Here is a 57,671-nt window from a genome sequence, read left to right as displayed (position 1 = left end):
TCGATCCGGGGCGGGATTTTGGATATCTTTGCGCTGACAGAGGAGAACCCCTGGAGAATCGAGCTGTGGGGGGACGAGATTGATTCGATCCGGAGCTTTGACGCGGAGAGCCAGCGTTCGATTGAAAATCTGAGCGAAATAACCATCTATCCCGCGACAGAAGAAATCGGCAGGGATGAGAAGGGATTTTTCCAGCGGCTGACGGATACTTTTCCTGACTATTTTCCAGAGGACACGAGGATATTTCTGGATGAGCCGGGGAGGATTCTGGAGAGTGCTAAAGCACTGTTTGACGAATACCGGGAGTGCATGATCCACCGGATGGAAAAGGGGCAGATTCAAGCGGAGGAGGGAAACCGGCTTCTGACACCGGAACAGCTGGCCTATGAGCTGAACCGCCGGAACTGTACGGCACTCTGCCTGATGGAGCTTCGCAAAGGAAGCTGGGAGATCCAGGGACAGTATTCTGTGACGGTGAAATCTGTCAGCCCCTATAATAATCAGTTTCCCATGCTTGTGAAAGACCTGAGTCAGTGGAAGCGGGCCGGTTACCGGGTAGTTTTACTGTCGGCATCCCGTACGAGAGGAGGGCGGCTGGCCAGGGATCTGCAGGATGAGGGACTCAATGCGTTCTACAGTGAGGATGCGGACAGGATTTTGAACCCGGGTGAGATTCTGGTGGTCTATGGCAATGCCAGAAGAGGGTTCGAATACCCCATGCAGAAATTTGTTCTGATTACGGAGACAGATATATTCGGAAAAGAGCAGAAGAAAAAGAAGAAAAAACCCAGATACAGCGGCCAGAAGATCCAAAGCTTTGCGGAGCTGTCTGTGGGAGACTATGTGGTGCATGAGAATCATGGGCTGGGCGTCTACCGGGGAATCGAAAAGGTAGAGATGGACCATGTGGTTAAGGACTATATTAAGATTGAGTATTCCGGTGGAAGCAGCCTGTACATTCAGGCTACCCAGCTGGATGCATTGCAGAAATATGCGGGGGCCGACGCTAAGAAGCCCAAGCTGAACAGGCTTGGAGGCCAGGAGTGGAATAAGACGAAGACCCGCGTCCGCGGCGCCGTGGCGAATATAGCCAAAGAGCTGGTTGCCCTCTATGCCGCGCGCCAGGAAAACAACGGATACCAGTATGGACATGATACGGTGTGGCAGAGGGAATTCGAGGAAATGTTCCCCTTTGAAGAGACAGAGGACCAGCTGGCGGCCATTGAGGCGACGAAGCAGGACATGGAGAGTACGAAGATCATGGACCGGCTGATCTGCGGAGACGTGGGCTATGGCAAGACGGAGATCGCCATCCGGGCGGCGTTTAAGGCAGTGCAGGAGAATAAGCAGGTGGTGCTCCTGGTTCCAACTACGATCCTGGCACAGCAGCATTATAATACCTTCATGCAGCGGATGAAGGATTTTCCGGTACGAGTGGATCTGCTCTGCCGTTTCCGGACGCCTGCCCAGCAGAAAAAGACCCTGGAGGATTTGAAAAAGGGGATGGTGGATATTCTCATAGGCACTCACCGGGTGTTGTCCAAGGATGTCCAATTCAAAGATCTGGGGCTGCTGGTGATCGACGAAGAGCAGAGATTCGGCGTAACTCACAAAGAGAAGATTAAACAGATGAAGGAAAGCGTCGATGTCCTGACCCTGACGGCGACGCCAATCCCCCGGACGCTTCACATGAGCCTGATCGGAATCCGGGATATGAGCGTCCTGGAGGAACCTCCCCTGGACCGTGTACCGATCCAGACCTATGTGATGGAGTATGACGAAGAAATGGTGCGGGAGGCCATCAGCCGGGAACTGGCAAGGGGCGGGCAGGTATATTATGTCTATAACCGTGTCAATAATATTGTTGAACTTACGAACCGGATCGCGGCGCTGGTACCGGAAGCAAATGTGGCCTTTGCACATGGACAGATGAAAGAGCGCGAGCTGGAGCAGATCATGTACAGCTTCATAAACGGGGACATCGATGTGCTGGTTTCCACTACAATCATAGAAACAGGAATGGACATTTCCAATGTGAATACCATCATCATCCATGATGCGGACCAGATGGGGCTGTCACAGCTCTATCAGCTTCGCGGCCGGGTAGGCCGCGCCAACCGGACGGCATATGCGTTCCTCATGTACCGCAGGAACCGGATGCTGAAGGAAGTGGCGGAGAAGCGGCTTCATGCGATCCGGGAATTTACGGAGCTGGGCAGCGGCGTCAAGATCGCCATGCGGGACCTGGAAATCCGGGGAGCCGGGAACCTTCTGGGCGCAGAGCAGCATGGCCATATGGAAGCGGTGGGTTACGACCTGTATTGTAAGATGCTCAGCGAAGCAGTCAAAGAGGCGAAGGGAATCCATCAGCAGGAGGATTTTGAAACTTCGATTGACCTGGTAATGGATGCGTTTATACCGCCGGGGTATATACCTAATGAAGGGCAAAAGCTGGATGTATATAAAAGAATTGCCAGCATTGAGAACCGGGAAGAGGCGGAAGATATGCTGGAAGAGCTGCTGGACCGCTTTGGCGAGCCGCCCAGATCCGTGCAGAACCTTCTGGCTGTGGCAGAACTGAAGGCGCTGGCGCACCGGGCCTATGTCACTGAAATTAAGCAGACGGGCATGGAGATTAAAATCACGTTTTATGAAAAGGCAAGACTGGATGTACAGGGAATTCCCAGCCTGCTGGAGCAGTACGGCCGCAAACTGAAATTTAAAATAGAAGCGAATCCGTACTTTTTATACCAACCCGGCCCACCGAAAAAAAAGCGGGAAACGGTGTTGGATCAGGTGAGAGGCTTCATGGAAGATTTGAGCAGATATGTCATGACAGATGAGAGCTTCGGGCTGGATCAATGAAATGTGAAAAATGTTTGAATTGAGGAAAAAACATTGCCTGCAAGGGAAAAAGAGGATATACTAAAAAACAGTTATAAAACACTATATTGGAGGAAGCTATGAAAAAAGCAAAAGCATTTGCCGTATGCGGCATTTTATCCCTGACACTGGCTGCTGCCGGACTGGCAGGATGCGGTGGCAGCGTAGATGGAACAGCGACAGCTTTGGTTATTAACGGTGAAGAGGTCAATACGGGAACGGCGAACTTTATACTTCGTTATGAGCAGGCGGAGACAATGTATATGATGACCAGCTATGGCCTGGCTTCAGCCGGAAGCATGTGGGATTCGCCCACCAGCAGCGGCGTGACCTACGGTTCCCAGTTTAAGGACAGCACAAAGGAAAGCATTGCGGAGATGGTGCTTTTACGCCAGCATGCGTCAGAATATAACGTAACGATATCTGACGATGAGAAAGCGAAAATTGACAGCACAGCCCAGTCTGTAGTGGACGGTAACGGAGACGCGCTGAAACGGATCGGCGCCACGAAAGAAGACGTGGCAGATGCGCTGGAGCTGTATACTTACAAAATTAAGATGAAGGCGCCAATGGTTGAGGATACAGACAGGGAGGTTTCTGACGAAGAAGCGGCCCAGACCAGGATAACCTATGCGCGCATCGCCCTGACCCAGAGCGATGACAGTGGGAATGTATCAGACGTTTCAGATGAAGAAAAGGCCAGCAGGAAAGAAAAATGTGAAGAGGTGCTGAAACAGGTTCAGGAATCTGAAGATCCGGCGACAGCCGATATATCCACGATCGCTAAGGCTGTGGATGAAAAATTTGTGTCCACTGGTTATAACTATGGCAGCGATGATACCGCAATCGATGATGCGGTAAAAGAGGTTGTGAAGAATTTGTCCGACGGCGAAGTATATGACGGAGTGATAGAAGGGGAAAATACCTATTATATTGTCAGGCTGGATAAAATGTTTGATGAGGACGCTACTGAGACTAAGAAGAAATCCATAATTTCCGACCGTGAGAACGAAAATTACAATAATAAAGTGCAGGAATGGAAAGATGCGATTACTGTGGATGAGAAAACCCCATGGAAGGATCTGACGGTGACTGATAAAGATTCTTATACAGTCAAAGCTGAAGACACTTCCTCCGGGAGCAGCAGTACGTCTTCCGGCAGTTTAACAGGCAGCAGTTCAGCAAGCAGCAGTTCAACAGGCAGCAGTTCATCAGGCAGCAACTCAACAAGCGGCAGTACGTCAGCCGGCAGTTCAAGCAGCGCGGGAAGTTCGTCAAGTGCCTCCTGAGCAGAACCGGAGAAAATGAATGAATAAAAAAGAGTTTGCAGATTTAGCTGAGGGGAATATACTGTTTCTGGATGGGGCCCTGGGCACTAATATGGTCAAAAAAGGCATGCCCAGGAATATCTGTGTGGAAGCCTGGCTTCTGGAGCATGCCGGGCTGGTGACAGAGCTTCAGCAGCAGTATCTGGAGGCCGGGAGCCAGATCTTGTATGCGCCCACCTTCTCTGCTAACAGGATCAGCCTCAGGAAACATGGAAAAGAAAAGGATGTGGAAGCATTAAATAAAGGTTTGGTGGAGATAACCAGGAAAGCTGCGGGTGGCAGGGCGCTGGTAGCAGGAGATCTTACGACATCCGGAGAGCTGTTGGATCCCCTGGGAGATCTGACGGAAGAAGAGCTGTACGAGGTATACTGCGAGCAGATCCGCGTACTATCGGATGCCGGTGTGGATCTTCTCGTAGCTGAAACCATGCTGAGCGTTCAGGAGACAGCCGTCGCCCTGAAAGCGGCGCTGGATACCTGTAACCTTCCCATGATCTGTACGCTGACCGTACAGGAGGATGGACGGGCCCTCTTTGGAGGCACGGCGGCAGAAGCGGTAGAGACGCTGCAGGATCTGGGTGCAAGCGCCGTAGGCGTAAACTGTTCAATAGGACCCGATCAGTTGAAGACAATTGTAACTGAGATGAAAAACCGTGCCAAAGTGCCGCTGGCAGTTAAACCGAATGCCGGACTGCCTTTGACGAATGCAAATGGAGAAGCTGTGTACCAGATGGGGCCGGAGGCCTTTGCGGAACATATGGCAGTTCTGGTTGAACTGGGTGCAGGCCTGATTGGAGGATGCTGCGGAACAACTCCCGAATATATCAGAATGATGAGAGAACGTATCGGAAGATAGAAAGCAGGGTGCATAAATGTACAATGATTTATTTTCAATCGGGCCATTGACAATCCACGGATATGGACTGATGACGGCAATTGGAATTCTGTCGGCATATTTCACTGCAGAATATAGGGCAAAAAAGAAGGGTCTGAAGCCTGAGAAGATTTTTGGACTGGTATGCTGGTGTGTGATATTGGGTTATATAGGCTCCAAACTCTTATACATGATCACGATTCTTCCGGATCTGATTGCTGATCCCAGTATCTTCCTGCATTCCCTTGGGGATGGATGGGTCGTATTCGGCGGAATTCTTGGCGGAATTCTCGGAGGCTACATTTACTGCAGACGCAGTAAGCTGGAGGTGTGGAAATACTTTGACTTGGGGCTTGCCAGTGTGGCGCTGGCCCAGGGCTTCGGAAGAATCGGCTGCTTCCTGGCAGGCTGCTGTTTTGGTACGGAGACGTCCTGCGCCTTATCCATCACATTTACGAACTCAAATTTCGCGCCGAATGGGGTTCCATTGGTTCCGACACAACTGATTTCCAGCGCACTGGACTTCCTCTTGTTTTTCTTCCTGATTTTTTACGATAAGAAGCTGAAAAAACGGGACGGCGAGGTGACAGCCTGGTATCTGATCCTGTACAGTGCAGGCCGGTTTATTCTGGAGTTTTGGAGAGGCGATTTAATCAGAGGATCAGTGGGGACCCTCTCAACTTCTCAGTTCATTGGAATTTTCACCCTGATCGCCGGAATCGTGCTGCTTGTTTTAAGAAGAAAAAGCAAACCTGCGGATGACGGCAGGCAAACGGATGCCGGAACTCCTCAGGAGGAAGCTGAAGCCATAGACGAGATTGACAGCCCGGCAGAAGAGGCGCAGGCCGATGTGGCCGCGGAGGGCGAAAAGGATAAGAAAAAAACGGACGCAGAGTCCGAGGAATAATCAACGGAGTGCTGAAGCGATAATTTTCAGCACTCCGTTTTTCTCTAACTTAAAGCTACGGAGGAAAACAGACCTGTTAGTCTGTGCATGCTTTCGGAATTGGTGATTTCTGTTTGAAGAAGAGGTTCTTAATTGCATATTTAATTATTGTATGCTACACTATAATTGATCTTAATATGAACAGAGTGGCCCCCCCTATACCTTATAGATGGTAACCGGTTTGTAAGAATTGCATGAAGAGGTATAGATATAGGGGCCGTTTTTATATTATATCATATAGAAGGGCCTCAAACCGGGGTCTGGAAGTCAGAGGGAGATATTAGGATGCTCACAAAAAAGGAAATTCTGATTGTAGAGGATAACGCGATTAACCGCATGATATTGAGTGAGCTGTTATCTTCGGAGTACAAAGTCCTGGAAGCGGAGAACGGACAGGAGGCTCTTCAAGTCCTGGAAAAACACAGGGACGAGGTTTCATTGATTTTACTCGATATCACGATGCCGGTAATGGATGGGTACACATTTCTGTCCATTGCTAAGAAAGACCCTTCGCTTGCGTCGATTCCTGTCATTGTAGCCATATTATGACGTCACACTTAAGCGAGTGCGACGTGAGAAAAGCCTCCGATTTTTCGGGGGTTTTTCTTTATTTGTGCACCAGTTTTTACTCTAATGATAGATTTTCCTGCCTCATAGAGCCGCATATTTTTCGTCACAGATAGGTGTTTTTCTATTTTTGCACCAATTCTTCAAATTTGTCCTGTTCGAGCAAAATCAGAAATTGGTGCAAATAAGCATAAGCCACACGGCTTCAAAAACGCTCTAATATATCAGTTATACGAGTCGTTTTTACGATATGAAATAAATTCGCTCAAAGGTCGGTCTGATTCTGTTCTCCAATACGTTTTTCCGTTACACGCCCCACCACGAATAAAGTTTGCGGCTCCGGATGGCGTATTGAACGTAATGTCTCGAATAACGACCATTCCATCTTCGCTCAACGAATCAGCGTGCTCTTTTCTTGACTTTCGGATACTACTTTCGTTTGATGTGATTTTAGGATCTAATATAGACCCCTCAAGAACAACATACTCGCATCCATTTTGAACTCTCATTTTACCCTCCGAGACTCCATTTGAAAGATAAAATATTTCATCGTTCTCTACAGTATAATTCCCCAGATGAGTATAGCTTTTTGAGTGAGCAGAATCGCCTCCACTAGAGCTCGGCTCGTCTTCCGGGGCATTAATCTCAGCATTTTCATCCATCTCGGCAATTAGCTTCAGATAACGAAACCCTCGCATAAGCGGCAACCCGCCTTATTCCAATATTCGGTAATTTTGTAGCGCTAATCTCTTTAATCTGCATAACTTCCACCTCCTACAGACATTCATCACTCTCTTTGGCGAAAATGTCGAGTCCGAAATCTAACATCCGGTTACTTTTTTCGTCTGGCTTCTTTCCACCATTCAATACGGCACTTATCCGAGCAGAAGTTTTTCTTTTGCCCAGCCGTATTATCTAGCGGTCGACCGCAATGCTTACATTGATTTGGCAATGCTTTTTCAGCCTTTGTTTTTCGTTTTCCAAATGCTTCATAGCCATTTCTGCGACAAATTGATTTCACCGTATTAGGCGAAAGATGTAGCGTTTTTCCTATAAAAGCATAGGAGTAGTTTTCTTTTCTGAGCGAAGCAATTCTTTGCTTTACCTCTGAGCGCATGAGCGCCTCCTTCCTGTTAATGTGCGATAGTTTTAACTATAGAATTGCCAGCCCACAATGGGGCTGGCGTGTAAGTGGGTATAGCCCTAAATTTTGCGGATAATATCCTCGCCATAAGCGACACCTAGGCCGGAGCCGCAGTCCCAATTGACAAAGATCGTTCCGATATCGTCAACGAACTGTACAGTTCCTTGCTCTCCAGGCGTAAGCTTGGCGTATGGATCGTTCATAGAAATAAGTTCTATGCGCGTTCCTGTTGGATACATTATTCGTAGTCTTTCAATCGCCTGCTTATTCGGAAATCCCTGCATCTGCTTCGCCTCCTTCAATGACTGCTTGCCCAATGGTTACTTCCGGTGCTTCAATTTCTGTTCTGATTTTACGGGCATCATGTCTTGCTTTCGCCTCCTCGGTTCGCCAACCGCTGTTTCCAGACAGGTTGCGAAGCAGAAATTTACGGGCAAAGGCATATTCTGGCCCTTTGAAGTTCAGAGATACGAGAAAGAGTCGCATCGTAAATTTGTCATTGTCTGACGGGCTTTCCGTAGCTGTAACCCGGGTGAGCATTTTAGCTCTCTTCGCGATTCCGGATACAAGCTGCATGTAGGCTTTCGCCTCTCCATTAATCCCATGATCAGTAAACCACGGGAAGCAGATTTTATCCTCTTTACGCTCAATGGACAGAGCGTCTGTTTCGAGCGCTTTCTTGAGAACCGTTGCTTTACTGGCAACAATTGCTCTGACTCTGCCAAGTTCAGCCTCATCAAGGTAAGAGCCTGGCAACTCAATCACGATTTTCTTTGGCTCGGTCGCTTCCGGAATCGAACCTTCCTCTGATTGCTCGTCCGCAACCTTTTCCGTAGCTTCCGCTGATTCAAAACTACCTTCCGGCAAAACAGGAGCTTCTGGTTTTTCGATGGACTCTGCTGATGTTTCTTTAGAAGTATCATAATCCTCAGTTGCGCCGATTTTATTTTCATCGGCAACGGTTTCGTCTAAAACATCTTCAGATTCTTCGACGGTCGTGTCCACGGCATCGGATACATTTTCCTCAGTAGGATCTTTTGTTTCGAGGGCAGACTCTTCTGCATGATCGTCAAGAATTCTTTCGAAGCCATGCCAGGTTAGTTTCTTGACGATAGCTTCTATTTCTTCTTCCGTCATATCATCCGGAAAATCAATATCCCCGGCACGATTCACAATGCATGAACCGACCTCATATCCATAGCTCGGAGCTCTGAGATATTTGGACTCACATTCGAGAATCTCAGACAATGCGTTTACGAGTTGTTTTCTCTGTTCGCCAGATGCGGCGTATTTGATAGTCGTCATAATAGAGACCTCCTTTAATTGTGCTGGTTTAGCAGGATACAAAGAGCAATTTCGGCTTCTTTTGTGGTTGGGCGAATATCCCAGCCACGGTCGTAATTAGCAACGATCTCACCGTTTTGCTTTAACTGCAATTTTGAGATTTTGCCATGATTGATACCGAATTTGCTCGGCTCATCATATACCTTTATGGAATAATGAACCGCTATGTATTCTTTTTTAACCTCTTTTTCTCCTGGGATACCAATAGTTCCTTCTTTCCACATGATTTTTCTTCCTTCACACAATTCATCACTCTTTGTTGCTTTACTTGCAAGTGAAATCAGTGGGATTCTTAAGTGTGGCCTGCGAGATAACATGAGTGCCTCGGCGATAAATATATGCACTATCGCTGAGCTTCTCTTGCGGTAATACGACAGTCTGATTTACATCCAGTACAGCTTCAATGATTCGTGCGGGCTGTACAAGAGAAAGCGGAAAGATGAGAACCTCGTGAATGCTTGACGGTGCAATACAGAGGTCATCCTCTATCTGCGCCGCAAGATCCTCAAGATATAGGAAACATTTTGCTCTTGCTTTTCTTGTTGATTTCATTATAGAGATAAAAAACTGCCCCCGATATTGGGAGCATGTTGCGATATTGTTGCAAAAAAAGAGGCCTGTCCGCAGTGATTGCGAACAGGCTTACCATAAAGAATGGGGGATGCTTATGGATAAGATTCCTTTTTGTTTTCCGGTATTCTATCATGGCTTGATTGCCAACCGAACAATTTTTTCACAGCCGGACGTTCTTAATATATTGATTAGCGGACTGACTGAGAAAGAAACATCCGATTGGCTAAAAGTAGATCGCATAACCGCAAATAAATATATTAGCGGACTAGAATGTATTTCATCGGAACGCCGCAAAGAAATATTTGAGCTATCCGGCAAAGAACTTCTTGCTCGTGTTCAGAAATTGAATATACAGAATATAAAAACCACCATATCTGCTTTTCATGACTTTTTGCGAGAAAAGATTCTGATAAGTGAAGAAACCATTGCTTCTTTAGAGGATAGCGTACGAAAATGCAAAGATCCGTACTGGTATTATGTAGTTGCCTTGCGAGAGTCGCTGTTCTTTACGAAAGCTTCAAAAGAATATATTACAAAGGAACTTAAGAACGAATTGCATAATTTGCATAAGAATAATCATGTGCCCGATTTGTTCCAGTTACAGAGAGAAAGCCTTATGCAAAAGGAGGAAGCTAGCAATGTTCTCCCGACAATAGTTGATACTGCCGTTCCTATGGTCGTGCAGGGTGTAATGACGATACTATTTGCTGACAAGAATTCTTCTTCGGCAACGATAGAGCAGATTCAATCCGGTGATTTTTCTTCCGCCATCAAGTCGTTGACGAGTGAAGGTAAGCTGACAGCTTACGACTTCTATAAATGGAATAATATTCTGAAGATTGCTCAAAAAGCGGATAGTGAACTTGAAAAAGGAATCATTGCAGATCCTTCCGAATTTGATTTTGATTGGTTTTTACGCTTCTTTGATGCTGCCGGAAATATTCGTTCCGATGACATGCAGCAGCTATGGGCACGTGTGCTTGCCGGGGAGATTAAGCAACCTAGAAGTTTTTCCCTTCGAGCGGTCGAAGTTCTGCGTAACATGACCGCCCATGAAGCATTGGCTTTCAAAAATGCGGCAGCACTTGTTTTGCAGGAGTCCGACGGAACCTTCTTTCTGTTTTGCGACACTGGTCTCTCAGACGCCTCAGTTAATCAGAGATACGGTTTGAGTATGAGCGATATTCTCACCTTGGAAGAAATCGGTGTGATTAGTGCTCTTCGGGTAGATAATGAAATCGAGGTCTGTAACGATGGGGCTGACGGATTCTTTAATGATTCTGATTTGATGATTCTATTTGAATCGAGCAATGAACAGTTCAACACTTTTCGCTACCGAAGCTATCCCTTATCCGAGGTTGGCAAACAGCTTCTGCCTATCGTGCAGGAAGAATCTAATGATGATTATTTAATTGATCTGGGCAAGCTATTGAGAGAAGATTTACAGGAAAAAGTCGACGTTTGTGTATATCGGGTTATTTCAAGAAACGCAAATGATTTAGAGCTGGATTTTGACGTGAACTTATTGGACAAGTAAAACTATATTTGCGGACAAGAAAAATCCTCAGCACCGTTGCGGGTGTTGAGGATTTTTCCGTTGCAGAGTTTTTTGTCTTTATTACTATGTCGGCGAATCGAATCAAACCAAGATTGCAACAGAAAAGGCCGCATTGCTGCGGCCTTTTCTGTCCGAGTTTCGTATTCAGTTCTTTTTCAGTTCTGCTCCACATTTCACGCAGAAGGTGCTGCCGGGTTTTACCGCAGCGCCACATTTGGTGCAGAAAGAAGCCGTCTGTCCCTGAGCGGAAACTACCTGGATATCGGCAGGGTTACCGGGCTGAGGCGAAACAGGCTGCGGGGGCGGAGTCTGGTTGGACTGGACAGCCGGGGGATTCTGCCCGGGAACGCCCAGCCGCTCCGCCAGGCTTTGGTTGCCCGTAGCGCGGGTACCCGGCTCAATCTGCCGCAGCTTGTTTTCAATGGCATCTGTTCCCTTGTAGACCACCTTTGCGATGATATACCGGATCAGATATATAAGCGCTACAACACCAACGGCGCATATAATAAGCAACAGATTTTCATTCATGGTTCTTTCCTCCTGGTTCCATTAGAAAAAGCTGGGGTTGGTTTTTACTTTGATGGGGATGTTCTGGACCTGGGCACCTGGGTCAATGGAAAGGAACATTTTCTCGATTGCGGTAATCAAAATGTTCATAGGGATGTGCTCCTGCACCATACCCCGGTAGGTTTTCCAATTGGTGAAATGGAAATACCACACGTTCTGGTCGCCCACATCGTTCTTCCGATACATTTCAGCCTTCCAGTTGCTTCCGGTAAAGAAGAATGCCTGATTTGTATCATTCCTTTGAACGGATACGCCGCTTCCTCTTAAATCAGCATCCTGGATACCCTGCAGAACACGGGCAAAATCTGCACCCCGCAGGGTGAACTCCTCCGCCTGCTCCGTGATGACATACTTACGTTTTACGATTCTTCCTTCATCCAAAAGCTGGTTGTTGACCTTTCCTTGGCGAAGTCCAAAGAACAGGCCAATGGCAACCGCTCCAACGGAAAGTAAAATTGCAAACCACATAATCAATTCCTCCTAAATTTTATTTTTCAAATTCTGTGCCGCCGATGTTGATCACATTTCCCGACTGTGAAAAGGACTGCTCCCAGGTGTATTCCTGGCCGAACAGGGTATATGTAATAATGATCTGGCCGCCGTCGATCTGATATGTGCCGCTGGCATTGATGCCAAAAGCAGACATGGTCACTTGGTCTCCGTCAAAAGTAAACGATTGGGAAATAAGACCTTGAGAGTGATATGTGCCGCTCAACTTTGAACCTCCGCAGGCAGTCAGCATCGTGACACACAGGATGACGGCCAGCAGTATAGCCAGCAGTCGCTTGTTTCTTTTCATGTACATGAAGAATCCTCCTTTGATTGATTTTTTATGCTACGATTCAATTTAAACAACAGCTTTTTGCCCGGGTTCGGCATTCATCCTTATTCCAACCTTGAACCGCATTTCGCGCAGAACTTCGATTGACTATCCATAGCAGCTCCGCACCGTGCGCAGAATTTTACTGTCGGCTCGGGAGCCGGATCCTGCACCTCCTCCGATATGGTGGAAGGATGCTCCTGCGGCAGTACGGTTGTTTGAGGCTGTTCGGGCGAATAATACGGCATCTGTGGATTGATGGAATTTATACCGCTATTGACGCTCTGCACGAAGGTTTGACGTTGCAGGGCGTTTTTTCGATAAAGCATGAAAACCTGTATGGCAAAAACGGCAATAAAACCAATCCATGCCAAACCGTACAGGGCAAGCTTAAAGCTTGTCCGCAGAGCGAGCAGGACATATATGACCTCGTATGCGCCAAGCACACAAGAGATGACGAAGAAAACAAGCCGAAGAGTATTTTTATTTTCGTCTTTTTTCAATGCCAAAATCCATGCCATAGTAACCAATACATACAATACAAGCTGAACGATTACCCGTTCCGCCCCGCGCCAGCCGGAAAAATAATAGCCTCCGTAATTGATAATCTGCTGAATTGCAGTAATCAGGCTGCCAACGCTAAACAAGGAATATGTAAAAGCCATGGAGAAAGATTCTATCTTCACTTTCTTCACGCACATCCAAAGCTGCAGAAGGCCGGCAAGCGCACACATCCAGATGTACACCTGAACGTTGAGATTGATCAGTAAAAAAAGCGAGCTGACGGCAGAAATGATTGCCAAGGTGCGCTGAAGCGGATCCAGCTTCCAGCTTTTTACAAGCAAGGCTATATAACTCATCGCAGAGCGAAAGCTGCCGTCCATCAACTCTTCCGTTTTGGAAGTAGCAGGACTGTATTTTGTATCGTTCATAAGTAAATCCTCCTTGTTCTTAGTATCTCCGTATCATGATTCGACAGGAATCTCTTCGTATGTATTCTCCACCTTCAAATAAACACCGCTTGAATCGTAAAGTTCCATTTCCATTAGCTGACCAAATTCATTCATTTCGAAATGGTTCCCGGGCTGACCATCGCTAAAAACGGTAATTTCCCGGATTATATCGTTTTCTACGTCATAAACCACATAATAGTCTTCATAATAGACTGTATTTCCTTCTACCTTTACAACGCCGTCTTCTCCCGGTACGAAGTCAAAATAATTGTCCAATAAAAGCACCGTATCTTTCTGGCCGGACGGTTGCTCCTCGCGGCTGCCTACCGGTTTTCCGTCCGATGTATAGAGCCATTGCACGCTGTATGTTTCATCCCCGCTTTGCATCGTTCCACAAACCTCAATATAACCATCCTCATGAACGATGACTCTGTCATGTGAATAGTTCGTAATGGTTTCTGTCCCTTGAACAGTTACACATGCAGTTTTTGGAAAGCTGACTGATAGCGTTCTTTTCCCGGAAGATTTTCCGCAGGCAGTCAACATTGTGGCGCATAGGATTACGGTCAGCAGTACGGATAATAGCCGTACTTTTACGTTTGTTCTCATAGATTTTCCTCCTACTAATTTTTTGTAAAAATTCTTTTGTGTGTGGAAATAAAAAGCAAGCGATGCGCCCGGTTATCCTACCGGATCATTTTTTAGTCTTGCACCACATCTCGTACAGAACATGGAATGGCTGTCCATAGCAGCACCGCACTGTGTACAGAAAACGGTTCCAGTATCAATCCCATTATTTTATAGGTCGATATGACCGCCGTACACTGTATGCCCGCTTGTTTTATCTACAGGGCGCTTTGTACCGCAGGCACCGCAGAAATCCTCATCCGGCGGAAGTTCCCTGCCGCAACCAGTACAGAATACCTTTTGTTCTGCTTGATCTGGGTTAGCCCGAGGCGGTTCCGGACGTCTGGTGCCACAGTTGACGCAAAATGTCTCATCCGGCAGCAATTCCCGACCGCAGTTGGTGCAAAACACCTTTTGTGCGGCGTCTGAAGCGCCAGCGCTCTGATAGACCGGCTGTCCGTAAGGCTGTCCATATGGTTGCGCAACAGGCATTTGGTAGACAGCCCTTTCCTTTTTATAGGGATGCGTCAGCCACCAGCCCAGCAAGAAGGTCATGGGGAGCCCCACTGCCAGAATGGTAAACATACTCAGCATGTACTTGTCATGGTCTGGTGCATGATTAATGATTGCCAGATATCCCTGATACAGGTCAGATAGATTGTTCACCAGGTACAAAATACCGGGAACAAACCAAATCGCCCGGTTGAACTTTGCAATACCGGATTTCCCCTTCCAGTCCTGAAAGGCAGCAAACAGCAATAACAGAAGCGCAATCACTGCGGCAATTGCTTGGCCTAAGAGAAGATCTTTCCAAGCTGGCCCCCAGAGGCTGCGGCTAAACACAATATCGCAGATGCATAAAAGCGGTATGACCAGTTCCAGCCCCAAGGCGAGGAAAAGGGTTAGTCTCCGCTTCCGCTGGTACAGCACCGCTGCCAGCACGATCCCCGAAATCAGGGAAAGAATTGGAAGAAGTAGGGTGTTCAGAAGCCGGTTCCAGGGCATATGTGGAAGTGAGGCATAGGTCATAAAAATGCTTAGTAGCCCCAGTAGCACATTGGCTGTGCAGAAAATCGCTGCTACCGGAAATTTTATTTTCTTTGTTTCGTTCATGTTTCTACCTCCAAGAAATACAATTAGACCGCCAATGGCCGCAATCGCTATCAGCAGAGCAATCTGCAGTCCGTTTCCAGCCTCCCGAATCGGCGGGATACTTCCGTCCGGGTTGACCTTTCCGCTGCGCAGCTAAGCATTCCGCTCAGGATGGCGAGATCGTTGTCGGATTCATAGGCGAATTTCTCGAACAGACTTTCTTTGAATTTCGCAGATGCTCGGCACAACGAATTGGAATTCCCTATGTTTCCTCTTCTTCAAATTAGCTCCCAACGTCCGAAACCCGCACATATTCTCTGTCTGGCCACCAACCGTCCGGGTAATCCACAACAATCCGGTTGTTCTCCAAACGATAAAAGATAGAGTCGATGCCGTTCTGGAAGGGTTCCGAAGCAGTAACGCTGCCGTCTTTGCTCCAAACAAAATCACGCTGGTCATATGCACCGCTTGCTGTGGCGAACACATAGACGCCGCGCACCTCACTGCCATTCGACTCATTGATGATAAACTGCTCTTCCTGATTTCCGTCATCGTATTGGTAAATACCGCACCAGTCTATCACGCTGTCTGGCCCATCCAAATCCTCCGATGAATTCTCTGGAACCGCGATCCCCAGCACGTTCAACATATATTCCATATCCGTCCGGAGGGATTCCATCATTTCTTCTTTTACGTTTTCAAAACCTTTATCGTAGGCCAACTGGGTGTTTGTGTAAAACAGAGTTTCCTTGCTTTCCGTAAAATTCATCCCATCCGGAAGCTGGTTCATATAAAAGGCGTTGTTTTCATATTGATAGACCTCTCCAAATTCCCCATTCTCGTCAAAGCCATATAAATGAACATACATGGGGGCATTGTCCAGGGAATCATATACCGGAACATACAGGTTTCCGCCATTTTGATAAATGCGGCTGCTAATGGCAGCTTCGTGGTTTTCCTCCTGCTGCCTTTCGCAGAAAAGCTGAACCGCTTCGCCGTTTTTTACTGTCCATACATCAACAAACGGAAAAATACTCTCGCGATTGTTATAGAGCATCACCAATTCCTCAGTGCCATCCTGATTAAAGTCCATCAGATCAATTTTGAATACACCACGTGCACTGCATTCATACTCAGCTTCATCAAACCAGAGAGAGCCTTGATCTGCAAAGGTCTGTTTAACCACATTCGCATACAGCTCGGTGGTATTGACAGTCTCCTGATTCTCTATTGAAGTGTCCTGGACATAGCCGTCCCCTTGAACCGTGCCGTTCCAAAAAACAAAGGATCCGTTGTTCCCATTCGGGTGGAACTGGCGGAAACGGCAATAATCAAAACTGTCAGCCCCCAGGATGAACCAGCATTCGCCATTCCAGCCTGCATAGATCAAATCAGGAATCCCGCTTACGCTTTCCGGCAGGTCGAAGGCAGTTTCCTTCAGCGTTTCAAGATCAAGAAGGCAAAGGGACATATCCCTGAAATAGTAGAGTCCTGCGTCGCTAAGGGCAAATCGGTTATATGTTCCCTCATAAGATGCAAGCTTTTCAATTTCGCCGTCATGAATGCTTAATTGGTAAATGTTGTCTGAATCTGCATAATACAGATAATCGCCCTTGGGAATAAAGGAGAAATACTTCTCCCAGTCATCATCGTCCTGGGATGGCACTCTACCGATTACCTCTTCCTCAGAATTCTCCGTTTTTCGATATAGGGTTTCTCCCATCAGATTATTCACCACGTCAGGAACAAAATAATAATAGTATCCGTCGTTATACGCTACAAAGCAGGCAGGCCCCTCAAGGTCAAGAAAATCCTCCTGTCTGCACAGCTCACCGGTATTCAGATCCAGCCGGTAGAAGAAAAATCTGTTGCCGAAGATGAGATAGTCTTCAAAGAAGTAAATGCCTTCCATTTGAGACGGAAAATCGCCATATGTATTGAGCTGCTCATAGCTTACAAGGGTGCCGTCTTCCTTGCCGTCTTTGCTGATCCAGTGAATTTCATATTTCTCGTCGCCCTGCTCTGTGGCATTTGTGCATTCCAGAAAGCAGATCTTATCGTTCCACAGGAACAGCGCTCCCAGCGGATACTTGGACCATCCATCGCCCTTTATTTGATCTGCTTCATAGAGAATTTCCGGCCTTGAATTCGACTGATCGCCGATGCGCATGATATAAGCCTGCTCCGCTGCCTGTTCACCAAGATAGTAAATGTATTCGTCATCGTAAATAACTTCACTGGCACCAAGGGAAACAGAGCCTTGACCGTATTCAGGAACGCTGTCTTTGGGGCGGAGCACAAAAATCAGCATCACCGCAAGAATGACTGTAAGCACTACACCGCCAATGGACAGGCCGATTGCAAGCCCCTTTTTTGATTTCTTCACGGACGCTACAGCGCCGCTCATTTGCACATTGAAATTTTGCGCCTCCATCAGCGGCTCCGGCTTCGGTACATTCACCGGTTTTGGCATTTGGATGCCGCCCACTTCATCCGATACACTTGCCGGTTGCTGCGGCACCGGCGAAGCTTCTTGTGATATCTTTACAGGTGCGCCGCACGCACCGCAAAATTTTGCGTTATCCGGCAAAGGATTCCCGCACTTTGAACAGAACATAATCTCTACTCCTCTCGCTTGCCGGAGACAAAAGCAGTCCCAGCTCATTTTCCATCCCATTTTACCTGAAGCGACAAAAAAGCGCCCCACACAATCAGGTAGTTTTCAGAAAATAATTTGAAAAAATTCTGTACACTACCCTTTTGTGTGGGGCGAATTTGGCTTATTGTGCTATAATAATCTTATTATGTTCTAGCTGCATCAACCAGTTAGAATCATCTTTTCTAAGGAGGGAATCCGATGGACGAGCGTAAAAAATCCGTTGTCCGGCTTTTTGCGGCGGCAGTGCTACTGTTTGCTGTCTCCGCATACCGGCAGCTTAGTATGCGGTACTTGCCGGAAGATTCTCTGCGGCCATATCTTGTCTGGGCGGTCTATATGCTGCTCCTTTTTAGCTGGCAGCATACCATTACAACGAAAATCATGCAGAAATCCATGCGCAGTCATCTGACCGCGCAGAATATCGTCAACATTTTATATTTAACGATTCGCTTTGTTCAGGATGCATTCCTTTATGTAAACATTTCATGGATGCGTTTTACCGGATATTTTATTGATATCGCAGTTATCTTTGTTCCGCTGTTCGGACTTTACGGTGCGTTCTATCTCGGCAAGGCAGACGATTACCGAATTAGCAAAAAGTGGTATCTGCTCCTGATACCGGCTTGTTTTCTGAGCGTAATGGCGCTGACCAACGATCTGCATCATTTTTTCTATTATATCGTGCCAAATGAGCCACAGTCGAATTTGTATTTTCACCCATACATTGGCACATATATGATTCACATATGGGCGCTTAGTATCATTGCATATCAGGTGTATGTGATTTATCAACGTAACGGCACGGCAAAGTCAGATCCGTTTTACCGAAAGCTGGTTCCCTTCTACGAGCCGATTTTACTCTTTCTGTTCAGTATTCCTTATGCTGCGACGGCCTACGTAGTGCGGTTTGAGCTTGTGGAATATTCGGCGGGACTGATTTTCATCATCGTGCTTTGCTGGCAGCTCTATATTTTGACCGGGCTGATTCCCGTAAACACGCAGTACGGCGAAGTGTTCCGGCGGTCTACGGTGGCAATGCAGACTCTTTCCCCAAGTGGGGAGACGATTGCAACATCGGAAAACGCGGCGGATATCACACCGGTTATACTGGAATCCCTAAAGCAGAATCAGCATTTTTCTGTTACGGAAGATGTTATCATGCACCTGCATCAAATCCCGGGTGGGTATATGGTCTGGCAGACCGATCTCTCGCAGATCAATCAGGCTTTACGGGAGCTTCAGAGACTGAATGCGGAACTGGAAGAAGAACAAGATCTGCTGGCGCAGGAAATCCGCGTTCAATCAGATGAGGCAAGCATTCAGGCGCGCAATGGTATTTATGACAGCTTATCATCGGAGGTGGCCGGACAGCTCGCTTTGATGGAAAAGATTCTGTCGAAAGAATCCCTTTCCTCAGATGACTGGAACCGCATCTGCCTCATCGGCACCTACGTCAAACGGTTTTGCAATTTACAGCTTACTTATCAGGAACAGCAGATGATTCCGATGGGGGATTTAGCCATCAGCTTACAGGATGTGGCGAAATGTATGAAGAATCTTGGAATAAGGACAAGCTTGGATTTCTGCCCCACATCAAATTTAGAGCCGGAGCTGATTCTCCTCATTATGAAAACTTTGGAAGAGATTTTAGAGGAGGCAGATTTTCGTCTGACCTCTATGGAAATCCAAATCAGTGACACAGCTTGCTTTGAGATTACCGGCACAGACCATGAACTTGCTCCTCGTTCTTTAGAATACGGATATCGGTTCCAGACAGAAAAGATTCCGTCAGGTTATCGTTTTTTACTCTCACAGGAAGGAGAGGTAATGCGGTCATGAAAAAGAATATGTCAGCTAAAATGATCAAAAAGTCAATTGACTCTTACCCCGGCGGCATCTGCTTCTCCGCATTGGACGGACGGGTCATTCTCGTTAATGAAAAGATGAATCAGCTGGTGCTGGAACTGACCGGGCATACAATCCTGAACGCAAAGGCGGCGTGGGAGGAACTCACAAACTTTGCTAATAACGGTAAAGCGGAAAAGCTAACTCAATCTTGGCTGCCGAAAGATACGGACAAAGTAAATGGAAGCACCCACCAACAGTTGTTCTTCCGCTTCTCAGACAGCTCGGTCTGGCGTTTTGAACTGAGGTTTCTTGATTCTAATACCGTTCAGGTTGAAGCGGCGGAAATTACCGAACTCTACCGGCTCAGCGAAGAACTGTACGAGAACACCATTCGGCTGCAAGAGATGCAAAAGCGGCAGAAAACCTTGCTGGACAGCATCGTAGAAGTCAATTTGAATAAAGAGATTCTCGCTGCGAAAATGCATATCCATGATGAGCTGGGTCACTGTTTGCTGGCCACCACTAAGGCAATTACGGAAGACAGTCTGGCCGAGAACACCGATGTACTGCGGGAAAGCTGGAACAGCACCATTCGTGATTTTTTCAATATTCCTACTGTGTGGACGGTTCCTGATTCTTCCCTGCAGTCTGAACTGATGCAGGTGGCGGAGCTGATTGGTTGTAAGGTTGTATTCCTTGGCGAACAGCCAAAAAGCCGTAAGGCATTACAGCTTTTGTATGCCGCCGTCCGCGAGGCGCTCACCAATGCGGTACGCCATGCGGATGCTACGGAACTGACGGTAAAAATCGAGCAGGACGAGAAAAGTTATCATATAGAGATATCCGACAACGGTAGTGTATCTGTTTCAAACATTACGGAAGGTAATGGTCTTAGCGCATTGCGGCAACGATTGGAACAAGAAGGAGCATCCCTAAAAGTGCTCTGCGACAACAGCGTTTCCCTCATTGTGAGTATTCCATTTGATTTAGACGAAATCCAGAAAGGAGGACGAAAATGATACAGGTTTTAGTAGTAGAAGATTCTAGGATTACCCGGGACGCCATTGAGAATCAGATCGCCAAATCAGAAAAATATATCCTGTACGCCTCCATAGAAAATGCGGCGAATGCTGAAATAGCCTGTCTGCGCGGGTGTGTCGATTTAATCCTGATGGATGTCTGTACGGCTGATGAAGAATCAGGCCTGAAAGCTGCGGCAAAGATTAAGCAGTATAATCCAAAAATCAAGATCATCATCATGACTTCTATGCCAGAGCATTCCTTTATTCAAAAAGCAAAAGCTTGTGGCTGTAACGGCTTTTGGTACAAGGAATATGGCAGCACTGCCCTGATGGAAGTCTGTGACCGGGTGATGAACGGCGAATATGTTTACCCCGAGGACACACCGATGATTCGTATCGGGTACAGCAACAGCGCTGAGTTTACCAGCCGGGAGTTTGATATTATCCGGGAGCTGGCACAAGGCAGGAAATATGAGGAGATTGCGGCAGATCTGGATATTACGCCAAACACCGTCAAGTACCACATCAAGAATATATTGCAGAAAACGGGCTACCAGAACACCTTGCAGTTGGTGGCTGAGGTGGTAGAAAAGCGGTTGATTCTGCCGAAGTATTAAGCATGAAGGAGAACGCAAAATGAGTAGATTAACAGAGCTTTATAAGCAACAGTCAGTAAAAGTTGGTGCAGAAGCCGATGCCGCAAAAAACGCTGCGCAAGAAAAAGAACGCCACGAAGGCGTTATCAAAAATACCAAGTATCTCCAGATGCAAAGTGCTTATCGTTTTTACTACAAGTTTTATCCAGAAATATAAAAACGCTCATACATAAATCGTATGAGCAGGTTACCTGGTCGGGGTTAGCAGGCTCGAACTGCTGACCTCGCGCTCCCAAAGCGCGCGCGCTACCAACTGCGCCAAACCCCGGATATAGAATATTATAACACCTTTCGATAATTTGAAAAATGCTTGACTTGTTAGTATCCACGCAATCTGCACTAAAGTTTTGGAATTTTATCAACTTTAACAGATTGATTTTTTGTTCTTGCTTATTTGTACTATTTGAAAACTTTGGATGCAAAAATTCAAAATACGAGATCTGGCTGGATAAGACGCTTAACATTAAACTATAACATTACCGCTCTCCGACCAATATAAAAATTGGTGCAAATTCTCATTTTCTCACGGCTTTCGCTCTAAGCGTAACCGCAAAGTAAAGCCGTGAGAAATGCGCATTCCGCTATCAGTGTGACGTCCTAACACACACAGAGTGACAGCGAGGCTGACGAGGTAGCCGCGCTGTCCCACGGTGCGACTGATTTTGTGGGAAAACCTTATAAACCACAGATTATTTTACACCGGGTCGCCAGCATTATTCATCTGCGGGAGACCGCGGCCATGATTAATCAGTTCCAGTATGACCAGTTGACGGGTATCTACAGTAAGGAGTATTTCTATCAGCGCGTGAGGGAATTCCTGCGGCAGAATCCGGGTAAGCGGTGTGATATCATCTGTTCTGATATCGAGAATTTTAAACTGATTAATGACGTATTTGGCGTAGCGGCCGGGGATCAGCTGCTGTGCGGAATTGCAGAACTTTACCGGAAGATGACGGGACATCATGGTATCTATGGACGGCTGAATGCCGATCAGTTTGTATGTCTTCTGATGCATGATGGAGACTATACCGATGAAATGTTTATCGGCGCCAGTGAGCAGGTTAACGCTCTTTCCAACGCCAGAAGCGTTGTGATGAAATGGGGCATTTATTCCGTCGAGGATCGGAACGTGAGCGTGGAGCAGATGTGCGACCGCGCTCTTTTAGCTGCCCGCAGCATTAAAGGGCAGTATGGGAAATATTTTGCCTATTATGATGACAAGCTGCGGGATGAACTGCTGCGGCAGCAGGGTATTATCGACAGTATGGAGAAGGCCCTGGGGGAAGAGCAATTTTTAATCTATCTCCAGCCTAAGTACCGGATCAGGGATGACGGCCTGGCCGGCGCTGAAGCTCTGATCCGCTGGAAGCATCCGGACTGGGGATTTCAGTCCCCGGCTGAATTCATACCGCTATTTGAGAAAAATGGGTTTATAACAAAGCTCGATCAATATGTATGGGATAAAACCTGTTCCTATATGTGGGAATGGGATGATAAAGGGTATCCGCCGGTGCCGATATCTGTCAACGTATCCAGGGCGGATATTTATAATGAAGATATAGCGGATATCCTCATGCAAACAGTACAGAAATATGGCCTGTCTCCTTCCCGGCTTCATTTGGAAATCACAGAAAGCGCCTATACGGAAAACCCCAACCAGATCATCGAGACTGTCGGGTATCTGAGAGATTTAGGCTTTATTATTGAAATGGATGATTTCGGAAGCGGTTATTCATCTCTGAATATGCTCAACCAGATGCCCATAGATATTTTGAAGCTGGATATGAAATTCATTCAGAGTGAAACGGCCAAGCCAATGAATCAGGGAGTGCTGCAATTTATCATGGAGCTGGCCCGCTGGATGCATCTGGGGGTTGTAGCGGAAGGGGTAGAGACCAGAGAACAGCTGGAACGTCTCATTGAGACGGGCTGCGATTATGTACAGGGCTATTTTTATGCGAAGCCCATGCCTGAGAGAGAGTTTGAAGAGCTGCTGAAGGTACAGCCCGCTGGAGAGGAGGCATGGAATCGGGAGAAGGAGGAGTTCGAGAACAGGTATCAGAGTCAGGTACTATTGGTAGCCGATGAGGACAGCGGGTACCGCGGGCGTGTGCAGAGAGCCTTTTCAAAGTATTATCAGGTTGTCGAGGCAGTGGATACAGGCTCAGCCCTGGGGTATATCTCAATATATAAGGATCGGATGGGGGCAGTTCTGCTCAGCAATGCTTTACCGGGAGGTGATAGCTATTGCGTGCTGAAAGCCGTCAAAGAGGAAAAAGGAGTCTGGGATCTTCCGGTTATCGTAACCGGCCCCCCGGATATTCAGTACGAGCAGCAGGCTCTGGAGCTGGGGGCCGCGGATTATGCGGATAAACCCCATTCGGAAGAAAGCTTGTGGAGGAGAGTGCTTCATGCGGTGAAACTGGCTTCATTTCAGAAGAGGGAAAGGGATCTGCAGGAGGAAGCATACAGGGACCATATGACCGGGGTCCTGAACCGGAGAGGGTGGGAGATGGCTGTCAGAGCGCTGGAGAGAGAGGACGCGCCGTTTGCATTTTACCTGTTTGATCTGGATAACCTGAAGCAGATCAACGATACTTTAGGGCACATAGAAGGTGACCGGCTGATTCAGGAGTTCAGCAGAGTGCTGCGCACCCGTACACGGAGGACGGACATCCTGGCCCGATACGGCGGAGATGAATTTATGGTTATCATGAAACTGATGAAATCTGAAAAGGATATCCTCAAAAAGGGAGAGGAAATCTGCCATGCATTTTCTAATATTTACTTTTCAGACCAGTTGACTGTGACTGCGTCTGTGGGGATTGCGGTCTGGAATGCGGAGGATTCGGCAGAAGAAGCGATAAAACGGACAGATATGGCATTGTACCGGGCAAAAACGAATGGTAAAGGCGGGTGCTACCTGTGGAGAGAATAGAGGGAAGGGAACAGAATATGACTGCAAGGGATGCAGCTCTGGCATTTTGCCGGTACTGGTTTGAACAGCGTGACGAAATTTCTGCGACAGAGATGCTGGATGAGGATGTGGATTTTGTCGGAACGGGCGAACATGAAGCCGCCCATGGGAAGGAAGAGATGTCTGAATATGTCAGACAGGATATCAGCGAGATCACGGAACCGTTCGTCTGCAGCCTGGAAGTGATCTGTGAGCAGATAATCTGTGAGGATGCGTGTAATCTGTCAACGAAAATGACGCTGAAAAACGGGCAGTATATCTGGCATCTGAGATCATTCTTTACGATGGTGAAGGAAGACGGCGGGGCATGGAAGGTGAAAAGCTTTCATGTATCTGAGCCGGGCGGCAGCCAGCGGGGAGAAGAGCATTATCCAAAGACTCTGGTAATGGAGCAGATAGCCAGGCAGAGGCAGGAACTGTTAAGCGATTCGGTGGCAGGTGGCATGATGGGCGGTTATATAGAGGAGCAGTTCCCTTTTTATTTCATAAACCGCCAGATGCTTGATTACCTGGGATATGGAAGTGAAGAGGAATTCGTCAGAGATATAGATGGCAAAATTACCAACTGTATGCATCCGGACGACCGGACGATGGTTGACCGGACGGTTGACGGGCAGCTGGAGAAAGGGGATGAGTACGTCGTCGAGTACCGGATGCGGAAAAAAGACGGTTCTTATATCTGGGTGCATGACCTGGGGCGGCGGATTATTGCGGAAAACGGCCGTCCGGCGATTGTCTCAGTCTGTATAGATATTACGGGGCAGAAGAAGATGCAGGACGAACTTCTGCATCTCTACAATAATATACCGGGAGCAGTTTTCAGGTGCAGATATGATGAGGATCTTTCAGTGATCGATGCCAATGACGGACTGTTTGAATTCCTGGGATATTCGCGGGAGGAATTCTCAGCCATGGGCAGCAGGATGTCGGCGGTGATCCATCCGGAAGATATGCCGGATGTGACAGAGAGGATCAGTGAACAACTGCGCCATGGCAGCACAGTTCACAGTGAGAACCGCCTGGTCTGTAAGGATGGGAGCATAAAATGGGTTTCTGTCAAAGGCCAGATGTTCCAGGAAAAGGATGGCGCGCAGTTTTTCTGCGTATTTATTGATATAACAGATGAGAAGCGCCTTCAGAAACGCAATAATGAGCTGTATGAGCAGGAACTGGCGTATTTTGTGGAGCTGTCCTCAGAAGAAGGGAGCAGTCAGGGAAGAATTAATATAACCCAGAACCGGACGGAGAATTATATCGCTACCCCCCAGATGGCGATTGCCGGTGTGGGAACCACTTATGATGAACTGGTAGAGCACCTGGCCGCTTCTGCGGTTGATCCGGCGTATGGGGAGAGAATCTACAATTCGCTGGCCAGAGATAAGGTCCTGACCGGATATGCTTCCGGAAAGACAGATTACCATTTTGAGTTCCTGAGGAAACGTGAAGATGAGGGGGCATTCTGGAGCAGCACAAGTTTCCAGCTATACAGAAAGCCTGGGACAGACGATATCATCGCGTTTTTTTATACCACGGATAACACAGCCTTTAAGCTGCAGGAAAAGCTGCTTAAGAAGATTGCGGAACTGGATTTTGATCTGCTCACGCAAGTGGATATCCGGAGGAACCGTCAGCGGCCGATATCTTCCTCTCCGGGGGATTTCCAGGCAGAATTGAGGAGGATGGCCCTTCAGTACATGGATGAAGAGGCCAGACAGGAATGTCTGCAGAAGCTGGATTTTGAGTATATGGAACAGAAGCTGGAGCAGACGCCGGTATATACATTTGTTTTGGAGATGAAAGATGAACAGGGCAATCAGAGGGTAAAAAGGTTCCAGGTGTTCTACATAGATAAGGAGCTGGGCAAAGTCTGCGTGGCGCGCAGCGATGTGACAGACATTGTCCAGAAGGAGCAGAGGCAGAAGGATGAGCTGGCGGCGGCTCTGGTTGCGGCCGAACAGGCGAATGCTGCAAAATCCGATTTCCTTTCCCGCATGAGCCATGAAATCAGGACGCCAATGAATGCGATTATCGGTATGAGCACCATCGCCGCCCAGTCGGTCGGAGATGACGAACTGGTGTCAGACTGCATTTCCAAAATTGGGATTTCTTCTCGGTTCCTTTTATCGCTCATCAATGATATTCTGGACATGAGCCGGATTGAAAGCGGGAAGATGCTGTTGAAGAATGAGAGGATTCCCACAGAAGAATTCCTGGTAGGAGTCAATTCCATCTGTTACAGCCAGGCGGCGGCCAAAGGAGTGGAATATGAGTGTATTGTGGACCCTGTGCTGGATGATTACTATATGGGAGATGCCATGAAGCTCCAGCAGGTGCTCCTGAATGTTTTAAGCAATGCGATAAAATTTACGGGAGAGGGCGGAAAGGTCACCTTTTCTGCAGCTCAGCGCCACCGGACGAAGAATGATGCGGTCCTTCGGTTTGTGGTAAATGATACGGGGGTCGGCATGAGTGAAGAGTTTCTTCCCCGCATCTTTGAACCCTTTTCTCAGGAATCCACGGGAACTACGGCTCTGTACGGCGGCACCGGACTGGGCCTGGCGATTTCTAAGAATATAGTGGATCTGATGGACGGAAGGATTACCGTGCGTTCGATCAAGGATATTGGGACGGAATTTACGATAGATGTGAAGCTGGATATTACAGAAGAGGAGAAACTGCACAGGCACCAGAAAAAACACGACTATAACTTTTCGCATCTGAAAACGCTGGTCGTGGATGATGATGTGGTAGTCTGTGAAAGCGCCGTCGTCACACTGCGTGAGATGGGCGTTACCGCCGAGTGGGTGGACAGCGGCCATAAAGCGGTCGAACGGGTGCGGGAGCTATGGGATACAGAACGATATTTTGATATGATTCTGATTGACTGGAAAATGCCGGGCATGGATGGTATAGAGACGGCCAGGCGCATACGCGCAATAGTGGGGCCGGAAGTTACAATAATCATCATGACGGCTTATGACTGGGTTTCCATTGAACACGAAGCCAAGCTTGCGGGGGTTAACCTGCTGATGAGCAAGCCAATGTTTAAATCTGCGCTGGTTTCCGCATTTTCAAGAGCTCTGGGAGAAAAGGAAGAGAAGGAGCAGCAGTCAGAGCCAGAGGCTTATGATTTTACCGGAAAAAGAATACTGCTTGCTGAAGACAATGCGATTAATACAGAGGTAGCGGTGATGCTTCTGGAAAGCAGAGGGTTTCAGGTGGATACGGTAGAAAACGGCCTGAAGGCGATGGAGCTGTTCAGTAAGACGGAAAAGGGATATTATAATGCGATTCTGATGGATATCCGTATGCCGCTGATGGATGGACTGACCGCGGCCAACAGTATCCGTCATCTCAGTAACGAGGACGCACAGACAATTCCGATTATTGCAATGACTGCCAATGCATTTGATGATGACATTGAGAAGAGCAAGGCGGCCGGGATGGATGCGCATCTGGCAAAGCCCATTGATTCAGAACGGCTGTACCAGACGCTTCATCACTTTATTTTTGGAAAGGAGGAATGAAGCTATGTGGGGATTTCAGAAAATTTTAGAAAATTACGGTGTTGATTATAAGGGCACAATGGAACGCTTTATGGGAAATGAATCTTTTTATTTACGGATGCTCGGGCTGCTGTCCAGTGACGAAAGCTTCCGGAATCTGGGCAGCGCGCTGGAGAACGGGAATCTGGACGGCGCGTTTGAAGCCGCCCATACTTTAAAGGGGGTCGCGGGAAATCTGGGACTGACTCCGCTCTACCGGTCGGTCTGTGCGGTCGTGGAGCCTCTTCGTATCCGGGAAGAACGGGATGATTATGCAGATTTCTATCAGGCGATACGGAAAGAATATGAGAAAGTGGAGCAGATGAGGCAGGAGTTAACGGGAGGGAATTGAGGATGGTGACGGAAGAACTGCAAGAGACGCTCAGCAATGTTCCCTGCGGTGTATGCGTTTATCGGGTGGACAGGATGGGAATTTCGCCGGTGTATCACAATCCGGCTTTTTATGAGATTGTCGGATATTCTGAGGAACACATACGCGAGGTGGAAAGGGAGACAAGATATCTGGGTGTTCATGCTGATGATATAGTTATCTTGCAGGAGAAGGTTGAGAAAGCCATCCATGAGAACGGCAGTCTGAGATACACCTACCGGCTGTGGAATGACCGGGAGATGGCATACCGCTGGATCCGCCTGGAAGGCAAAGTGAAACCCCAGGGGGACGGCTCTAAGCTCTTGTATGGCGTGTACAGCGATGTGAGCGAACAGCTCCGTCTGGACAGGGAGCTGAAGGAGGCCAATGACAGAATACAGAATATCATCAATACCATGCCCGGAGGAGTGGCCAGCTACCGGGTTGAAGGGGGCAAATTTATCCCCACGTATTATTCGGACGGAGTGATGAAACTTTCCGGGCATACGAGAGAAGAGTTTATGGAGCTGACCAGGGGTGACGCGCTGAACGTGATCTGTGAACCGGACCGTCAACGGGTGACGGTGGCGGCGGGAGCCGCGCTTGCCAGCGGGGAGGTTCTGGATGTCTCCTACCGGATGAAGCACAAGGATGGCAGTATCATATGGATTCATCTCAACGGGCGCCGTGTGGGCCCATTGACAGAGCCTGCGGAATTTTATGCTGTTTTTACAGGTATTTCTTCAGAAACACGCCTGTATCAGAGTATTGCTAACGAGTCTGCGGACGGGATCTATGTCATTGATAAGGAAAATTATGACCTGCTTTATATCAATGAATCCAGAGAGCTATTTTCCGGGGGAAAATCATGTCTGGGACAGAAATGTTACACGGCCCTGCACGGCAAGGATCATCCCTGCGAGTTCTGCACGCTGCACAGCCACAAATCTGATGGAGAAGAACATGAAATGGCGATTGCGGGAGCCGGCAGGTTCTATTCCACCCGTTTCCGGGAAACAGACTGGAACGGCGTCCCGGCATACATAAAATATATAAGAGATATTACTGAATCAGTAAAAACCAGGAAAGAAAAGGAGCGTCTGGAAGAATACTTTGAAACGGTTGTTAGGAACCTGCCTGACGGTATTGCTGTCATTCGCTATGAAGAGGACGGCAGCATGACGCCTGAATATATTTCAGATGGGTTTGCTGCGCTGACTGGCATGTCGCCGGAAGACGCATGGAAGCTGTACGGGTCGGACGCTGTCAGAGGTGCCCATCCGGATGATTTGGGTTACATTAAAGAACAGCTTTCTGCCCTTATGGCCGGGGGAATTGACCACCATGAGATGTCCTACCGGCTGAAAAAGGGCGTGGACGGCTATGTGTGGGTGAGAGTTTCGTTTTCTGTCATTCAGAACCAGATGGGGGAAAAACGCCTGTACGCTGTATACCGGGATATTACTGCAGAGAAAGAGGAACGTGAGCAGGTTCGGCGCAGGTACAACGAGCTGATTATCCAGCATTACCGCGCGCCCGGCCCGAATGCGCTGATTATCGGGCATTGCAATATCACCCGCAACAGGATCATTGAGATCATTGACTATACGAATTCTGATCCGCTGAACACCTTCGGTTCTGTCCGGGAAGAATTTTTCATGGGAATTGCCGGGATGATTGTTGAGCCAGGCGAGCGGAGGGAATTTCTGGATACCTATCTGGGAGCGCCTGCTCTTGCTGCATTCAGAAGAAATGAGACGGAAAAGGTGATGGAGTGCTTCATCCGCCTGCCCGGCGAGGAACTGGGGAGATATGTACGGTTCAAGATGAATATGGTGGTTTCTCCGGACAATGAGGATGTGACAGGAATCCTGACGGTGACTGATATCACCGAGCAGATAGTAGCCGGACGGATTCTGCATCAGCTTTCTGTAACAGGCTATGATTTTGTTGTGGATGTGGATCTGACCAGAGACCATTACTCGATTCTTTCCTGCAATGAAAATGCCTGCTGCATTCCGCCCCGGGAAGGGTGCCATACGAAATGGATGGACGGTATGCTGAAGAGCCGGATTGTCCCGCGGGACAGGGAACAGTATAAAAACTGCCTGGATCCGGAGCTCATGGTTAGCCGCCTGAGGAAGAGCGGTCCTTATACGTTCGCTTTTTCTATGTCTGATGATAACGGGGATATACGCACTAAAAACATGACGGTCTCTGCTGTCGATCTCCGGCTGGGAAGGGTGTGCCTTCTGCGGACAGATATCACTGAATCAGTGAGAGAGCAGCAGGGCCTGCTGAATATGATCGCTTACACCTTCGACCTGGCATGCTTTATTGATGTCGGAACCAAGAAAATGACCATGTATACCCGCCAGACGGTACTTGAGAACCTGCCGCCCTATCAGATTACGGATTATCAGGAAGCCATCGGCCGTTTTATCAGCCAGTACGGGACGGGAACGGCGGATAACCCGGCCGGCCGGCTCAGGCTCCCGGCAATTTTAGATCGTCTGGAGGAATTTCCCGGCGGCTATGAATTTATACTCCCGTACCGGGCAGAGCAGGAAGTGCGTTATAAGCAGGTCAACGTTCTATGGGGCGACCAGAACCACCGGACGGTCTGTCTGGTGAGGGCGGATGTGACAGACATGCTGGCAGCGGAGAGAAGGTCCCAGACGGAGCTTGAAAATGCCCTGGAGCTGGCGAAAAAGGCGGACCGGGCGAAAAGCAGCTTTCTTTCTACTATGAGCCATGATATCCGGACTCCCATGAATGCGATTATGGGAATGACGGCCCTGGCGTCAGCCCATCCGGACGATCAGGAACGGGTGAAGGATTGTTTGAAGAAAATAACAGTCTCCTCCCGTCATCTGCTGAGCCTGATTAATGATGTGCTGGATATGAGTAAGATCGATGGCTCAAAGATTAAGTTAAACCGTATGAACATTTCCCTTTTAGAACTTCAGGAGCAGATCTCAGCCATGCTGATCCCTCCGGCAAGTGCGTCAGGGCTGCAGTTTGTAACGAGGATGGGTAATATTACACATACCTGCTTCTACGGGGATTCGCTGCGAATCAATCAAATTCTTATCAACCTTCTGAGTAACGCGGTCAAGTTTACTCCGGAGGGAGGGAAGGTAGAATTTCTGGTGGAAGAAATACAGGCGGAGAAGGAAGGATATGTCCGTTATAGATTTACTGTGCGTGATACAGGGATAGGGATAGCGGAAGATTCGCTGCCGAGCATCTTCGAGCCGTTTGTCCGCAGCGATAATGCGGAACAGATTGAAGGAACCGGCCTGGGGCTCAGTATCGCCAAGGGACTGGTTGATCTGATGGATGGAAAAATCTCCGTACAAAGCAGTATTGGGCAGGGAACGGTCTTTTTAGTTGAGCTTGAATGTGAAGCGGCTGATGAGACAGAGAAGCCTGAGAGCAGTTCAGGAGATTCCGGTACGGATTCTGAAGAGCAGGATATACTCGCCGGCCGGCGGATTCTGGTAGCGGAAGATAACGCTATCAACGCGGAAATTATCTGCGGCCTGCTTGATATGTTTGGGGCGGAATCTGTGGTAGTGAAGGATGGGAAACAGGCGGTGGAGGAGTTTTCCGGAACAGCACCGGGAACATATGATGCAGTTCTGATGGATATACAAATGCCACAGATGAACGGATATGAAGCCACGAAGGCCATACGGTCATTGGGGCGGGCTGACGCAGGTGAGATACCGGTTATTGCAATGACTGCCAATGCGTTTGCTGAGGACGTGCAGTCGGCTATAGAAGCAGGAATGACCGCACATGTCGCAAAACCGATTGATGTGGGAATTCTGAAAACCACTTTGTATCAGACAATAAAGTGCGGGGTATACCATTCTGACAGCCGGGAATAGGAGAAACAGGTATGAGAAGAAAAATATGTTCAATAGTACTTATTTTTTATATGTATTCTGACTATCTCTGCTGGCTGCGGCAGTAGGAATCAAGTGATAATTTATGAAGATGCCAGGGATGGACGGATTAGAGGTTACGAGGCGTATCAGGAGAACTGTAGGCGATGACATTCCGGTCATCATTTTGACGGCCTATGACTGGTCGGAGATCGAGAGTGAGGCGAGGGAAGCCGGGATGAATGAACACTTCGCGAAACCTATTGATGTCAGGAAACTGGAAGTTCTGCTGCACCGTTATCTTCTGGGAGCGGAGGCAGCGGAAGAAATTTAATGGAGTATACAATGAAAAAGGATAATGGTCTGCGTCGGCTGGTATATGATTATTATGAGACCCGGATCCGGTTCGGATTCTATCAATACGGGGATTGTCTTCCATCCATTCCTCAGATCTGCGAGAATTTCCACCTGGGCCGGACTACGGTGAGGGCTGCGCTGGAACTTCTGGAAAAGGGAAACTATATCCGTACCGCGGAAAGGAAGGCGGCATCTGTAATCTTTGTGGCTGGTTCCTGCCAGTTCAGGGAAAACGCCGCCAGATACTATCTTCCCCGTAAGGAGGGTATATTGGATTTGAGCGAGGCCGGGAAGCTTCTGTTTGTACCACTGTGGGAATGTGCGCTGCGCCAGTGGAGCCGGGAAAGATGGGAATGCATTCTGCATGATCTGAGCAATATAGTGCCTGGAGCGGTGCCTTTAACGGTAAAATTCTATATGGGTGTTCTGAGCTCATGGAATAATCAGCTGATTTTAAACCTTTTTTGGGAAGTCATCCGGTATTTACGGTTTCCCTATCTCTCCAATCGGGATGAGCCCAGGATAACGGCCGGTGAACTTATGGAGGTACTGCGGGGAGATGGTATATCCTTCCTGAAGGTTCAATTCCAGGATATTTACGGCAGAATGATTGACGAGCTGTTGGATTTCATTGGCCAATCGGCGGAAGAATTTCATCTGGAGTCGCTGGAGAAGGTTCCTTTCCGGTGGAATATTTACCGGAGAAGGCCGCAGATGCGCTATACGCTGGTCTCTGTAATCATCAGGGAGATTTTAACTGGAATATATCCGGTGGGAAGCTATCTGCCGTCCCTGCCGCAGATGGAGAATAAGTATAAAGTTTCTCTGACGACCGTCCGCCGCACGTTGTCTATTCTGGAGGCTCTCGGCGTTACGCGTTCTTTTCAGGGAAAGGGGACGCAGGTCTTCATGGCTCCGGTGGAAATTGATTTTACACTGCCTGATATCCGTGAAGGACTGCGGCTGTACAGGGAAAGTGTGCAGTTGCTGGCGTTGACAGCAGGAGGTATCACACAGTATACTTTAGAATATGTGCAGGAAGGAAAAAGGAAGGAACTGGGAGACCGGCTGATGATGATCCAGGAGCAGAAAAAGAGCTACAACTGCTTTGAAGTTATTCTGACATTTATCAAAGAAGAATGCCCTCTGGCGGCTGTGCGCGAGTGCTATGGACAGATGGCAGAGCTGATAACCTGGGGGTATCCATTCATGCTGCTGAGGCTTCAGGATAAAAGCCTGGATCAACGATATCAGGAGTGCGTCAGACAGCAGATAAAGCTCATCCGGGAGGGGGACTATGCGGCTTTTTCGGCAGGCTGGGGAGTGCTTCTGGAGAACGAAGAACATCAGTGTACCGCCTTTATGAAGGCGGTGTCAGGAAATATTGATAAGGAATAAGAAGGTGACTTTATGAGAAATGAATCCAGCCGTATGGAGAAGATTTTAATGATAGCTCTGCTGGCAGCGGCGATGGTGTTCGCAGCGGCAAAGCCCTGTATGGCGGCAGAAGGACCGAAAGTGATCCGTGTGGGATTTCCTGAAGCGAAGGGCTATTCCATGACCTCCGAGGACGGGGAACATTATGGGCTTGTGGTTGACGCGCTGGAAGAGATTGCTAAGTATACAGGCTGGAAGTATGAATATGTCAGCGTGGGGAGTGAAGATATGCTATCCCGTTTTCAGGCGGGAGAATTTGAGCTGATGGGCGGACAGTATTATATGGAGGACCTGGAAGAATATTACGCTTACCCGGATTATAACTGTGGGTACAGCAAGCTGGTTCTCATGGCACGCAGAGATAACAGTGAGATTAAGAGCTATGATCTCAATTCGTTCAATGGAAAAACAATCGGGGTGTTTGAGCGGGCGAAGGAGAATATCAGAAGGCTGCAGATCTATCTGGATCTCAACAACCTGGACTGCACGCTGCAATATTACACCTACGACCAGCTCATGGAGACGGGAGATCTGAACCAGTTTCTTAAAGACGGGGAAGTAGACCTTCTTCTGGGGAACAGTTCAGATTCCGGTGATGAGCTGTATACTGCCGCGTCCTTTGATTCCCAGCCTCATTATATAGTGACCACACCAGGCAATCAGGCAATCCTGGACGGACTAAATATGGCCCTGGAAAAGATTTATGAGGCCGATCCTAATTTTGCCAAAAAACTATATGAGAAGAATTTTCCCTCTGCTTCAAACACAAATGTGCTGCTCAGTGATGAAGAACAGGAATACATCCGTCAGAAGGCAACGGCGACAGTGGCGATTCCGCGGGATTGGCATCCGCTATTCTGTCTTAACAATAGCGACGGGCATGATGGAGTGGTACCTGAGCTTCTGGGAAAAATCACTGGTTATTCCGGACTGGCATTTTCTTATGTATACTGCGATAACTATGCGGATGCGCTGACAAAGACCCAGCAGGGAGAGGCCGATATTCTGGGCTTCTATCTCGGTTCAGACGAAGATGCTGTTGAACAGAGCCTGGCACTGACAGCACCTTATGCGCAGTTGAGTTCAATCCTCGTGCGGAATAAGGAATCCAGCTACCCTTCGGAAGGCCTCAGCGGAGCTGTGTTAAAGGGCCAGGAAATGCCGGAGAGTATAATGGCGGATGAGGTGAAAAGCTATGATGATATGGAGCAGGCAGTGTCGGCTGTTAACAGCGGAAAGGTTGACTTTTTCTACGGGATCTCAGCGCGCCTGGAAAATGTGATACAGAAAAACAACTTCACGAATCTTGTGCAGGTAAATCTCGTAAATGACAGCCAGGATATCTGCTTTGCGGTAAACAGCCCTGCCCAGCCGGAGCTTTTCTCTATATTGAACAAGGCGATCAACAGTTTGACCAGTGATGAAAAAGCCGCAATCACCGGGCGCAATATGGTATCTATTGGGGAATCCAGAATGAGCATTATCAGCATCGTATACGCCAATCCGGGGTTGGCTGTCGCTGTGGTGGCTACGGGGCTGATCCTGGTTCTGATCGTTGTAATTATCGTGAGCAGATCACGGCTGCATGCTGCGGCAATGCGTGTGGAGCTGCAGAAGGCGGAGGCTGATAACCGGGCCAAGAGTGAGTTCCTGTCCCGTATGAGCCATGAGATCCGGACGCCTATGAATGCGATCGTCGGGCTCACCGATCTAACGGAAATGACGGACGGGCTGCCGGATAAGGCAAAGGAAAATCTGTTGAAGATCAAAGCTTCTTCCCAGTATCTTCTTGGCCTGATTAACGATATCCTGGACATGAGCCGTATAGAAAACGGAAGAATGACGGTTGCAAAGGAGCCATTTTCCATGCATAGCCTCCTGGATGGAATAGAAAGCATGGTGACACAGGATGCAGCCGACAGGGGACTTCAGTTTCTGCTGAAGAAGGAGTTTGAGGATGACGTGCTGGTGGGGGATGGTATCCGCCTGCGGCAGGTAATTCTGAATCTGCTGTCTAATTCACTGAAATTTACGCCATCCGGCGGGACCGTTCTGCTCAGCATCACAGAAGACAGGTCAACACCGGATGATGCCGTGTTTACCTTCCGCGTCAGCGACACAGGTATTGGAATTGCGGAGGAGGAACAGCAGCGCGTCTTCAAGAGCTTTGAACAGTTGGGTTCCAATTATTCTAAGAGTCAGGGGACGGGACTGGGGCTGGCAATCAGCAAGAGTATCGTGCACCTGATGGGCGGTGAATTAAAGCTGAGTAGCAGGTCCGGGGAGGGAAGTGAGTTTTATTTCACAGTCACGTTTCCCAAAGGACAGTTGGATGAAGGGGAAGGCAAGGAGCTAAAAGAGGAAGAAAATCTTCTTCACGGGGTGAATATTTTAGTGGTAGAGGATAATGAGTTAAATGCTGAAATTGCCATAGAGCTGCTGAATCTGCAGGGAGCCTCTGTTATGAGGGCGGAAAATGGCAGAGAGGCGGTGGAGCTGTTCCGGCAGAGCCGGCCGGGATCGATTCATGTGATTCTCATGGACATCCAGATGCCGGTGATGAACGGCCTGGATGCCGCCGCCGCTATCCGGGAGCTGCCAAGGGACGATGCGGCCACAGTGCCCATCATCGCTATGACTGCCAATGCTTTTAAGCAAGACAGGGAGGCGGCTGTAAAAGCAGGGATGACAGGGTTTATACCAAAGCCGATTGATGTGAATGTGCTTTATGAGGAGCTGCTCCATGGGCTGAAGGAAATGGACGGCGAAGGCGTAAGATGTTAACTCAAAGCCTGAGAGAATGGTAAGATATTGGCAGTGTAAGACGGGGCTGTGCCCTGCAGATGGGAATTCATCTGCAGGGCACAGCCCCGTCTTAAAGATATTTATAAGAAATAATCAGTGTTTATAGAGAATACGTATTGAATTCAGCACGCACAGCATGGCGACTCCGGTATCGGCAAACACAGCCATCCACATGTTGGCGAAGCCCAGCAGGCCCAGGATCATGACCAGCGCTTTGATGATCAATGCAAATATTACATTTTCCCTGGCCACCCGGCTGGCTGCGCGGGAGATGGAGAACGCCTGGGGGATTGCGCTCATGCTGGAAGTCATGAATACTACGTCTGCTGCCTCAATTGCCGCGTCCGCTCCGCTTCCCATGGCTGCGCCCACGTCTGCTCCTGCAAGAACAGGGGCGTCGTTGATGCCGTCTCCGACGAACATCACCTCTCCGTGTTTTTCACGGATTTTCTGAAGCTCAGAAAGCTTCTCCTGAGGCAGCAGTCTGGCATGGACTTCATCGATTCCTGTGGCCTTTGCTACTGCACTGGCGCTGTCTGCGGCATCCCCGGTCAGCATGGCGGTAGTGATGCCCTTAGATTTGATCTGGCGGATCGCTGAGGCGGCTTCTTCTTTAATTGTATCGGAAATCACCAGATGACCGGTGTATGTTCCGTTTAAGGCGGCAAATATCTCTGTCCCATACCCATTACCATGTGCCTGATCCATAGAAATATGAAACTGTTCCATCAGCTTTCTGTTACCGCACAGCATTTCACCCTCCGGCAAGCGTGCCAGAATTCCTTTGCCTGCGAACTCTTCTACAGAGTCCGGGGCGGTGAGGGGAAGCCCTTTGTTCTGAGCGGCTGTAACGATGCTGTGAGCGATGGGATGGGTGGAGGCGGATTCACAGCTGGCACACAGGCGGAGCAGCGTATTGATATCCATATCCCCGGATGGGCGTACCTCCTGAAGGACAAAGTTTCCTTTCGTGATGGTTCCCGTCTTATCCATTACGAGGACTTTTATATTACGCATAGCTTCCAGAGAAATACCGCCTTTGAACAGGATCCCGCGTTTAGAACCAGCTCCCAGCCCGGAAAAGAAGGCCAGAGGTACGGAAAGCACCAGCGCGCAGGGACAGCTGATAACCAGGAAGGTGAGTGCGGTTTTAATCCAGTAATTCCAGTCACCGGTGAAGAGTGAAGGCAGGATGGCCGTAGCTGCGGCAAGCGCTACCACGAAAGGAGTGTAGATCCTGGCAAATCTGGTGATGAAGCGCTCGATCCGTGGCTTGCTGGCGGCGGCATTTTCTACAGAGTCCAGGATCTTTGTGACCATGGATTCCTCTAATATCTTTTCCACACGCACTTTTAAAAGCCCGGAGGTGTTGACACAGCCTGAGATGACCTCACTTCCGGGGCCTACGCTTACCGGTACCGGTTCACCCGTGACCGGTGAGGTATCCAGACGGCTTTCGCCTTCCAGAATAGTTCCGTCCAGAGGAATACGGTCTCCGGGCCTGATCTGGATGACGTCACCCACCGCAGCTTCTTCAGCAGGGATAATATGGGTATGGCTGCCATGAACCTTTGTGACGACTTCAGGACGCATGTCAACGGCGTCCATGATCTGGGTACGGCTCCGTTCGACGGCAATATCTTCAAAAAGCTCTCCCACCCGGTAGAAAAGCATGACGCCAACGGCCTCCGGATATTCACGGATACAGAATGCGCCGACTGTGGCTATGCTCATCAGAAAATTTTCATCAAAGACCTGCCCTTTTAAAATATTTTTCCCTGCGGTGATCAGGACTTCCAGACCGAGGATCAGATAAGCCGCAATCAAGAGGGCTAAGGAAGGAACGTCCAACCCGAACTGTGATAAGATCAGGCCTGCGGCGAAGCAGGCTGCTCCGGAAAACAGTTCCAGGAATTTCCTCCTGTTTGCTGCAAAAATACCAATTTTTTTACTTGGAGAGGTGGATTTCACGGTTGCTGTGCCCGGCTGCTGCTCCGGAACAGGCGCCCTGCGTCCGACTCTTGCGGTAACAACTACCTCTGATTCAATAGAGGAACAGATCTCCTGCAGTTTGGGGATAAGAGAATCAGGGTCCCGGGCTTCCACTCGGAGCTGTTTTGTAGCGAAAGTGATCGTCGCGAGGTTTACCTCTGGGAGTGCGTTAATTCTGGTTTCCATTTTAGCGGCACAGTTGGCGCAGCCCAGGTTTTCCAGAAGAAAAACTCTCTTGATGCAGTTTTTCTGATTCTTCTCCTGAGGCATTGCAGCCGCGGTTTCAGTATGTGAATGTCCGTGACTTTGTTCCGGACCGTGCTCATGCCCGCAGCCGCACTCCTGGTGTGTATGCGCATGCTCTGGCTCAGAGCCATGAGAGTGCTCATGCCCGCAGCCGCAGCTGTCGTCATGCTCCTGGTAAGCATGCGTATGTGCCTGTTCCTGCCTTTTCTCAAGATCATTCGGATAAATGGGTTTTCTTACTGCGTTTTCCATGCTATTGCCTCCTGCCTGATTAAATAGGTAATAATCGAAATGGGCGTAAATCCGCTGCCGCACATAAATTAGCAAAGCAGATAGCCCGGATTGCTGTTCTTAAATATGAATATATGAACAACTATTCATATGATGATTATATAGCTATCCCCTGATTTCGTCAAGCATATTCAGGTATTTTTTTTATATTCTGGTGCATACTACTACAGAATTCAGCCGGGCGCAGAGACGATTTGTCCGGCGTGCTCGAATTTTAACGGAAGCGAGGTAGTAATATGAAGAAAAGAAATCGTTTGATTGCCCTGCTGCTGGCAGGAGTTACGGCAGTTTCCATGTTTGCCGGGTGCGGCGACGGAAAAAAGGACGAGAACAATTCAGCCGGAGACAATAAAAAGACTGGAAAAGTATACTATTTGAATTTTAAACCGGAACAGGCAGATCAGTGGAAGGAGCTGGCTGCTGAATACACGAAAGAGACCGGCGTTAAGGTCACGGTAGAAACGGCGGCTTCCGGCACCTATGAATCTACTCTGAAATCTGAAATGGCAAAGGATGAAGCTCCTACGATGTTTCAGGTCAACGGACCGGTGGGGCTGGCTTCCTGGAAGGACTATTGCTATGACCTGTCCGACAGCGCTATATACAAGAATGTGAACAGTGATGATTATGTCCTGAAAGAGGGGGATAAGGTGGTGGGTATTGCCTATGTCATTGAGACCTACGGCATTATCTATAACAAGAAAATCCTGGATCAGTATTTCCAGCTTCCTGACGCTGAGATCCATTCTATTGATGAGCTGAATAATTTTGCCGCCCTGAAAAAGGTAGCTGACGGAATTCAGCAGCATAAGGATGAGCTGGGTGTACAGGGCGCGTTCACATCTGCGGGTATGGATGCCTCCTCTGACTGGAGATATAAAACTCATCTGGCCAATCTGCCGGTATATTATGAATATAAAGATGAAGGAATTACTTCCACAGACGCTATCCAGGGAACTTATCTGAATAATTATAAACAGATATTTGACCTCTATATTCAGGATTCCACCACAGATCCTTCCATGCTTTCTTCTAAGACCGGAGAGGACGCGGCGTCTGAATTCGCGCTGGGAGAGGCGGCATTTTACCAGAATGGTACCTGGGCGTATAACGATATCAAGGGAAATGCCGTTGCTGATGAGGATCTGGGGATGCTTCCGATCTATATCGGCGTTGACGGTGAGGAAGACCAAGGACTGTGCACAGGATCTGAAAACTATTGGTGTGTGAACAGCAAAGCTTCCGAAGAAGATATCCAGGCCACGCTGGACTTCATGGAGTGGTGCATCACGAGTGATGAAGGAAGAAAAGTAATCTCTGAAGAGATGGGATTCATCACGCCGTTTAAGACATTTGAAGAATATCTGCCGGATAACCCACTGGTAAAGGCCAGCGAAGAATACAGAAAGGCTGGAAAAACTCCGGTTTCCTGGAACTTTACCACCATGCCCTCTGAGGAATGGAAAAATGGCGTCGGCAGCGCGCTGCTGGAATACGCCCAGGGAACAGGAAGCTGGGACGGCGTAGTACGCGCATTTGTTGACGGCTGGAAGACAGAATATGCAGCCGTTCACGGAGAGGCGGGCGAGACGTCATGAACCGGTCAATCCGAAAGTATTTTCCCATCTTTTTGCTGCCCACGCTGGCCGCATTTACAATTGGTTTTTTAGTGCCATTTATTCTCGGGGTATATCTTTCATTTTGCCAGTTTACGACGATTACTGACGCCATGTGGACGGGCTTCTCCAACTATCCAAAGCTGTTTGGAGACGCCGTCTTCCGGCACTCCCTCTGGTATACGGCGCTGTTCACGATTGTGACTATGGTGCTGATCAATGTGCTGGCGTTCCTTGTGGCGCTGGCACTGACCCGGAAGATCAGAGGGAGAAATCTCTTCCGGACGGTTTTTTTCATGCCGAACCTGATCGGAGGGATTATCCTCGGTTATATCTGGCAGCTGCTGCTGAATGGAATCCTGGCCCTGGTGGGCCGCACACTGACCTATTCCGGTACATACGGATTTTGGGGTCTGGTGGTACTTCTGTGCTGGCAGCAGATTGGGTATATGATGATTATTTATATCGCGGGAATCCAGAGCATTCCGGGTGAATTGACGGAGGCCGCCAAAATAGACGGCGCGACCTACTGGCAGAGAATACGGTATGTGGTGATTCCGATGGTGATGCCCGCAATCACCGTCTGCACCTTCCTGACGCTGACAAATGGATTTAAGCTGTTTGATCAGAACCTGGCGCTGACTAACGGCGCGCCGTCCAGGATGTCAGAGATGCTGGCATTGAATATTTACAACACTTTCTACGGCAGGCCGGGCTATGAAGGGGTCGGCCAGGCGAAGGCTGTGGTGTTCTTCATTCTTGTGGCGGCCATCGCGCTGATCCAGAACAGGATCACTTCATCTAAGGAGGTGGCTCAGTGAAAAATGGGGAAAAAACCAGGCGCAGCCTTTTTCTTACCCTGCTGTTTGCCATAATATCCATCGGATATGTATATCCTGTTGTGCTGGTTCTGCTGAATTCATTTAAAAAGAAGGCATATATCAGTAAAAGTCCATTTTCCGTACCGCTTTCAGAGATGTTTTCCGGAATAGAGAACTATGTCCGCGGAGTGGAGAGAACCGGATTTTTCCAGGCCTTTGGCTGGAGTCTTTTCATCACAATAGGCTCTGTTGCAGTCATTGTGCTCTGTTGTTCTATGGCTGCCTGGTATATCATCCGGGTGCGGAACTTGGGAACCAAAACCTTTTATGTACTCTGTCTGTTTTCTATGATCGTGCCTTTCCAGATGGTGATGTATCCGCTGTCAAAGCTGGCCAATATCCTCCGGCTGAACAATCCGTGGGGAATCATCATTGTATATCTGGGCTTCGGAGCCGGGCTGGCCGTATTCATGTTCACAGGATTCGTAAAATCAATCCCACTTGAAATAGAGGAAGCGGCCATGATTGACGGCTGCTCCCCGCTGCAGACCTTTTTCAGAATAGTGCTTCCGGTGATGAAACCAATGTGCATCACTGTGGCGATCCTGCAGGCCATGTGGATATGGAATGACTATCTGCTGCCGTATCTGGTGCTGGATTTGAAAAAGTATAAGACAATTCCCATTGCGATTCAGTATCTGAGAGGCGGATACGGGTCGGTAGATATGGGAGCGATGATGGGAGTGCTCGTGTTGGCGATTATACCGATCGTTATTTTCTATATACTCTGTCAGAAATATATAATAGAAGGAGTCGTATCAGGAGCAGTCAAAGGGTAATAAGTAATATCAGGCGAGGGAGACAGTCAGCCGCGAGGGTGCCGCTTAATCATCTATTATGATGATGAGCGGCACCCTCTGCCTGTCCCGGTAGAGCGGATTACATTGATTTTATGAATGAATCATATTATAATGTTAGAGATAAAAGAGCAGAATTGGGGATGACGGCGGTTTGGCGTGACCGTTTTTAGCGGGAGGGTAATATGTCTATTACTGTAAGAGAAGTTTGGGAACTGAAGGAATTCCAGCCGTTTCAGCTGGTGGCCGGTGAAGCGGGCCTGGATAACAGGATTGATTCAATCGGGATTCTGGATTATGAGTATGCCCTGCAGAGCGGGGAGGCTCCTAAGAAGTGGACCTTCCGAAAGTACGATTTTGTGATCAGCAGCCTTCTGTTTGCCAAGGACGATCCAGGCATGCTGATGTCTGCGATTGTGGATCTGTGCCACGACCAGGTGAGCGCGCTGGCAGTTAAAAATGTCTGTTATCCGGAGCTTCCGGAGGAGGTGTTGAAGTATGCCGACGAGCATGGCCTTCCGATTTTTATGTTCGGAAGGGACGACGCATATTTTGAAGATATTGTCGTATGCCTGAAGAGTAAGATCGCAGAGCGGAACAATCTGGAGCTTCAGGAGCACAGAATTTCCCTGCTGCTGAGAGGGGAACTGGATATCAAGGGGCAGAGGGAGCTGAATCGGGAGATTCTGCCTAACCGTGTGGAGCCTTACAGGATTTTGTATTGTTTCATACGGGAGGAAGGCGGGAGGAAAATCAGGGATTATAGGAAATATTACCAGATACGGGAACGGGAGAGGAGCAAGCAGCCGGTATTTTATTATAAAGGAGGCTGTTTCATAGTGATCTATACCAATTCTACCAGGGAAGAGAGGCCGGAGAAGGAATATGGCAGATACCGGGAGCTTTTGCTGGAGCAGCTTCGGATGCCGCCGGAGGATTACTGGATTGGAATCGGAGAGATCCATGAAGACCCGGACGAGCTGATAACGGCCATGAAGGAAAGCTTTTGCGCCCAGCAGTATGCGAGGCTGTTTGAAAAGACCAGGGTTTATTATCATGATACGGGAATCTATCAGATTCTTCTCCCCTGTTACCGGGAGGAATGGTTTCAGAAATACAGCAGGAAGATTATTGACCTGATTCTGGAGTTTGACCGCCGGCATGACGGAGATTTGTACAAGACGACAGAGCAGTATGTGAAAAATTATGGGAACACTCTGGAGGTTGCGGAGAAAATGCATCTGCATAAAAATACAGTCCGCTACCGGATCAATAAAGTGAGGGAGCTGTTGAATATGGAGGAAGAATCCAGCTTTGACATGCAGATCTTCATGGCTTTTATGATCGATGAGCTGAACCAGTGGTTTCATGAAGATTTTTAGAGAATTGTATACAAAAAGCGTTCCTGGTGTGCAATACCGATAATAGATATTGCGTACCAGGTATTTTTTTGTGTAAAATTTCAGGATTTCTTGTGCGATGTACAAAAATTATCATAATATTTTTAACGGGGGACAGTGCATTAAATTTATGGACTTATTATAATTAAACCATCAGATCATGAAATCTGAACCATTCATCAAAGTCGTTTATAAGAGCTAAATGGTGTAGAGTAGGGTAATGGAAAATGAAATAAAAGTTAAAAGCCTGCACAAGGCCCTGGAAATCCTGAACTGTTTTGTAGGAAAAGACAGCCTCGGCGTTACAGAAATCAGCGAACGGTTCGGGCTATGTAAGAGTAACGTACATAACATCCTATACACATTCAGGCAGATGGGATATCTGGAACAGAATGAAGCTACGGGAAAATACAGGCTGGGAATGCAGATATTTGTATTGTGCAAAGGCCTGTCCGACAGCTTTCCGATCGCCAGGATCGCATTGCCGTATATGCAGGAGCTGTCTGACCGGGCCGGAGAACGGGTGTATCTGGGAATTCCCTGCGGATGGGAGGTATTTTATCTGGATTCTACTTATCCGTATCAGTCTCCCAATCTGATCAGAAGGGTGCTGGGGATGAAAACCCCGATGCATTGTACAGGGCTTGGCAAAGCGATCCTTTCCAATATGCCTGAAGAACAGAGGAATCAGTTTCTGGAAACCCAGAAGCTCACAGCGTTCACAGACGCGACGATTACCGGCAAAGAGGAGCTGAGAAGAGAGCTGAAGAGCACCCGGCTCCGGGGATATGCCATAGATCATATGGAGCATGAGTTCGGAATCAAGTGTATCGCGCTTCCCATCTTTGATAAAGACAGAAATATTTATGCGAGCATGAGCGTCAGCGGGCTTGCTTCTCATTTTACAGAAGAGAAGATGAGGGAATGGGCGGCCTGGGGACGTGAGTACGTAGAAAAAATTGAAAACTATCTATGATTTTTTTTTAGAACTGCCATAAGAACAACGTTCCGCTATAGTGAACGAAAAATAAATGGAGGAGATAACAATGAAAGAGCTGTCAAGAATGATTCAAAGCCTTCCGGAATCAGGAATCAGGAAACTGCAGGATGCTGCAAGAGAGGTGCCGGACTGCATCCGGCTGGAGACAGGCGAGCCTAATTTTATCACACCGGAGTACATCTGTGAAGCGGCGAAAAAGGCCATGGATGACGGGTTTACAAAGTATACTCCCGTACCGGGAATTAAAACTCTGCGGGAAGCTCTCGCAAAAGATTTTACTGAGAGATTGGGAAAAGAAGTGAAAATATCTGAGATCGTTGTAACGGGCGGAGCCTGCATGGCGCTGGAAGCGGCGCTGGGCAGTATCGGCAATCCCGGCGACGAGGTCCTGGTTCCCGATCCCAGCTGGCCGGTCTATGAAATGCAGGTAATGTCTCTGGGAATGACGCCGGTTCCCTATGTGATGCCGGCGGCCAACGGATTTGAGCCAAAGAGAGAAAATATCGAACCCTTTATCACGGACAAAACCAAAGCAATCATGGTAAATACTCCGTCCAATCCGACCGGCGCCGTATTCAGCGAGGAAACGGTCCGGATGATCATGGAGCTGGCGGAAAAATATGATCTGTATGTGATTTCGGACGAGATTTATGATTTCCTGATCTATGAAGGAAAACATTGTTCCCTGAAGGCTCTGGACAAAGACGGAAGAGTCATTCTGATCTCCGGCGCATCTAAAAAATACGCCATGACAGGCTGGAGAATCGGATATCTGATCGCTTCTGAGAAGATCATAGCCCTGGTCAACCAGATGATGGTGGCGATGATGGGGAATGCGACGGCAGTTGCCCAGAAAGCGGTAGAAGCCGCCATCACAGGCCCGCAGGACTTTGTGGGATTTTCCATAAAGGATTACAAAGCCAGAAGAGATGCGGCAGCGGCGATCTTCCAGGAGGAACAAGTTGGCTTCTCCTATCCCCACGGCGCATTCTACATGATGGTGGATATTTCCTGCTGCGGCATGGATTCAGAGGAATTCGCACTGAAGCTGCTGGCTGAAGAGCATGTGGGCGTGGCGCCGGGAGGGACCTTCGGCAAATCCACAAGCCAGATGATCCGTATTTCCTGCGGCACAGAGATGGATAACCTGTGTGAGGGCGTACGCCGGCTCTGCCGCTTTATCAAGAAATATACAAAATAACCAGTAAGGGCAACCTTGGCAGTGTCAGCTGCAAAGGGAGAGCAGTGAGAAATGCCAGTTGTATATAAAAACTCATCAGAACGGAGGAGAGAAGATGAAAAGAGCAAAGAAATTAGTAGGGATCACAGTTGCAGCTGTTATGGCGGCGGCAGCACTGGCCGGATGCGGCGGCTCCGGCGGAAGCACATCAGGGGACGGCGGCTCTTCAGCCATGGCAAACAGCGGCGCCGACTATCTGGAGGGCATCAAGGAAAAAGGTACTCTGGTGGTTGGATGTGATCCGACCATCGAGGGTGTATGCTATCTGGACCCGTCCAGCGGTGAAATTACCGGATTTATCCCGGAGATCATCAATGGCTTTGCATCTGAGCTGGGTGTTACCGTAGACTGGGAAACCCTGGAATGGTCTGCGATGCTGACGGCTGTTAACAGCGGCAAGGTGGACATGATCGCAGCCAACATGAACATGACCCTTGAGCGGGCGAGCCAGATTGTATTCAGCGATCCGTATTTTGTGGATCACGGCAAGGGCTGTGTGAAGAAAGATTCTCCCTATCAAAGTCTGGATGACCTGAACGGTGAATCCGTTAAAATCGGTGTGACAGAGGGAAGCGCATATGAGGATCTGATTCCGACCCTGTTCCCGGAGTCTGAGACAGTAACTCTGTCAGCAGGTACCTGGCAGGACGCACTGTCATCCGGCATCATTGATGTGGCGTTCGATGACGGCGTGGTATTCGCAGGGCCGCTGAACGTAAATGACAATATCCGTCTGCTGGACGGCAACGGCCCGTCTTATCTGAATGGATGCGCCTTTGCAATGGGCAACTATGTGACCCGCGATGCATTCAATCTGTACATTCAGAGATTAAAAGTTAACGGTGATTACGCAGATATCTATGCACAGTACATGGGAACTGAGTGGGTACCGGAGACAAATGTATCCAGCTATTAATGAAGATATGGGGCGGCGGGCATATGGCCGCCGCCCCTGTTTATACGGATAGGAGGGTATACCGTGAGTTTTAACTGGCGAGTTTTTGAGGCGACTCTTCCGGACTTTCTGAACGCGGCGGCCGTAACGGTTAAATATGCCGTGATTGCGATCATACTTGCGATCATCTGGGGTATTATCATCGGTTCTATTAATTTCCGGAGGGTAAAGGGTATCTGGCGGATTACCAGCGCATATGTCTGCTTTTTCCGTGAGACACCACTTCTGGTACAGATTTATTTCCTGTTCTATGGTCTGGCCAGATTGATGACTGTTAACGCGGGTGTGATCGGTGTCATCGCCCTGGTTCTGAACGACGGGGCATTTATCGCAGAAATTGTCCGTGGGGGGCTTCAGAGTATTGATAAGGGGCAGGAGGAAGCGTCCTGTGCGATGGGATTTTCCAAGCTTCAGACGCTTGTCTATTTCCTGATCCCGCAGGCATTTTCCAAGGTAAAGGATTCCATCATGAACATGGTTTCCATTATTATAAAAGATACTTCACTGTTGATGTGGATTACAATTACTGAACTGACCTATATGGCACACAGAGTAAATTCGAAATATTATCAGCCAATGACTGCCTACCTGACAGCCGCGGCTATTTATATGATTCTGTTCTTGCTTGTACAGGGAATCAAGAAACTTTTAGATCGGAGGTCGAAGAAGCAGAATGAGCTTAGCAAGTCTTAAAACGTTATTTGTTGACACACTTGTAGTGCAGGCGCTTCCGGTCACATTACAGCTGATTCTCGGTGCTTTTATCGGCGCCTGTATCATAGGGCTGGCAGGAGGCATTATCCGGGGGCTGAAGATTCCGGTCCTGGATCAGATTCTTGGCGTATATGCCCAGCTTTGCAGGGGAATCCCGGATATGCTGGTGCTGCTGTTCCTGTACGCCACAATGACTTCCGGAAGTACATATTCCATCGCTGTACTGGGCATGTCACTGATTCAGGGAGCTTATATTATGGAAATCATCAAGGGAGGTATATTATCCGTTGATAAAGGGCAGTGGGAGGCGGCCAAAGCCATGTCCCTTCCCATGCCGATCACATTATTCCGGATCGTTATCCCGCAGGTTATGCTGGTAGCTCTGCCGGCCCTGATCGGCCAGCTGGTCATGCTGATCAAGGGAACTTCCGTAGCTTCCACCATCGGCTGCCTGGAGCTGACCAAGAGAGCGGTTATCGCCATGTCTGGTTACTCTAACGCACTGATCGTGTACGGATGCGTTCTGATTATTTTCTTTATTATGTGTCACGCGCTGACCGTAGCCGGAAAGCAACTGGAAAAATATGTAGTGAAAAGGATAATGGGTGAAAAGTATGAGCGATAACAACAATGTACTGCTTTCGATGAAGCATATTACAAAAAAGTTTGGAAAGCTGACCGTACTGGATGATATGAGCCTGGACGTACACGAGCATGAAATCGTCGTGCTCTGTGGCCCCAGCGGCGGCGGCAAGAGTACACTTCTAAGGACTGTCAACGGTCTGGAGAAGATCAACGGCGGTGAGATCCACTACCGGGGAGAACTGGTAACCAGCAAAAATATCAAAAAAGTCCGTTCTCACATCGGAATGGTGTTCCAGAGCTTTAACCTGTTCGACAACCTGACCGTAAAAGACAATTTGATCATAGCGCCGACCAAACTCCAGAAAAAAAGTAAAGAGGAAGCGTCGAAAAAAGCTCAGGAGTACCTGGACAGCTTTGGGATCGGCGATAAGATGGATTCTTATCCCCACCAGCTCTCCGGCGGCCAGAAGCAGCGAGTGGCCATTGTGCGTTCCATGATGATGGAACCCGACCTGATGCTGTTTGACGAGCCCACCTCCGCCCTTGACCCGGAGATGATCAAGGAGGTTCTGGATTCCATCCGGAGGCTGGCTAAGATGGGCATGACGATGATCATCGTCACCCATGAGATCGGGTTTGCCCGTGAGGTGGCGAGCCGCATGCTGTTCCTGGAAAAGGCCAAGATTCGTGTGGATGCGCCTACGGAAGAGTTTTTCACAAGCGTAGAGGATGAACGTCTGCAGCAATTCCTGTCCGTAATTCTGAAACATTAAAGAAAATAATAGGGAGACTAATAAAATGAAAAAGTTATATGGAACTACAGTTCCCATCATCACACCTTTTGACGAAGAAGGAAAAGTGGATGTGGAATCCTTAAAGAAATTAACCGATCATGTAATTGACAACGGACTTTCCTGCCTGTATCCCAACGGCACCACGGGGGAGATGCTGCTCCTGTCTGTAGAAGAGCGGAAGCTGGTCAGCGAAACCGTAGTCAGGCAGGCGGCAGGCCGCGTGCCGGTATTCGTGCACGCCGGTGCCATGAACCTGGCAGATACTTTAGAACTGGCGAAACACGCCGTAGAGATTGGGGCCGACGGAATTGGCGTTGTAACGCCCTCTTATTTTAAGCTTTCTGATCGTGCGCTGGCAGATTACTATATCCAGGTGGCGAACAGTGTACCTCAGGATTTCTCCGTGTACCTGTATGCGATCCCTCAAAACGCGGTAAATGATATCAATGTCAGCGTCGCGGAACAGGTAGCAGCCGCCTGTCCCAACGTGGTAGGTTTAAAATACAGTTTCCCGAATATGTCCCTGCTCCAGCAGTTCATGCTGATCAGAGACGAAACATTTTCCGTCCTGGTGGGACCTGACGAGCTGTTCCACGTAGTGTGTGCGGCCGGCGGCGAAGGCACTGTATCCGGAAACGCACAGGTCATTCCGGAGCACTACGCAGCCCTGTGGGCAGCCATTCAGTCCGGTGACAATGAGAAAGCCAGGAAGCTTCAGAGAAAGACTAACGTGTTGAATAATATACTCTGCGCTAAGAACAACATTGCCAGCTATAAGGTGGTTCTGCGCGAAGAGGGAGTTATTAAGACGGCACATATGCGCGCGCCGATGGAAGAACTCACGAGAGAAGAAGAAGTGGCACTGATGAAGACATTAAAGGAACATAATTACAGAACAGTGTAGGATTTGTGGCGAGGGGGTAGTGGATACCCGGACGAAAAGCAGCGGGAGACCTCCGGCGGTTCCGGCCTGACGGGCAGACTGGGCTTCGGGCTGAAGTGATTCTAAGACTTGCGGAGGCCGCTCTCCAGGGGTACCGGGGAAAGTCCGGTGGAAGACTTGATGCCTTCCATCCTCCGTTCCCCTCGCCCGCCGTGCTTGAAGCACAGCAGACGCCTCCTGGAGAGCGGCCTCCGCAAGTCAAGAATCACTAACAACCCTGCAGAGGTCTGCCCATCAGGCCGGAACCGCCGGAGGTCTCCCGCTGCTTTTCGTCCGGGTATCCAAACGCCTCCCCCTCACCGACCATCAAAAAGCTATTGTTTTTTCAGGGGGATTGTGTATAGTTAGTATTAATATGACTGAGAAGGAGAAGGGAAGGAGGAGATGTTGAATGAAGGTGTTGAATTTTGGGTCATTGAACATTGATTATGTTTACTCGGTGGATCATATTCTCAGAGAAGGGGAAACGATATCGTCCAAAAAGCTGGAGGAATTTCCAGGCGGCAAAGGGCTGAATCAGTCTGTTGCCCTGGCCAGAGCAGGTGTGCAGGTGTATCACGCGGGCGCTGTAGGCCCGGAGGGGGAGATGCTGCTGGAGCTGTGCCGGGATAATGGTGTGAATACGGATTTCATACGCAGGGTGGATGTGAAGAGCGGGCATACGATGATCCAGGTTGATAAAAATGGTCAAAACAGTATTCTGTTGTTTGGAGGCAGCAACCAGGCTCAGACGGAAGAACATATCGGCCAGGTGCTGGAGCATTTTGGAAAAGGAGATATGATCCTTTTGCAGAATGAAATAAATCTACTGGACGTCATCATTGAAAAGGCTTATGCCAGGGAAATGGTCATCGTACTGAATCCATCGCCTTTTGATGAAAAGCTGGATACCTGTGACATGAGCAAGGTGTCCTGGTTCCTTCTCAACGAGGTTGAGGCCGGTCAGATGACAGGCGAGGGGGAGATTTCCCGTATGCCGGAAGCACTGGTGGAAAAGTATCCGGACGCCAGATTTGTCCTCACTCTGGGGAGCCGTGGATCTGTGTACAGAGACAGAGAGACAGAATACCGTCAGGAGATCTATCCCGTCAGGGCCGTGGACACTACCGCTGCCGGGGATACCTTCACCGGTTATTTCCTCGCCTCTGTGATCGCAGGCAAGAAGATTCCGGAAGCGCTGAGAATTGCTGCAAAAGCATCCTCAATAGCAGTATCAAGGCCTGGGGCGTCCTCCTCCATCCCCCGGAAAGAAGAGATAGAATAACTGTAATGCAGGTTTGCCAGTAAAGAGGCCGTTGGGCGTATGCCGGACGGCCTCATTGTACTTAGGATTGAGAAGGGCGGATATGCAGCGTATAAGGCTGCATATCCGCCCTTTGCTACATAATGATGTAAAACAGATTCACCTGTCAGCAGATGTGGGGAAATTTGAAGCAGAATTGCCTGACGGGAAAGGATATCCTGTGAAAAACCGGAATATCAAAGCATATGAACAGAGTTGCGGAAAAATGGGCATAGGCATATACGCAAACGGAATAAGGGTTATAAGAAAAATTATACTACCAAATGTAGCAATTTGAAGAACAAATATCAATCATTCGGGACATTGACGAATTTCAGAAAAGTCATGTAAAATTAGACCATAATCAAACAATAGTCTGGCAGGAACAGCGCGCACCTGCCGGACATGCACGCAATAAGTGCAGCTTAAAAATAGGGAGGGTTACATTATGTCTAATGAAAACGGCAATACATCCACACAGCCCGCGGGCAGCGGCGCCAATGTATACAAACTGATTAACTGGAAAGTTATGATTCCGGTGATGTTATTCGTTATGTTCCAGAGTGCATTTAACTCATTTTCTTCGGTTTTGGCTGCCATTACGGAGGTATTTCCGGATGCATCCAAAACGCTGGTTCAGATGATCCTGACAATTCCTTCACTGATTTCTATCCCCATGGGCCTTCTGGCCGGTGTGCTGGGCTCCTATGTCTATAAAAAATATCTGGTTCTGTTTTCGCTGCTGATGGAACTGATCGGCGGCCTTCTGCCCCTTTTCATCCACGGCAGTATCTACAGCCTGGTTATCAGCTCGGCGCTGATCGGTATTGGACAGGGACTTCTGATCAATGTGGCTTCTGCGGTTGTAGGTGAGAATTTTACGGGAACGGCCAGCGGCGTAGCCATGGGACTGAAGCAGGCAGCATCTTCTGTAGGAATTGCAATTCTGACAGTTGCAACAGGCTTCCTCGCCAGAGGTACCTGGTATAACGCGTATTATGTTTATCTGGCAATCATTCCGATCTTTATCCTGACCATGTTCTTCCTTCCCAAGGGTAAGAAAGATGTGAAATTGGTCGGTAAAGGAGTCGGAGCGTCCGGTCTGAAAAAGGTCTTTACGAGAGGCTGCGTTTACTACAGCATCTTGTCCTTCTTCCTGGCGGCAGCCAACTTCGCGTTCTATACAAATGTAGGTATGTCCATCATGTTCAAGGGACTGGGTGATGCCGGTGATATCGGTGTGGCTACAGCATGGAACTCAGTCATCACGATTATCCTGGGGCTTGTCTTCGGCTATGTGCTGAAGCTGTTCAAACGGTTCACAATGGCGGCGGCTGTTATCATCCAGGCGGGTTCTTATCTCCTTCTGGCCAACGCTACCAGTTTAGGAATGGTATCCGTCGGCGGCATGATCTACGGGCTGGGCGCGGGAATGCAGATGGTGGCCGCCTGCTACTACATACTGGAATCTGTTGAGCAGGACGCGGCATCCATGGCGATCGCAGTGTGCATGTTCTTCACCAGCATCGGCGTAAGCTTTTCACCGGTTGTTATCAATGCGATCGCTCCGATCTTCGGGCCGGAACTGAATGGCGTCACCGGATTCCTGGCGGCTGCTTCACTGCAGATTATCATATTTGTAATAGAGATCATCTATTGCATGGTATTTAACCGCAATTCTAAGATTGGCAAATAAAGAGAGTTTAGATGGAGGCCCTAAGAATGGTAAATGAAAAAGAAGATATGCTGAAGGTTTACAGACACGAGATACCGGACGGGCTGCCGCATCTCTTGAGCTCCGGGGTACATTTCCTGGCTCCTCAGAACGGTTTCCATGAGAGGCCCGCAGGGGGGAAGGGCGGAACAGACTGGTTCGGCGTACAGTGGATCTACAGCGAGGGAGACCTGGCTCCCGTGCCGGACAGCACAATCCCCCCGGTATGTGATGATATCTGTAAATGGCGGGAACAGGTGGTATTCCCGGATATGGACGCCTGGGACTGGGAAAAAGCCGCTGAAATCGACCATGTGGCAGAGGTTGACAGAGAACACAAGATGCTTTACACCAGCAGTCTGAACGGACTCTTTGAACGCATGCATACGCTGCTGGGCTTTGAAAACGCCCTCTGCTCCATGCTGACGGACCCGGAAGAGGTGGAAGCATTCCTGGACGCCATGGTGGAGTTCAAGTGTGCGCAGCTGACAAAAATCAGAGACTATTACCGCCCTGATGTGCTGAATTTTCACGATGATTACGGAACCCAGAGAGGATTATTCTTCTCACCTGATATCTGGAGGGACATGTTCAAGCCCCGCCTGAAAAAAATTGTGGATCACTGCCACGGGCTGGGAATGATCTTTGAGCTGCATTCTTGCGGACTGATTGAGGACATCATTCCTGATATCTGTGAGATTGGGGCTGACTGCCTGCAGTGTATGGATATTAATGACGTGAAAAAAATGAAAGAGATTACCGGGGATCAGATGGCCTACGGCGTGTCCCCGAATTTTCAGAGGTATGCGGCGGGGATGGCCGTGGGGACCATGGGCGAAAAAGAGCTACGGAAAGAGATCCACGAAGAAATAATGACTCTTTCAGAAGGCGGCAATTATTATCCGTTCATCAACCCGCCCTTTACCGAAATGGACCGTATCATCTGGGAAGAGGCAGAAGTGTGCAGGCAGGAGCTTTTGAAGCTTCACGGCGTGCTGGATTAGGGAGGAAACAGAAAATATGACAGCTAAGGAAAATTTATACCGGTATTATCATCATCAGACCTTTGAGGTAATGCCTCTGTTTGGAGAGGGAGAGCACAGCTTTTACCCGGTAAACGGCTTCCTGGAAAGGCCGCCTATGAACGGGGGAGGAAAGGACTGGTTCGGTTGTGAATGGATTTACAGTGAACTGGCCGGGGCGCCGGCGCCTTCTATGGAGCATTATGTGCTTGACGATATCTGTAACTGGCGGGAGAAGGTGATCTTTCCCGACCTGGACGCCTGGGACTGGAAAAAGGCCATGGAAGAAGATCAGGTGGCCGCGGCAGACAGGGAACATCAAGTGGTGAATCTGGTGATCTGCACAGGCATTTTTGAACGTCTCCACACGCTGATGGGCTTTGAAGAGAGCCTGATGGCGATGATTACAGACCCGGAGGAGGTGGAGGCCTTTTTCGACAGAATGACAGAATACAAGATCGAGCTGATTGAAAAGCTCCATCAGTATTACAATCCGGATGTGATAACCTTCCACGATGACTGGGGAACCCAGAAGGCCATGTTCTTCTCACCGGAACTGTGGAGACAGCTTCTGAAGCCCCGCATGAAGAAGATTGTGGATAAAGCCCATGAGTGTGGAATCGCATTCCTGCAGCATTCCTGCGGTAAGATGGATGAAATCATACCGGATATCTGCGAAATCGGAGTGGACGTGTTCCAGTGCATGGACATCAACGATATCGGCGCGGCTCTGGAAAAAACCGGGGATAAGATGTGCTATCAGGTTTCCGTTCACAGCCAGCTCTTTGAATCCATGGATAAATCAGGACAGCTCACCGAAGAGATTGTCAGAGAGATGGTACACAAGGAATTCATGGAGTGGGGTGCTACCGGAAAATATGACCCGCTGGTATTCCCGCCCCAGACCTGGTATGAGAAGGTGGTCATGGATGAATTCCTGAAGTGCCGTGAGGAGCTGAGAGGCACGTATAAATAAAGAGAGATAAGGCAGCTGGGCTGCATAACTGAGAGAGAGGCTGTCCTGACGCGGCGGCCTCTTTTCTGTAAAAGCCTGCGGCGGCCAGATTAGATGTTAGGAGGAGTATATGACAGCGAGAGAGAATTATTTAACAGCGGCCCGCGGAGGAAAGCCGGAGCGGGTTCCGGTATTTCCGGGAGACTGTAATGTATTCATGCCGGATTTTTGGATGGAGAGAGATCCGGTGACCGGTGTGGATTTCTGTAATATAAAGTGGGTAAAAAATGATGTGGGAGAAATGCCCATGCCAGGCTGGAAAGCGATGGAAGAGCCGTCTCAGTGGCGCGATGTGGTGAAATTCCCGGACCCGTCCCAGATGGACTGGGAAGGCATGTCCAGGCGGTTTGAGGAAAGCAAAGATCCCGACAAGGTGAACATCGCCATGCTGAACACCAACGGCATATTTCTGATCCCGGTAAACATGATGGGCTGGGAGGACGCCCTGTGTGCGGTCTGCGAGGAGCCGGAGGAAATGGAAGCATTTGCGTCTGCTATAGCAGATTTTCTTGTGGAAGTCGCAGGCTATATCGGTAAATGGATCCATCCGGATATTGTATTCACCGGTGATGATTTTGCGGCAGCAGGCGGTCCTTTTCTGGCGAAGGAGGTTTTCCGCACACTCTATAAACCGCATCTGAAGAGGATTAACGACGCGATTCACAGCATCGGGGCATTGGCGGAATTCCACTGTTGCGGGAACTGTCAGTTTCTGATCCGGGAATTCCTGGACTGTGGAGCGGATATCTGTCAGCTTCCGGAGCCCAATGACCAGCTTCTGGCGGATAAGAGGGAGCTGGGGAACCGTCTGGTCCTCACCGGAGGCTGGGACCGTCACGGGCCTGGCTGCGCGCCCTTCGCTTCAGAGGAAACCGTGCGCGAATCAGTGAGAACGGCCATTGATACCTATGGGAAAGACGGCGCACTGATCTTCTGGGACGGCGGAATATGCGGGACCAGTGAGGACTCTCAGAACAAAATACGCTGGGTATTAGACGAAGTAGAAAAATACGGAGGCAATTATTATAAAAGCCCCGGACGGCAGCCGGGCTGAGGGCCTATTTATATGGGCCAGGCAGCCGGCTTTTCGGCCTGAGCATGATTCCGGATGAATGAGCGCAATATTCTTCGGAATCAGGTGTTATAGAGTATGGAGGTTACTATGGGAAATAAAGGACAAAAACAGGAAGGGCGGCTGTCTGCTTTTCAATACACCGCCTATGCATTCGGAGACCTGGGCTATCAGATGGTGTATTACTGGGTGGTATCCTTTACTATGATTTATTGTACTGATGTGTTCGGCCTGTCGGCGGCAGCCGTATCTGTCGTCATGCTGATCGCCAGGCTGTATGATGCGGTAAATAACCCGTTTCTGGGTTCCATGATTGATAAAACTAAAAGTAAGATGGGCAGATACCGTCCCTGGATACTGATTGGAGGAATTGGCCTGGCTATCAGCACCTGCCTGCTGTTCTGGGCTCATCCCGACTGGCCGGCGGGGGCGAAGAATTTCTATGTGGGAGCTATGTACATACTGGTTGCAACGTTTGCCACAATTTTCTATATGGCCTATATGGCTCTGAATGGCTGTATATCCGCCGATCCGATGGTGCGTGCCCGCGCTTCCAGCTACCGGGTAGTGCTGAATAACTTCGGGATTTTCATACTCGCGTTTCTGGCTCCGGCGGCGCTGTCCTATTTTGGGAAGGGTTCAGCGAACAACAGCTACCTGTTCAGCATCCTGATCTGTTCTGTAATTGGAATTCCCTGCATCCTGATGACGGCCTTCGGCACGAAAGAAGTCATCCAGCCCACCGCCACCCAGGAAAAGATTTCTATGAAATCACAGCTGCATGCGCTGAAAAACAATAAGCCCATGATACTGATCTTCGTGGCGATGACCACCCACGGAATTTCCATGAATGCCCGGCTCGCCATGGCCACCTTTTACTGTACTTATTTCGCGGGTGGACTTTCGACCTTTACGGTGTATAATAGTATCAACTCTATCATGGCGATGGTGGGGGCGTTTACGGCTCCCTTTGTCTACCGGCTGTTCAGGGACAAGGGGAAGGCGGCGAGATATATTATGTATGCCAGCGCGGCGGCGATGGCGGCGCAATATTTCTTCCCGGCTCCGGGAATCGCTTTCTATGGCCTGACCTTTGTCAGCGGCTATGGGCTGGGAGCATTTTCCACGCTGGCTTTCAGCATGATTCCGGACGCTTCGGACTATACTCAGTATAAGCATAATATCCGGATTGACGGGTTCCTGGCAGCATTCGCAACCTTTGGATTCGAGGCGGGCGGCGCGATCGCCACAACGCTGGTCGGCTTTG

48 protein-coding genes, 1 tRNA gene and 2 pseudogenes (2 of these 51 cut by a window edge) are annotated in these 57,671 nt (G+C 48.8%); 35 read left to right on the top strand and 16 right to left on the bottom strand.

Annotated elements, in window-relative coordinates; all coding sequences use genetic code 11:
* From mfd to H9Q79_RS12665, 5 genes and pseudogenes are all read left to right on the top strand, one after another.
* Window positions 1-2,865: the 3' portion of a transcription-repair coupling factor gene (gene mfd, locus H9Q79_RS12685; protein ID WP_249328443.1), read on the top strand. It extends 513 nt beyond the left edge of the window; only the last 2,865 of its 3,378 coding nucleotides appear in the window; its start codon lies beyond the left edge, outside the window; the stop codon is at window positions 2,863-2,865.
* 98 nt (window positions 2,866-2,963) lie between these two features.
* Window positions 2,964-4,172: a hypothetical protein gene (locus H9Q79_RS12680; protein ID WP_118643483.1), complete on the top strand. Its 1,209-nt coding sequence runs from the start codon at window positions 2,964-2,966 to the stop codon at window positions 4,170-4,172.
* A gap of 19 nt (window positions 4,173-4,191) precedes the next feature.
* Window positions 4,192-5,067, top strand: a complete 876-nt coding sequence (locus H9Q79_RS12675) for a homocysteine S-methyltransferase family protein (RefSeq protein ID WP_118643485.1) — start codon at window positions 4,192-4,194, stop codon at window positions 5,065-5,067.
* A gap of 16 nt (window positions 5,068-5,083) precedes the next feature.
* Window positions 5,084-5,992, top strand: coding sequence for a prolipoprotein diacylglyceryl transferase (locus tag H9Q79_RS12670; RefSeq protein ID WP_118643487.1), 909 nt, complete (start codon window positions 5,084-5,086; stop codon window positions 5,990-5,992).
* A 324-nt stretch (window positions 5,993-6,316) separates the two neighbouring features.
* A pseudogene (locus H9Q79_RS12665) lies at window positions 6,317-6,568 on the top strand (response regulator); the annotation flags it as partial.
* Window positions 6,569-6,822: 254 nt separating this feature from the next.
* Here the strand turns inward: H9Q79_RS12665 and H9Q79_RS12660 are convergent.
* From H9Q79_RS12660 to H9Q79_RS18670, 6 genes are all read right to left on the bottom strand, one after another.
* Window positions 6,823-7,296: a DUF4357 domain-containing protein gene (locus H9Q79_RS12660; RefSeq protein WP_249328441.1), complete on the bottom strand. Its 474-nt coding sequence runs from the start codon at window positions 7,294-7,296 to the stop codon at window positions 6,823-6,825.
* A gap of 134 nt (window positions 7,297-7,430) precedes the next feature.
* Window positions 7,431-7,715, bottom strand: a complete 285-nt coding sequence (locus H9Q79_RS12655; protein WP_249328440.1) for a hypothetical protein — start codon at window positions 7,713-7,715, stop codon at window positions 7,431-7,433.
* Between the two features lie 86 nt (window positions 7,716-7,801).
* Window positions 7,802-8,026 carry a DUF4314 domain-containing protein gene (locus tag H9Q79_RS12650; RefSeq protein ID WP_249328439.1) on the bottom strand — a complete coding sequence of 75 codons (225 nt, stop codon included), beginning with the start codon at window positions 8,024-8,026 and terminating at the stop codon, window positions 7,802-7,804.
* On the bottom strand, window positions 8,007-9,047 hold the full coding sequence (locus H9Q79_RS12645; RefSeq protein ID WP_249328438.1) for a hypothetical protein: 1,041 nt from the start codon (window positions 9,045-9,047) through the stop codon (window positions 8,007-8,009). The genes H9Q79_RS12650 and H9Q79_RS12645 overlap by 20 nt, the downstream gene beginning before the upstream one ends.
* A 14-nt stretch (window positions 9,048-9,061) precedes the next feature.
* Window positions 9,062-9,310 carry a DUF7678 domain-containing protein gene (locus H9Q79_RS12640; protein WP_249328437.1) on the bottom strand — a complete coding sequence of 83 codons (249 nt, stop codon included), beginning with the start codon at window positions 9,308-9,310 and terminating at the stop codon, window positions 9,062-9,064.
* A 40-nt stretch (window positions 9,311-9,350) separates the two neighbouring features.
* The gene (locus H9Q79_RS18670; protein WP_408646433.1) at window positions 9,351-9,638 is read right to left on the bottom strand and encodes a DUF5688 family protein; all 288 of its coding nucleotides are present in this window, start codon (window positions 9,636-9,638) and stop codon (window positions 9,351-9,353) included.
* On the opposite strand from H9Q79_RS18670, the gene H9Q79_RS12635 reads away from it, so the two are divergent.
* Complete coding sequence (locus tag H9Q79_RS12635; protein WP_249328436.1) at window positions 9,541-11,196, top strand: DUF2806 domain-containing protein; 1,656 nt, start codon at window positions 9,541-9,543, stop codon at window positions 11,194-11,196. The two genes, H9Q79_RS18670 and H9Q79_RS12635, sit on opposite strands and share 98 nt — an antisense overlap.
* A gap of 165 nt (window positions 11,197-11,361) precedes the next feature.
* Here the strand turns inward: H9Q79_RS12635 and H9Q79_RS12630 are convergent, their stop codons facing one another.
* From H9Q79_RS12630 to H9Q79_RS12600, 8 genes are all read right to left on the bottom strand, one after another.
* Window positions 11,362-11,745, bottom strand: a complete 384-nt coding sequence (locus tag H9Q79_RS12630) for a zinc ribbon domain-containing protein (RefSeq protein WP_249328435.1) — start codon at window positions 11,743-11,745, stop codon at window positions 11,362-11,364.
* 21 nt (window positions 11,746-11,766) lie between these two features.
* Window positions 11,767-12,252 (bottom strand): hypothetical protein, encoded by a 486-nt coding sequence (locus tag H9Q79_RS12625; RefSeq protein WP_077532441.1) that lies wholly within the window; start codon window positions 12,250-12,252, stop codon window positions 11,767-11,769.
* A gap of 19 nt (window positions 12,253-12,271) precedes the next feature.
* Window positions 12,272-12,589 (bottom strand): hypothetical protein, encoded by a 318-nt coding sequence (locus H9Q79_RS12620; RefSeq protein ID WP_249328434.1) that lies wholly within the window; start codon window positions 12,587-12,589, stop codon window positions 12,272-12,274.
* A gap of 80 nt (window positions 12,590-12,669) precedes the next feature.
* Complete coding sequence (locus H9Q79_RS12615; RefSeq protein WP_249328433.1) at window positions 12,670-13,536, bottom strand: zinc ribbon domain-containing protein; 867 nt, start codon at window positions 13,534-13,536, stop codon at window positions 12,670-12,672.
* 33 nt (window positions 13,537-13,569) lie between these two features.
* On the bottom strand, window positions 13,570-14,166 hold the full coding sequence (locus H9Q79_RS12610; RefSeq protein ID WP_249328432.1) for a hypothetical protein: 597 nt from the start codon (window positions 14,164-14,166) through the stop codon (window positions 13,570-13,572).
* 72 nt (window positions 14,167-14,238) lie between these two features.
* Window positions 14,239-14,346 (bottom strand): zinc-ribbon domain-containing protein, encoded by a 108-nt coding sequence (locus tag H9Q79_RS18665; protein ID WP_408646479.1) that lies wholly within the window; start codon window positions 14,344-14,346, stop codon window positions 14,239-14,241.
* A 9-nt stretch (window positions 14,347-14,355) separates the two neighbouring features.
* Window positions 14,356-15,297, bottom strand: a complete 942-nt coding sequence (locus H9Q79_RS12605) for a zinc ribbon domain-containing protein (protein ID WP_249328431.1) — start codon at window positions 15,295-15,297, stop codon at window positions 14,356-14,358.
* A 262-nt stretch (window positions 15,298-15,559) separates the two neighbouring features.
* Window positions 15,560-17,893 carry a zinc ribbon domain-containing protein gene (locus H9Q79_RS12600; RefSeq protein WP_249328430.1) on the bottom strand — a complete coding sequence of 778 codons (2,334 nt, stop codon included), beginning with the start codon at window positions 17,891-17,893 and terminating at the stop codon, window positions 15,560-15,562.
* 240 nt (window positions 17,894-18,133) lie between these two features.
* Here H9Q79_RS12600 and H9Q79_RS12595 point away from each other — a divergent pair, with 240 nt between their 5' ends.
* Genes H9Q79_RS12595 through H9Q79_RS12580 form a run of 4 tightly spaced genes read left to right on the top strand, consistent with a single transcriptional unit; the run spans window position 18,134 to window position 21,618 of the window.
* Complete coding sequence (locus H9Q79_RS12595; protein WP_249328429.1) at window positions 18,134-19,774, top strand: hypothetical protein; 1,641 nt, start codon at window positions 18,134-18,136, stop codon at window positions 19,772-19,774.
* On the top strand, window positions 19,771-20,802 hold the full coding sequence (locus H9Q79_RS12590; RefSeq protein WP_249328428.1) for a sensor histidine kinase: 1,032 nt from the start codon (window positions 19,771-19,773) through the stop codon (window positions 20,800-20,802). The genes H9Q79_RS12595 and H9Q79_RS12590 overlap by 4 nt, the downstream gene beginning before the upstream one ends.
* Window positions 20,799-21,422: a response regulator transcription factor gene (locus H9Q79_RS12585; protein WP_249328427.1), complete on the top strand. Its 624-nt coding sequence runs from the start codon at window positions 20,799-20,801 to the stop codon at window positions 21,420-21,422. The genes H9Q79_RS12590 and H9Q79_RS12585 overlap by 4 nt, the downstream gene beginning before the upstream one ends.
* A 19-nt stretch (window positions 21,423-21,441) precedes the next feature.
* Window positions 21,442-21,618, top strand: coding sequence for a hypothetical protein (locus H9Q79_RS12580; RefSeq protein WP_249328426.1), 177 nt, complete (start codon window positions 21,442-21,444; stop codon window positions 21,616-21,618).
* Between the two features lie 35 nt (window positions 21,619-21,653).
* Here H9Q79_RS12580 and H9Q79_RS12575 read toward each other — a convergent pair.
* Window positions 21,654-21,729 (bottom strand) — tRNA-Pro (locus H9Q79_RS12575).
* A 471-nt stretch (window positions 21,730-22,200) separates the two neighbouring features.
* Here H9Q79_RS12575 and H9Q79_RS12570 point away from each other — a divergent pair.
* The 7 genes and pseudogenes from H9Q79_RS12570 (at window position 22,201) to H9Q79_RS12540 (ending at window position 36,824) form a co-directional block, all read left to right on the top strand.
* Window positions 22,201-24,399 (top strand): EAL domain-containing protein, encoded by a 2,199-nt coding sequence (locus H9Q79_RS12570; protein ID WP_249328425.1) that lies wholly within the window; start codon window positions 22,201-22,203, stop codon window positions 24,397-24,399.
* Between the two features lie 17 nt (window positions 24,400-24,416).
* Window positions 24,417-27,965, top strand: coding sequence for a response regulator (locus tag H9Q79_RS12565; RefSeq protein WP_249329724.1), 3,549 nt, complete (start codon window positions 24,417-24,419; stop codon window positions 27,963-27,965).
* Between the two features lie 4 nt (window positions 27,966-27,969).
* On the top strand, window positions 27,970-28,335 hold the full coding sequence (locus H9Q79_RS12560; RefSeq protein ID WP_118643491.1) for an Hpt domain-containing protein: 366 nt from the start codon (window positions 27,970-27,972) through the stop codon (window positions 28,333-28,335).
* Window positions 28,336-28,337: 2 nt separating this feature from the next.
* Complete coding sequence (locus tag H9Q79_RS12555; protein WP_249328424.1) at window positions 28,338-32,249, top strand: PAS domain-containing protein; 3,912 nt, start codon at window positions 28,338-28,340, stop codon at window positions 32,247-32,249.
* Window positions 32,250-32,355: 106 nt separating this feature from the next.
* Window positions 32,356-32,538, top strand: a pseudogene (locus H9Q79_RS12550) (response regulator); the annotation flags it as partial.
* Window positions 32,539-32,591: 53 nt separating this feature from the next.
* Window positions 32,592-34,001, top strand: a complete 1,410-nt coding sequence (locus H9Q79_RS12545) for a GntR family transcriptional regulator (protein ID WP_249328423.1) — start codon at window positions 32,592-32,594, stop codon at window positions 33,999-34,001.
* A gap of 12 nt (window positions 34,002-34,013) precedes the next feature.
* Complete coding sequence (locus H9Q79_RS12540; protein ID WP_118643495.1) at window positions 34,014-36,824, top strand: ATP-binding protein; 2,811 nt, start codon at window positions 34,014-34,016, stop codon at window positions 36,822-36,824.
* Window positions 36,825-36,938: 114 nt separating this feature from the next.
* Here H9Q79_RS12540 and H9Q79_RS12535 read toward each other — a convergent pair whose 3' ends face one another.
* Window positions 36,939-39,335, bottom strand: coding sequence for a heavy metal translocating P-type ATPase (locus H9Q79_RS12535; RefSeq protein ID WP_249328422.1), 2,397 nt, complete (start codon window positions 39,333-39,335; stop codon window positions 36,939-36,941).
* Between the two features lie 275 nt (window positions 39,336-39,610).
* Here H9Q79_RS12535 and H9Q79_RS12530 point away from each other — a divergent pair, with 275 nt between their 5' ends.
* The 18 genes from H9Q79_RS12530 to H9Q79_RS12445 form a co-directional block, all read left to right on the top strand.
* Complete coding sequence (locus H9Q79_RS12530; RefSeq protein WP_118643499.1) at window positions 39,611-40,972, top strand: ABC transporter substrate-binding protein; 1,362 nt, start codon at window positions 39,611-39,613, stop codon at window positions 40,970-40,972.
* Window positions 40,969-41,811: a carbohydrate ABC transporter permease gene (locus tag H9Q79_RS12525; RefSeq protein ID WP_249328421.1), complete on the top strand. Its 843-nt coding sequence runs from the start codon at window positions 40,969-40,971 to the stop codon at window positions 41,809-41,811. The genes H9Q79_RS12530 and H9Q79_RS12525 overlap by 4 nt, the downstream gene beginning before the upstream one ends.
* Window positions 41,808-42,650, top strand: a complete 843-nt coding sequence (locus H9Q79_RS12520; protein ID WP_118643500.1) for a carbohydrate ABC transporter permease — start codon at window positions 41,808-41,810, stop codon at window positions 42,648-42,650. Before H9Q79_RS12525 ends, H9Q79_RS12520 begins: the two co-directional genes overlap by 4 nt.
* A gap of 203 nt (window positions 42,651-42,853) precedes the next feature.
* On the top strand, window positions 42,854-44,050 hold the full coding sequence (locus H9Q79_RS12515; RefSeq protein ID WP_118643502.1) for a PucR family transcriptional regulator: 1,197 nt from the start codon (window positions 42,854-42,856) through the stop codon (window positions 44,048-44,050).
* A 238-nt stretch (window positions 44,051-44,288) separates the two neighbouring features.
* Window positions 44,289-45,044, top strand: coding sequence for an IclR family transcriptional regulator (locus tag H9Q79_RS12510; RefSeq protein WP_118643504.1), 756 nt, complete (start codon window positions 44,289-44,291; stop codon window positions 45,042-45,044).
* A 70-nt stretch (window positions 45,045-45,114) separates the two neighbouring features.
* The gene (locus tag H9Q79_RS12505) at window positions 45,115-46,269 is read left to right on the top strand and encodes a pyridoxal phosphate-dependent aminotransferase (RefSeq protein ID WP_249328420.1); all 1,155 of its coding nucleotides are present in this window, start codon (window positions 45,115-45,117) and stop codon (window positions 46,267-46,269) included.
* Window positions 46,270-46,363: 94 nt separating this feature from the next.
* Window positions 46,364-47,224, top strand: a complete 861-nt coding sequence (locus H9Q79_RS12500) for a substrate-binding periplasmic protein (protein WP_249328419.1) — start codon at window positions 46,364-46,366, stop codon at window positions 47,222-47,224.
* Between the two features lie 63 nt (window positions 47,225-47,287).
* Complete coding sequence (locus H9Q79_RS12495) at window positions 47,288-47,956, top strand: amino acid ABC transporter permease (protein ID WP_249328418.1); 669 nt, start codon at window positions 47,288-47,290, stop codon at window positions 47,954-47,956.
* A complete protein-coding gene (locus H9Q79_RS12490) occupies window positions 47,937-48,602 on the top strand; it encodes an amino acid ABC transporter permease (RefSeq protein WP_249328417.1) in 666 nt (221 codons plus the stop codon). Before H9Q79_RS12495 ends, H9Q79_RS12490 begins: the two co-directional genes overlap by 20 nt.
* On the top strand, window positions 48,592-49,335 hold the full coding sequence (locus H9Q79_RS12485; RefSeq protein WP_283245080.1) for an amino acid ABC transporter ATP-binding protein: 744 nt from the start codon (window positions 48,592-48,594) through the stop codon (window positions 49,333-49,335). The genes H9Q79_RS12490 and H9Q79_RS12485 overlap by 11 nt, the downstream gene beginning before the upstream one ends.
* Before the next feature lie 25 nt (window positions 49,336-49,360).
* Window positions 49,361-50,260, top strand: a complete 900-nt coding sequence (locus H9Q79_RS12480) for a dihydrodipicolinate synthase family protein (RefSeq protein WP_118643514.1) — start codon at window positions 49,361-49,363, stop codon at window positions 50,258-50,260.
* Window positions 50,261-50,690: 430 nt separating this feature from the next.
* Entirely contained in the window at window positions 50,691-51,563 is an 873-nt protein-coding gene (locus H9Q79_RS12475; RefSeq protein ID WP_118643516.1) for a ribokinase, read from the top strand.
* Between the two features lie 82 nt (window positions 51,564-51,645).
* Window positions 51,646-51,879 carry a hypothetical protein gene (locus H9Q79_RS12470; RefSeq protein ID WP_118643518.1) on the top strand — a complete coding sequence of 78 codons (234 nt, stop codon included), beginning with the start codon at window positions 51,646-51,648 and terminating at the stop codon, window positions 51,877-51,879.
* Between the two features lie 150 nt (window positions 51,880-52,029).
* Window positions 52,030-53,277 (top strand): MFS transporter, encoded by a 1,248-nt coding sequence (locus tag H9Q79_RS12465; protein WP_249328416.1) that lies wholly within the window; start codon window positions 52,030-52,032, stop codon window positions 53,275-53,277.
* Between the two features lie 26 nt (window positions 53,278-53,303).
* The gene (locus H9Q79_RS12460; RefSeq protein WP_249328415.1) at window positions 53,304-54,299 is read left to right on the top strand and encodes a uroporphyrinogen decarboxylase family protein; all 996 of its coding nucleotides are present in this window, start codon (window positions 53,304-53,306) and stop codon (window positions 54,297-54,299) included.
* A 16-nt stretch (window positions 54,300-54,315) separates the two neighbouring features.
* Window positions 54,316-55,293, top strand: a complete 978-nt coding sequence (locus H9Q79_RS12455; protein WP_249328414.1) for a uroporphyrinogen decarboxylase family protein — start codon at window positions 54,316-54,318, stop codon at window positions 55,291-55,293.
* A gap of 109 nt (window positions 55,294-55,402) precedes the next feature.
* Window positions 55,403-56,386, top strand: a complete 984-nt coding sequence (locus tag H9Q79_RS12450; protein ID WP_118643530.1) for a uroporphyrinogen decarboxylase family protein — start codon at window positions 55,403-55,405, stop codon at window positions 56,384-56,386.
* Between the two features lie 108 nt (window positions 56,387-56,494).
* Window positions 56,495-57,671 carry the 5' portion of an MFS transporter gene (locus H9Q79_RS12445; RefSeq protein ID WP_249328413.1) on the top strand. 185 nt of this gene lie beyond the right edge of the window, so the window shows 1,177 of its 1,362 coding nt (coding positions 1-1,177); the start codon lies at window positions 56,495-56,497; its stop codon lies beyond the right edge, outside the window.

Origin of the sequence: Wansuia hejianensis (assembly GCF_014337215.1) — a bacterium.
GTDB classification, from domain to species: domain Bacteria; phylum Bacillota; class Clostridia; order Lachnospirales; family Lachnospiraceae; genus Scatomonas; species Scatomonas hejianensis.
The sequence above is the reverse complement of the archived record's forward strand: the minus strand, read 5'-3'. Positions and strand labels throughout refer to the sequence as shown.

What these genes read in the sequence shown, in the direction of transcription:
- H9Q79_RS12660 (WP_249328441.1), bottom strand. Translation starts at nt 7,296, where the DNA reads ATGCGAGGGTTTCGTTATCTGAAGCTAATTGCCGAGATGGATGAAAAT.
- H9Q79_RS12565 (WP_249329724.1), top strand. Translation starts at nt 24,417, where the DNA reads ATGACTGCAAGGGATGCAGCTCTGGCATTTTGCCGGTACTGGTTTGAA.
- H9Q79_RS12465 (WP_249328416.1), top strand. Translation starts at nt 52,030, where the DNA reads ATGTCTAATGAAAACGGCAATACATCCACACAGCCCGCGGGCAGCGGC.
- H9Q79_RS12525 (WP_249328421.1), top strand. Translation starts at nt 40,969, where the DNA reads ATGAACCGGTCAATCCGAAAGTATTTTCCCATCTTTTTGCTGCCCACG.
- H9Q79_RS12600 (WP_249328430.1), bottom strand. Translation starts at nt 17,893, where the DNA reads ATGTTCTGTTCAAAGTGCGGGAATCCTTTGCCGGATAACGCAAAATTT.
- H9Q79_RS12670 (WP_118643487.1), top strand. Translation starts at nt 5,084, where the DNA reads ATGTACAATGATTTATTTTCAATCGGGCCATTGACAATCCACGGATAT.
- H9Q79_RS12610 (WP_249328432.1), bottom strand. Translation starts at nt 14,166, where the DNA reads ATGAGAACAAACGTAAAAGTACGGCTATTATCCGTACTGCTGACCGTA.
- H9Q79_RS12630 (WP_249328435.1), bottom strand. Translation starts at nt 11,745, where the DNA reads ATGAATGAAAATCTGTTGCTTATTATATGCGCCGTTGGTGTTGTAGCG.
- H9Q79_RS12650 (WP_249328439.1), bottom strand. Translation starts at nt 8,026, where the DNA reads ATGCAGGGATTTCCGAATAAGCAGGCGATTGAAAGACTACGAATAATG.
- H9Q79_RS12580 (WP_249328426.1), top strand. Translation starts at nt 21,442, where the DNA reads ATGAGTAGATTAACAGAGCTTTATAAGCAACAGTCAGTAAAAGTTGGT.
- H9Q79_RS12625 (WP_077532441.1), bottom strand. Translation starts at nt 12,252, where the DNA reads ATGTGGTTTGCAATTTTACTTTCCGTTGGAGCGGTTGCCATTGGCCTG.
- H9Q79_RS12490 (WP_249328417.1), top strand. Translation starts at nt 47,937, where the DNA reads ATGAGCTTAGCAAGTCTTAAAACGTTATTTGTTGACACACTTGTAGTG.
- H9Q79_RS12615 (WP_249328433.1), bottom strand. Translation starts at nt 13,536, where the DNA reads ATGAACGATACAAAATACAGTCCTGCTACTTCCAAAACGGAAGAGTTG.
- H9Q79_RS12510 (WP_118643504.1), top strand. Translation starts at nt 44,289, where the DNA reads ATGGAAAATGAAATAAAAGTTAAAAGCCTGCACAAGGCCCTGGAAATC.
- H9Q79_RS12480 (WP_118643514.1), top strand. Translation starts at nt 49,361, where the DNA reads ATGAAAAAGTTATATGGAACTACAGTTCCCATCATCACACCTTTTGAC.
- H9Q79_RS12470 (WP_118643518.1), top strand. Translation starts at nt 51,646, where the DNA reads ATGCAGCGTATAAGGCTGCATATCCGCCCTTTGCTACATAATGATGTA.
- H9Q79_RS12455 (WP_249328414.1), top strand. Translation starts at nt 54,316, where the DNA reads ATGACAGCTAAGGAAAATTTATACCGGTATTATCATCATCAGACCTTT.
- H9Q79_RS12595 (WP_249328429.1), top strand. Translation starts at nt 18,134, where the DNA reads ATGGACGAGCGTAAAAAATCCGTTGTCCGGCTTTTTGCGGCGGCAGTG.
- H9Q79_RS12680 (WP_118643483.1), top strand. Translation starts at nt 2,964, where the DNA reads ATGAAAAAAGCAAAAGCATTTGCCGTATGCGGCATTTTATCCCTGACA.
- H9Q79_RS12675 (WP_118643485.1), top strand. Translation starts at nt 4,192, where the DNA reads ATGAATAAAAAAGAGTTTGCAGATTTAGCTGAGGGGAATATACTGTTT.
- H9Q79_RS12500 (WP_249328419.1), top strand. Translation starts at nt 46,364, where the DNA reads ATGAAAAGAGCAAAGAAATTAGTAGGGATCACAGTTGCAGCTGTTATG.
- H9Q79_RS12530 (WP_118643499.1), top strand. Translation starts at nt 39,611, where the DNA reads ATGAAGAAAAGAAATCGTTTGATTGCCCTGCTGCTGGCAGGAGTTACG.
- H9Q79_RS12545 (WP_249328423.1), top strand. Translation starts at nt 32,592, where the DNA reads ATGAAAAAGGATAATGGTCTGCGTCGGCTGGTATATGATTATTATGAG.
- H9Q79_RS12505 (WP_249328420.1), top strand. Translation starts at nt 45,115, where the DNA reads ATGAAAGAGCTGTCAAGAATGATTCAAAGCCTTCCGGAATCAGGAATC.
- H9Q79_RS12515 (WP_118643502.1), top strand. Translation starts at nt 42,854, where the DNA reads ATGTCTATTACTGTAAGAGAAGTTTGGGAACTGAAGGAATTCCAGCCG.
- H9Q79_RS12635 (WP_249328436.1), top strand. Translation starts at nt 9,541, where the DNA reads ATGCTTGACGGTGCAATACAGAGGTCATCCTCTATCTGCGCCGCAAGA.
- H9Q79_RS12560 (WP_118643491.1), top strand. Translation starts at nt 27,970, where the DNA reads ATGTGGGGATTTCAGAAAATTTTAGAAAATTACGGTGTTGATTATAAG.
- H9Q79_RS12460 (WP_249328415.1), top strand. Translation starts at nt 53,304, where the DNA reads ATGGTAAATGAAAAAGAAGATATGCTGAAGGTTTACAGACACGAGATA.
- H9Q79_RS12605 (WP_249328431.1), bottom strand. Translation starts at nt 15,297, where the DNA reads ATGAACGAAACAAAGAAAATAAAATTTCCGGTAGCAGCGATTTTCTGC.
- H9Q79_RS12450 (WP_118643530.1), top strand. Translation starts at nt 55,403, where the DNA reads ATGACAGCGAGAGAGAATTATTTAACAGCGGCCCGCGGAGGAAAGCCG.
- H9Q79_RS12485 (WP_283245080.1), top strand. Translation starts at nt 48,592, where the DNA reads ATGAGCGATAACAACAATGTACTGCTTTCGATGAAGCATATTACAAAA.
- H9Q79_RS12555 (WP_249328424.1), top strand. Translation starts at nt 28,338, where the DNA reads ATGGTGACGGAAGAACTGCAAGAGACGCTCAGCAATGTTCCCTGCGGT.
- H9Q79_RS12475 (WP_118643516.1), top strand. Translation starts at nt 50,691, where the DNA reads ATGAAGGTGTTGAATTTTGGGTCATTGAACATTGATTATGTTTACTCG.
- H9Q79_RS12590 (WP_249328428.1), top strand. Translation starts at nt 19,771, where the DNA reads ATGAAAAAGAATATGTCAGCTAAAATGATCAAAAAGTCAATTGACTCT.
- H9Q79_RS12585 (WP_249328427.1), top strand. Translation starts at nt 20,799, where the DNA reads ATGATACAGGTTTTAGTAGTAGAAGATTCTAGGATTACCCGGGACGCC.
- H9Q79_RS12570 (WP_249328425.1), top strand. Translation starts at nt 22,201, where the DNA reads ATGATTAATCAGTTCCAGTATGACCAGTTGACGGGTATCTACAGTAAG.
- H9Q79_RS12640 (WP_249328437.1), bottom strand. Translation starts at nt 9,310, where the DNA reads ATGTGGAAAGAAGGAACTATTGGTATCCCAGGAGAAAAAGAGGTTAAA.
- H9Q79_RS12620 (WP_249328434.1), bottom strand. Translation starts at nt 12,589, where the DNA reads ATGTACATGAAAAGAAACAAGCGACTGCTGGCTATACTGCTGGCCGTC.
- H9Q79_RS18670 (WP_408646433.1), bottom strand. Translation starts at nt 9,638, where the DNA reads ATGAAATCAACAAGAAAAGCAAGAGCAAAATGTTTCCTATATCTTGAG.
- H9Q79_RS12535 (WP_249328422.1), bottom strand. Translation starts at nt 39,335, where the DNA reads ATGGAAAACGCAGTAAGAAAACCCATTTATCCGAATGATCTTGAGAAA.
- H9Q79_RS12645 (WP_249328438.1), bottom strand. Translation starts at nt 9,047, where the DNA reads ATGACGACTATCAAATACGCCGCATCTGGCGAACAGAGAAAACAACTC.
- H9Q79_RS12540 (WP_118643495.1), top strand. Translation starts at nt 34,014, where the DNA reads ATGAGAAATGAATCCAGCCGTATGGAGAAGATTTTAATGATAGCTCTG.
- H9Q79_RS12655 (WP_249328440.1), bottom strand. Translation starts at nt 7,715, where the DNA reads ATGCGCTCAGAGGTAAAGCAAAGAATTGCTTCGCTCAGAAAAGAAAAC.